The organism is Chromobacterium sp. LK11 (genome assembly GCF_001043705.1).
GTDB lineage: Bacteria > Pseudomonadota > Gammaproteobacteria > Burkholderiales > Chromobacteriaceae > Chromobacterium > Chromobacterium alkanivorans.
In genome coordinates this window covers 1-55586 of sequence record NZ_LDUR01000015.1, presented here as the reverse complement: position 1 = coordinate 55586, position 55586 = coordinate 1, and the positions used below count along the sequence as shown (strand labels likewise).

Here is a 55586-nt window from a genome sequence, read left to right as displayed (position 1 = left end):
GGCGGCGGTAGGCTTTGTAGCCGCCCTCCAGCTGATGCGCGGGCCAGCCTATCTGGGCGAAGATCAGCGCCATGGAGCCGGAGCGCTGGCCGCCGCGCCAGCAGCAGATCAGCGGACGCCAGGACTTGGGCCGGTCGGAGAAACTTTCTTCGATATGGCGGGCGATGTTCTTGGCGGCCAGCGCGGCGCCGACCTTGCGAGCTTCGAACGGAGACACCTGTTTGTACAGGGTGCCGACGCGAATTCGCTCATCGTTGTCCAGAACCGGGCAATTAATGGCGCCGGGAATATGATCCTCGGCAAATTCTGCCGGGGAGCGGACGTCGATGATCTCGTCAAACTGCCCAAGCTGTGATACGTTCGCGACCTTGAAAAGCATAAATATGGCGGAGTCCGCAAATGGCTGAAATCAAATTGACGCAATTGTCTCACGGCGGCGGCTGCGGCTGCAAAATTGCCCCGGCGGTGCTGGAGTCCATTTTGTCGACGGCCAAGGAAAAGATGGCCTTTCCCAATCTGTTGGTGGGAGCGGAAACCAGCGACGACGCCGCGGTGTATCAGCTGAACGCCTCGCAGGCGATTGTGGCGACCACCGACTTCTTCATGCCCATCGTCGACGACGCCTATGATTTCGGCCGCATCGCCGCCACCAACGCGCTGTCGGACATTTACGCGATGGGCGCGACGCCCATCATGGCGCTGGCCATCGTCGGCATGCCGGTGAAGGTGCTGCCGGTGGAAACCATCCGCGACATTCTTTCCGGCGGCGAATCGGTATGCCACGCGGCCGGCATCCCGCTCGCCGGCGGCCATTCCATTGATTCCCCGGAGCCGATCTACGGCCTGGTGGCCTTGGGCGTGGTGCATCCGGACCAGCTCAAGCGCAACAGCGAGGCGCGCGACGGCGACGTGCTGATCCTGGGCAAGGGCCTGGGCGTCGGCGTGCTGGCGCAGGCGATGAAAAAAGGGGAGCTGGACGACAAGGGCTACCAGGCCTTGATCGCCTCCACCACCAAATTGAACACCGTGGGCGCGGAACTGGCGGCCATGGACGGCGTGCACGCGCTGACCGACGTCACCGGCTTCGGCCTGCTCGGCCATGCCCTGGAGGTGTGCAAGGGCGCGAAGCTGGCGGCGCACATCGATATGGCCGAGGTGCCGGTGATCGAGGAGGCGCGCGCTTTCGCGGAGCAAGGCTGCGGCCCGGGCGCGATCGAGCGCAATCTGGCCAGCTTCGGCGAGCATGTCGATTTCGGCGCGGAACTGCCGGAGTGGCAGCTGCGCTTGCTGGCCGATCCGCAGACCAGCGGCGGCTTGCTGGCGGCGGTGGCGCCGGAGCAGGCGGACGAAGTCCTGGCGCGTTTCCAGCGCGCCGGCTTCGGCTATGCCGCCAAGATCGGCCGTCTGGCCGCGGGCGAGGCCCGCGTCATCGTTCGCTGAGCGGCGCGACGTGGACGACGCCCATCCGCAGAGCCCGCCGCTGGTCGCCCGCGACCGGCCTTTGGCGGAACTGGTGCGGCTGGCGCCGGGGCGAGTGGGCGGCGCGCGCCGCTCCTGCGCCGGCGACGTTTCTATCCCGTGGTTCGACGGCAGCGTGGCGGCGGGCTTCCCGTCGCCGGCCGACGACTATCTCGAGCGTTCGCTCAATCTCAACGACTTCCTGATCCAGCACCCGGACACCAGTTTCTTCGTGCGCGTCGCCGGCGACGCCATGGCCGGGGCCGGCATTTTCGACGGCGACCTGCTGATCGTCGATCGCCTGCTGCCGCCGCGCCACAACGATGTGGTGGTGGCGGTGGCGGGCGACGAATTCCTGGTGCGCCGCTTGCACCTGAGCCCTGGTCAAGTCTGCTTACGCGCTGCGCAGCCGGGCTACGCCGATTTGCAGGCGGAGGCCGGCGTCGAGATCTGGGGCGTGGTCAGCTCAGTGGTGCGCTCGCTGCGCTGACCTTACCGGCGCGGCTTTTAAAGTCTTGCGAGCCAGGGCGAGACAAGGCGAAAACCGCCAAGAAAGCCGAATGCGCATAGGGGATGGGGCCTTGGCGGTTTTCAGCGCCGTATCGCCGAAGCGAGGCAGGCTTTGAACCGTTTCTTAAAAGGTCCAGCGCAGGCTGAACGTGGTGACGGCGACCCGCGTCTTGTGCGGGGTGTAATCCATCTTGGGCACATAGCCCACTTCCAGCGCCAGCTTGCGGGTGCCGATGCTGAGCATGGGGAAGACGACCATCTGCTTGACGCCGGAGCCGTCCAGGTAGCCGGCCAATAGCGTGGTGCCGGCGTAGAGCGGGCTGGACCCCAGCTGCCATTCCTTGCGCCAGCCGCCGGCGACGAACCAGGCCGTTTCGCGGAAGGAGTCGCGATAAGAGCCGACGCGTCCTATCCAGCGACCGTCCGCGTCGTTGCCCAGCGGCGCCCATTCCAGCCCCAGGCCGGGGTTTTCCCCGTTGAAATCGCAACGTTTGCCGCTGCATTGGCTGTGTATCGACGCGCCGTAGGCCAGCAAGGAAAGGTCGTTGTCGGCGTGGGCCAGGGCACAGGCGGTGAATAAAAGGCTGGCGGCCAGTAATGGCTTCATGGAGATACCCCTTTGAGATTGGATAAGCGATTTCGCTAGTCAGGCGGCTCGGGACTTGGGTGGGCGGCTCTTGTTTGGGCCGGTCCGGTTCCGCTCTTGATTTAATGCATAGATTAAATTTTTTGCCGACGCCATAAATAAAATGCGCCTGAGGCAAAATCGGGATCAAGATCGACGACGAGGAGGCTTGAAAAGCAACTGGCCATGCCCAGATAGTGTTTATCAATGTTCCGAAGGAGCCACTCCATGCGATTCGACAAGCTGACGACCAAGTTCCAGCAGGCGCTGGGGGATGCCCAGAGCCTGGCCCTGTCTCAAGACCATGCCTATATCGAGCCGCAGCATCTGCTGCTGGCCATGCTGGACGACGCCGACGGCGGCATCGCCGGCCTGCTGGCGCGCGCCGGCGTCAACGTGCCCGGTCTGAAGGGCGCGCTGAACCAGTCTTTGCAGCGGCTGCCGCGGGTACAGGGCAACGGCGGCGAGATCACCGTGTCGCGCGATCTGGCCAATCTGCTGAACCTGAGCGACAAGGCGGCGATGAAGCTGGGCGACGAGTTCATCGCCAGCGAGCTGTTCCTGTCGGCGCTGAGCCAGGACAAGGGCGAGGCCTCGCGGCTGTTGAAAGAGCACGGCGGCCAGCCGGCGGCGATCCAGGCCGCGATTGACGCGGTGCGCGGCGGCGAAAGCGTGTCCAGCCAAGACGCGGAGAGCCAGCGCGAAGCCTTGAAGAAGTACACCCAGGACCTGACCGAGCGCGCGCGTCAGGGCAAGCTGGACCCGGTGATAGGCCGCGACGACGAGATCCGCCGCGCCATCCAGGTGTTGCAGCGCCGCACCAAGAACAATCCGGTGCTGATAGGCGAGCCGGGCGTCGGCAAGACCGCCATCGTCGAAGGCCTGGCCCAACGCATCATCAACGGCGAAGTGCCGGAAAGCCTGAAAAACAAGCGGCTGCTGGTGCTGGACCTGGCCGCGCTGATCGCCGGCGCCAAATTCCGCGGCGAGTTCGAGGAGAGGCTGAAGGCGGTGCTCAGCGACCTGGCCAAGGACGACGGCCAGACCTTGATCTTCATCGACGAAATCCACACCCTGGTGGGCGCGGGCAAGGCCGACGGCGCGATGGACGCCGGCAATATGTTGAAGCCGGCGCTGGCGCGCGGCGAACTGCACTGCATCGGCGCCACCACGCTGGACGAATACCGCCGCTACATCGAGAAGGACGCGGCGCTGGAGCGTCGTTTCCAGAAAGTGCTGGTCGGCGAGCCGTCGGTGGAGGACACCATCGCCATTCTGCGCGGCTTGCAGGAAAAGTACGAGATTCACCATGGAGTGGACATCACCGACCCGGCCATCGTCGCCGCCGCCGAGCTGTCGCAGCGCTACATCACCGACCGCTTCCTGCCGGACAAGGCCATCGACCTGATTGACGAGGCCGCCAGCCGCATCAAGATGGAGCTGGACTCCAAGCCGGAAGAAATGGACAGATTGGACCGCAGGCTGATCCAGCTGAAGATCGAGCGCGAGGCGGTGAAGAAGGAAAGCGACGAGGCTTCGCAGAAACGGCTCAAGCTGATCGAGGACGAGATCGCCGAATTGTCGCGAGCCTATGCCGACCTGGACGAGATCTGGAAGGCGGAAAAGGCCGCGCAGCAGGGTTCGCAGAGCATCAAGGAGGAAATCGAGCGTCTGAAGGTGGAGATGGAGGACCTGAAGCGCAAGGGCGACTGGCAGAAACTGGCGGAGCTGCAGTACGGCAAGCTGCCGCAGCTGGAGGCGCGGCTGCAGGACGCGGAAGCGGCCGGCTCCGGCGAGCAGGCCAAGCCCAATCGCTTGCTGCGCACCCAGGTGGGGGCGGAGGAGATCGCGGAAGTGGTCAGCCGCGCCACCGGCATCCCGGTGTCCAAGATGCTAGAGGGCGAGCGCGACAAGCTGTTGCGCATGGAGGAGGTGCTGCACCGGCGCGTGGTGGGGCAGGACGAGGCGGTCAGCGCGGTGGCCGACGCCATCCGTCGCTCCCGTTCCGGCCTGGCCGATCCCAACAAGCCTTACGGCTCCTTCCTGTTCCTGGGGCCGACCGGCGTGGGCAAGACCGAGCTGTGCAAAACCTTGGCCGGCTTTATGTTCGACAGCGAAGATCACCTGATCCGCATCGACATGTCTGAGTATATGGAGAAGCATTCGGTGTCCCGCTTGATCGGCGCGCCGCCGGGCTACGTCGGCTACGAGGAGGGCGGGTATCTGACCGAGCAGGTGCGCCGCAAGCCGTATAGCGTGATCCTGCTGGACGAGGTGGAGAAAGCGCATCCGGACGTGTTCAACATCCTGCTGCAAGTGCTGGACGACGGCCGCCTGACCGACGGCCAGGGCCGCACCGTGGACTTCAAGAACACCGTGGTGGTGATGACGTCCAATATCGGCAGCCAGCAAATCCAGGCGATGGACACCGACGACTACCAGGTGATCAAGCTGGCGGTGATGGCGGAGGTGAAAACCCAGTTCCGGCCCGAGTTCATCAACCGCATCGACGAGGTGGTGGTGTTCCACGGCCTGGGCGAGCAGCACATCAAGTCCATCGCCCGCATCCAGCTCAAGAGCCTGGAAGGCCGGCTGGCCAAGCTGGACCTGGATTTGCAGGTCAGCGAGGAGGCGTTGGCCTTGTTGTCGGAGGCGGGCTTCGATCCGGTCTACGGCGCGCGCCCCTTGAAGCGGGCGATCCAGTCCGAACTGGAAAATCCGCTGGCCAAGGCGATTCTGGCCGGCAAGTACCCGCCCAAGTCCACCATTCTGGTGGAGGCGCGGGACGGCCATCTGAGTTTCGCCTGAACTTGGGTCCGCTCGTAAAAAAAGCCCGGGAATCCGGGCTTTTTCTTTGCGCGGCGGGCTCAGCCTCGGTCGGGGCGGAGAAAGCAGGCGGACATGTGGTCGTTGACCACGCCGCAGGCTTGCAGATAGGCGTAGATCACCGTGCTGCCGACGAAATTCATGCCGGCCTTCTTCAAGGCCTTGCTGACTCGGTCGGACAGCTCGGTGCTGGCGGGCACCCGCTCGTCGTCGCGGCGGCGCAAGATCGGCCGGCCGTCCACATGCGCCCACAGCCAGTCGGCGAAGCTGCCGTGTTGTTGCTGCATCTGCAGAAACACCTTGGCGTTGCGGATGGCGCTCCGGATCTTCAGCCGGTTGCGCACGATGCCGGCGTCCTGCATCAGCCGCTCGACGTCGCCGTCGTCCATCGCCGCCACCTTGACCGGGTCGAAGCCGTGGAAGGCGCGGCGGTAGCCGTCGCGCTTGCGCAGGATGGTGATCCAGGACAGGCCGGCCTGCGCGCCTTCCAGGATCAGCATCTCGAACAGCTTGCGGTCGTCGCGTTCCGGCCGTCCCCATTCCTCGTCGTGGTAGGCGACGTAGAGCGGGTCGTCGCCGCACCAGGCGCAGCGGGTCTGAGCCGGCATCAGCGGTTATGCAGCAGGATGTCGCACTGCAGCCCCACTTTTTGCAGGCCGGTGCGGCTTTGCAGATTGATCACCAGCGGATTGCGGATGTTCGCCTTCATCGTGGACAGCGCCGGGTGCTGCTCATCGGCCTGATTGCTCAGCATCAGCAGGATGGCCACGTCCTGCGGCTGCTGCAATTGCAGCTCGCCGACTTCGGCGTCGTCCAGTTCGATTTCGTAGCGGATGTCCAGCGCTTCCGGCGTGGTGATGCTGAAGATGACGCCGGGGTCGTCCAGCGATTGCATCCAGAACACCTGGGGCTGGGCCTGGGTGGCATTGTGAAACAGCTTGAAGCGGGTGCAGTTCTCCAGCGCGGGAATGCCGCGCGGGAAGGTGATGACGGTGCTCTCGTCGATATCGACTTGGCCGAGCTGGCTGGACTGGAACCGCATGGCGTGCCTCCTGGCGTGACAATGCTCTCATTATGCATGGCGGCGACGGCAATTGCACAAGCGTAAAGCCGCCGCGCGGGAAGTTTGCAAGCCGTGGTTGTGGGCGCGGGCTTATCGGCCTATATCAATATTACTCGAATGTCGTATTTAAATTGGGTTGCGGCCGGCCGACAGGGCGCCCGCGCGCGACGCTAAGGGGGAGATCCCATGGGCTTGCCAGCAAAGCGGTTTCTGATTCTGGAAGACCAGCTGGTGCTGCGGAAACTGATTTCCCGCCAGGCCAGCTTCTTTAGCCGTTACGAAGTGGCCATCGACGAGTTCAGCGACCCGGCCGAGGCGCTGCGCAGCATAGGCGAGAACCACTACGATCTGATCGTCACCGACATCGGCATGCCGGGCATGAACGGCATCGACTTCATCAAGCACGTGGCCTTGCTCGGCTACCGGGCGGCCTTGCTGATCATTTCCGGCTACGACGGCAAAACCCTGAACACCATCAGCGAGATGGCTTGCAGCCTGGGCATAGGCAGCACCCGTTTCCTGTCCAAGCCGTATTCGGCGGAATCCTTCCTCACCGCGCTCAACAGCGTGTTCAACGATCTGGAGCGCGCCTATCAGGTGCAGCAACTGGATGTGGAGGGCTTTTTCGCCGACATCTGTTCCGGCGAGTTCAAATTGGAGGTGGAGCCCATTCTGGGGCTGCCCGGTCACCGGCTCGCCGGCTTCGACGTGACGGCGCTGATCCGGCCGCAAGGGCGGGTGGAGTGGAGCGCCGGCCTGTTCAGCGTGCTGGCGCGCCGTAAGGGGATTTCCGCGCTGGTGCTGGAAGAGCTGGTGGCGCGCATCGCCGGCCTGCTGGCCGGGCTGCGTCAGCAAGGACTGGGCGAGGAGTGCGGTTTCAACGTGCGCATAGACAAGGCCTGTCTGGAGAGCGAAAACCTGTTCGATCACTGCCACGCGCTGTTGCAGCAGCGCGGGGTGTCGCCGCGCTTGCTGGGTTTTGAGCTGGCCGAAGGCCTGGGCCAGCAGTCGCCGGCCCAGGCCTTCGAGAACGTCGCCAAGATCAAGTACCTGGGCTTCCGGCTGATCGCCGATCATTTCGGCGCCGGATCGCTGACCCAGAGCAATATGCTCAAGCTGCCGTTCGATCACGTGAACATCCCCGTCGAATCCCTGCAATGGATACGCGCGATGCTGGGCGCTGACCCGCAGGCGCTGCGCTTCTTGCGCATCTACGGCCTGCCGCCCGGGGCGATCACCGCCAGCGGCGCGGACGAGGAGGAGGACGTGAGCCTGGCGCAGGAAATGGGCTGCCCCTGCGTGCAGGGCGCTTACATGGCCTTGCCGGTGCGCGAGAACGAATTGAGCGATTATTTGCGGCGGAGCCAGGAAACCGCGGCGGCGGAAGGAGGCGCGGGATGAGCGTTGCGGCGGTGGACTTTTCGCGGATGCGGATACTGGTCGTGGACGACCAGACTCTGGTGCGTTCATTGATCAGCCAGGCTTTGCAGACCATGGGCGTGCGTTCCGACGCCATCTTTCAAACCGCGGACGGCACCGCGTCGATGCGTTTGCTGGACATCCGCATGGTGGACCTGGTGCTGTGCGACGTGCAGATGGCGCCGATGAACGGCATGGACCTGCTCAAGGAATTGCGCTGCGGCCACACCATGAATCCTTCCAACCTGCCGTTTGTGTTTTTGTCCGGGCACGCGGACCGCAGCAATGTGGTGCTGGCCAGCCAGCTGCACGCCGACGGCTTCGTGGTCAAGCCGCCGAAGCCGGCCGACGTCGAAAAGGCGATCGTGGCGGCGATGCAGCGCAAACGGCCGGAAATCGATCCCTTCAGCTATTACGGCGTCGCCACCGGCACCGAATACGACCGCAAGGTTTTTGGCCGGCTGTTCGACGCCCCGGCGCTGCCCGAGGCGCCGCCGGGCACCTCGGTCAGCTTGCTGACGGTCAAGGCGGGGGCGGTGCTGGCCCAGGACCTGCACAGCAAGCAGGGCCATTTGCTGCTGCCGCGCGGCGCGGCCATTTCCGCCAACCAGATCGCGGTGCTGCGCGATTTCAGCGATCGCTACGGCGTGCTGCGCTTGTTCGTCGAGGAAGTGTCCGAGACCGAAGCCGAGTCTTCCCGTGAACATTGAGTGGTCGTCGATGAAGTTTTCCAGGCCGCGTCAGGAGCACATCAAATCCATTCGCCGCGCGGTGATCCTGATCGTCCTATTGTTGGGCGTGTTGCAGACCGGCGCCATTCTGCGCCTGCTGAACGAGTCCTGGGAATCCTACCGCACGGCCCGGCACGTGGCCGAGCTCAATCGAGACATTTCCGGCTTGTATCAGGCGGTCAGCGCGGAGAACCTGGAAAGCGGCAAGCTGCGCCTGCTGCTGACGGCCAAATCGCCGCCCACGCCGCAGCAGTGGGACGAGCTGAAGCGGCTGGCCCGCGACACCGACGCCAAATTCGTGCTGGCCTTGGCCGCCATTCCCGTCATGTCCGGGGCGGACGCCGCCAGCCAGACCCGCTTGCGCAATCTGGCCCACGATTTCAAAGTGCTGCGCGATGAGGCGACGGTCCTGCTGCGCCAGCCGGACTTCCAGAACGAGTCGTTGAGCAATCTGCTGTACCTGGCCACCGCGCGGATGCGCAACGAGGCCGGCGGCATCCTGGCCGCGGACATGGCGCAACTGGCCAGCCAGGGCGATCCCACCCTCAACAGCCTGATGATGATCAAGCAGAGCCTGTGGCAGCTGGGTGGCCAATTGCGCGGCAACGCGGTGGCCTTGATCATGCGCGAGCAGCTGGGGCACCGGATGAACCGCGACATCGAGGACGATCTGGCCTTCCGCCTCAGTTCCGCCATGGTCATGGTGGAGCAGCTGCGGCCGGTGATCCTGGGGGTGCACGACGATGCGCTGAAGGCCGCGTTCACCAATCTGACCACCTTGACGCTGAAGCTGCAGCTGGTGGTCAAGCTGCAGTACGAACAGATAGACGGCGTCCAGTCCTTCCGCCAGGCCACGGATTTTCGGGCCAGCCTGATGGAGCTGGACGAGGAGTTGCGGCGCACCTTCGGCATGGTGGAGAAGATGACGGCCGAGCGCATAGACGACAGCCGGCGCACCTATCTGTTCCGCATGGTGCGCGACGGCCTGTTCGGCGTGTTGGCGCTGGGCCTGGTGCTGGTCTTGCTGTACTACATGGTGCGGCGCGTGCTGCGGCCGCTGTCCGCCTTGAAGCATATGCTGGACGCCTCCGGCGACGCGGTGTTGATCGTCAGCCGCAACGGGCGGATCGAAATCGCCAACGCCGGCGCCGGCAAGATGTTCGGCTATCCGCAGGCGGCGCTGCACGGCATGTCGGCATACAGCCTGCTGGAGATGCCGGGCGGCGCCGCGCATCTGACCCAGGCGCTGAACGATCAGAAAACAGTGGCCTTGGCCGGGGAGGGCTTGGCCGCCAGCGGCGAGCGCTTCTATGTGGCGATCTCGCTCAGCCAGTTCAGAGACAGCCGCGACCAGGGCTGGCGCATGCTGACGGTGCGCAACGAGCAGCAAAGGCGGCAGGCCGAAACCTCGCTGGAGCGCAGCGTCGAGCTGTTGTCGGCGATTTCGGTGGTGGAGGGCATGTTGTTGGCGCGGGAGCCGCGCGACAAGGTGTTCGAGGAACTGCATCGCGTGTTCTGCCACCATACCGGCGCCCGCGAGTGCCTGTTGGTGGCCTGGTCGCCCTTGGACGAGGCCGGGCAGTCGCTGCGTTTGCAGGCCGGCCGCTGGCCGCCGGAATTGCCGTCGCTGCAGGAGGTGACGCACGCGGCCGCGCCGCTCAGCCAGCTGTTCCAGTTGCTCAGCGAACGCTCCACCTGGATCTCCCTGCCGGTGATGTTGGGCGGCGACGTCGCCGCCGCGGTGTGCATGCAGCAGCCGGACGTGTTCCGGCTGGGAGTGGGCATGCAGCCCTTGATCGGCGCCTACGCCAACATCCTCGGCTTTTACGACGAGGAGGCGCGACGCAAGGTGTCGGAAGCGCAACTGCGCACCGTGCTGCAGGAGGAGGAGGCGGTGTTCGCCTCGTCCCCGGTGGGTTTGCTGCGCCTGAACGAGCAATTGCAGATCTCCCGCTCCAACCAGACGGCGGAAATGATCTTCGACGTCGGCGACTACGGCCTGGTCGGCATGCACTTGATGGAGCTGATGGCGTCGGATCAAGGCTGGATCGAATTGACCGAACATTTGCAGCAAATGCGGCAGGGCACCCGCATTCACTGCGAACTGGAGTGCCTGACCGGCGCCGGCCTCCCGATCTGGGTGTTGTTCGAAGGCCAGATGGTGGCGACGGAAACGGTGGAGGGCGTGATGATCCTGGCTTGCCTGGACATCACGGAACGCAAGATGGCCGAATTCGAACTGCGCATGGCGCGGGACCAGGCCAATGCCGCCAACCGCGCCAAGAGCGCCTTCCTCGCCACCATGAGCCACGAAATCCGCACGCCGATGAACGGGGTGCTGGGCATGCTGGAACTGCTGAACATGACCCGGCTGGACGGCGAGCAGCGGGATGCGGTGGCGACGATACACGATTCCGCGCACACGCTGCTGCGGCTGATCGACGACATCCTGGATTTCTCCAAGATCGAGGCCGACAAGCTGGAGATCGTCACCGCGCCGACGGCGACGCGGCCGTTTCTGGAGAGCATCCGCAGCCTGTATCAGGAAAACGCCTACAAGAAGGGGCTGGATTTCCAGTTGGAAGTGGATGAGCAACTGGCGCCGACGCTGGTGCTGGACCCGCTGCGCGTCCGGCAGATTCTGCAGAACTTCATCAGCAACGCGATCAAGTTCACCGCTCAGGGCGGCGTGACGATACGCGTCAAGGTGCTCAGCACCATGGCCAATTACCAGTCGCTCAGTTTCGAGGTGGAGGACAGCGGCATCGGCATGTCCGAGGACAGCCTGTCCAGGCTGTTCCAGCCTTTCACCCAGGCGGACTCGGACACCACCCGGCGTTTCGGCGGCACCGGCCTGGGCCTGGCCATCTGCCGGCGGCTGGCCGGGCTGATGGGCGGCCACGTAGAGCTGGAGAGCGAGCTGGGCAAGGGCAGTTGCGCGCGCCTATTGCTGGAGGCGGAGTGGTCGGAGCAGGTGGTGGCTCCGGTCAGCCTGCCCCAGGTCCACGTGCCGGCGGAGACGCCGCGCGAGGAGGAGGTCGAGACGGCGGCGCCGTCGCCGGAGCAGCGGCTGCTGCCCATTCTGTTCGCCGAGGACAATCCGACCAACCGCAAGCTCACGCTCAAGCAGCTGGACAAGCTGGGCTATTCGGCGGAGTGGGCCGAAGACGGCGAGCAGGCCTTCGCCAAATGGCAGTCCGGCCGCTACTCGATGATTCTGACCGATTGCCATATGCCGGGCATAGACGGCTATCAACTGGCCCGGCTGGTGCGCGCGCGCGAGCAGGAGGAGCCGGAACGCGGCCATATTCCCATCGTCGCCTGCACCGCCAACGCCGCCAAGGAAGAACTGGACAAGACTCGGGACGCCGGCATGGACGATTTTCTGACCAAGCCGCTGTCGATCGCGGAGCTGTCCGCCGCCCTGCAACGCTGGACGGCGGCGGAGGGCGCGCGCGAGGCGGCGTCTCCGCCTGCCGCCGCCGTCGAGTCCGAGGGCGGGCCGGTGGACCGTTCCGTGTTGCAGGTGTACAGCAACGGCGATCTGCAGGTGGAGCTGGAAATCCTGCGCGACTTCCAGCAGGGCAACGCCGAGGACGTGGGCGAGCTGCGCAGCGCCATCGCCGACGGCTCCAGCGACCGCGTCAGCTTCGCCGCCCACCGGGTCAAGGGCGCCAGCCGCATGGTGGGCGCCAACGCGCTGGGCGCGGCCGCCGAAGCGGTGGAAAAAGCCGGCAAGGCGCAGTCGCTGGAACAGGTGGCGGCCTTGATGCCGGCCTTCGACGCCGCGTTGGCCGAGTTTGAGGCCTGGTTGGCCAGGCAGAATGAAACCAACCCGGCCTAAGAACCTGTTTACGATCTGCTGCGCGTCGGCGATACGGCGTTAAAAACCAGCTCAAAATGCTCATGTACCGCTCGTACATTCCGCTTTTTCGCTCGTTTTCGCCTTGTCTCGCCTTAGCTCGCGAGATCGTAAACACGCTCTAAGAACCTGTTCCAAGTCTGCTGCGCTTCGGCGATACGACGTTGAAAACTAGCTCAAAATGCTCATGTACCCCTTGTGCATTCGTCTGCCCGCTGGACTTCGAACAGGTGCTGGGGCGCGTCGATATCGGCTAGAATGCCCGGCCATGAGCGAGCCGACATCTCTTTACCCGCAACTGGAAGCGGCGCTGCTGTGCCGCGACGTCGAGCGCAAGATGGCACTGGCGGTCGAGGTCTTGCACGGCTGGCGCGTCGACGCCTTGCCGCGCGCGGAGGCGCCGCCGCCGTACCCGCTGCCCGAGGCCGGACGTCCTCCGCTGCCGGAGCTGGTGCATCCGTCCAAGGTGCCCAAGCGCAGCCTGTCCAACCGGCAAGGGCACGCCGCGCTGCTCCACGCCATCGCCCACATCGAATTCAACGCGGTCAATCTGGCGCTGGACGCCGCCTGGCGCTTCCGCGAGATGCCGGACGCCTTCGTCAGCGATTGGCTGCAGGTCGCCGCGGAAGAGGCGCGTCATTTCTCGTTGCTGCTGCGGCGTTTGCGGGAGCTGGGGCACGACTATGGCGATTTCCCGGCTCACAACGGCTTGTGGGCGATGAGTTGCAAGACCGATTACGACCCGCTGGCGCGCATGGCCCTGGTGCCCAGGGTGCTGGAGGCGCGCGGTCTGGACGCGACGCCGGGCATCCAGCGGCGGTTGGCCGGCATCGGCGATCACGCCAGCGTGGCGGTGCTGGACGTCATCCTGCGCGAGGAAGTGGGGCATGTGCGCATCGGCAACGCCTGGTTCGGCCGGCTGTGCCGGCAGCGGGGGCTGGAGCCGGAAGCGTGCTTTCAGGAACTGCTGCGGCGCCACGATGTCCAGCTTTACCGCGGGGCCTATAATCTGGCCGCCCGCGAGCGGGCGGGGTTTTCAGCCAAGGAGCTGGACGCGCTGCGCGCGCTGTGCGAAGACGATACCGCTTCAGCCGGCTAGAATGCCGGCGGCCTTACCTGGAACTACGAAACATGCTATTGAATTTGTTCAAGAAGATGCAGCAGCAGCGGCGCTTCGCCATGAAGGTGCTGCTGCTCAGCACCTTGGTCTTTGCGCTCAGTTCGGCGCTGTGGCGCGGCCTGGACGGCGGTCCCGGCCCCTTGCTGGCCATCCTGTGCCCGCTGGCCATGCTGCTGGCCCTGATCTGCCAGTTCAGCGCTTTGCTGGCATTGGCGAAAAGACCTTAAACCGGAAAAGGATTTTTAAAACAGCGGCTTAAAGTGTTGCTTGCGGACGGCGGGCGGACTTGACTGGCTACGGCAGGCCGCGCATAATCGCCCCCGTATCGATAAGGGTCAGGGCTCCACATTGGGTGGAGCCTTTGCTTTTTGGAATTTTCGGAGAAACCGAGTCATGGACCATCAGGCATTCCTGCGCCAATTGGAAACCAACGCGCTGCCTGCATCCGACTTCAACCATCGCGCGCATCTGTACGCCGCCTGGGCCTATCGTCGCCAATACCCGGCGCCGGAGGCTGCCGCCCGCTGCGCGCGCGCGCTGTCCCGTTTCGCAATGGTGAACGGCGCGGCGATGAAGTACCACCATACCCTGACCATGGCCATCCTGGTGATTCTGTACAGCCGGATGGCCAGCCAGCCGCAGTTGCTGGACGATTGGGAGGCGTTCGCCAGCCACTGCCCGGACATGCTGGCCGATCCCCGCGCAGTGATTCTGCAACATTATTCTTCAGAGCGCCTGGACGACGAGTCGGCGCGCAAAGGCTTTGTCGAGCCGGACCGCGAGCCGTTGCCGATGTCCTGTCTGCTGCACTGAGCCCACCGCTCAACGAACCCACCAGAATAAACAATGAAAGCACCAGAACTTCTGCTGCCGGCCGGCACGCTGGACAAGATGCGCGCCGCCTACGACTTCGGCGCCGACGCGGTCTACGCCGGCCAGCCGCGCTACAGCCTGCGCGCCCGCAACAACGACTTCAAGCTGGAAGAGCTGAAGCAGGGCATAGACGAAGCCCACGCGCGCGGCAAACTGTTCTTCGTCGCCAGCAACATCCTGCCGCACAACAGCAAGATCAAGACCTATATGGCCGATATGGAGCCGGTGGTCGCGATGAAGCCGGACGCGCTGATCATGGCCGATCCGGGCCTGATCATGATGGTGCGCGAAAAGTGGCCGGAAGTGCCCATCCATCTGTCGGTGCAGGCCAATACCGTCAACTACATGGGCGTCAAATTCTGGCAGAAGCTGGGCGTGTCGCGCATCATTCTGTCGCGCGAGCTGAGCCTGGACGAAATCGCCGAGATCCGTCAGCAATGCCCGGACATCGAACTGGAAGTCTTCGTCCACGGCGCGCTGTGCATCGCCTACTCCGGCCGCTGCCTGCTGTCCGGCTATTTCAACCATCGCGACCCGAATCAGGGCACCTGTACCAACGCCTGCCGCTGGGACTACAAGGTGCACGACACCCAGGGCGACGACGCCGGCGACGTGCAGACCATCAAGTTCGACTTCAACAAGGCGCTGGAAGAGGCCAACCAGAGCTTCGCTTCCTGCGGCGGCGCAGAGCGCCATCCGCTGGCGGACAAGACCTATCTGATCGAAGAAGGCAGCCGCCCGGGCGAGCTGATGCCCATCATCGAAGACGAGCACGGCACCTACATCATGAACTCCAAGGACCTGCGCGCGGTGGAGCAGGTGGAGAAGCTGGCCAAGATAGGCGTGGATTCGCTGAAGATCGAAGGCCGCACCAAGAGCCTGTACTACGTGGCGCGCGCCGCCCAGGCCTACCGCAAGGCCATCGACGACGCCGTGGCCGGCCGCCCGTTCGATCTTGGCTTGCTGGCCGAGCTGGACGGCCTCGCCAACCGCGGCTACACCCCGGGCTTCCTGGAGCGTCACCAGACTCAGGAATACCAGAACTACCTCACCGGCCATTCCAAGGCCAAGCAGAGCCAGTACGTCGGCGACGTGCTGTCGGTGGACGCCGACGGCTGGGCGCTGATCGAGGTGAAAAACCGCTTCGGGGTGGGCGACCGCATCGAGGTGATTCATCCCAGCGGCAACCAGATCATCGAGCTGGCGCAGATGACGCGCAACGATCAGCCGGTGGACGTGGCGGCCGGCAACGGCATGCAGGTCAAGATTCCGGGCATGCAGGGCAAGGAAAAGGCTTTGCTGGCGCGTTTGTTCTGAACCGCGCCGACGCGGAGTTGCGCCTGACGGGCGGCCATTGCGGCCGCCCGTTTTTTATGGCGGAGCGCCGGCCTCGTCAGGCTCTTATGTTGAACATAGTTAACGATGTGAGCACAGTCTGTGGCGGGCGTGTTTATTTTTTTGCGCGGCAGCATCGATAAAAGTTGCGCGGTTCTAAAAACATGGTTAAAAAGGTAGGGCGTTACAGATAGATGTGTGAATTTTATTAAACACACGCTGGGCGCGGAGAAATGAGAGACAAAGAGGAGACGATGGATGCCGGCCACCGCCTGTCCAGGGCGCGCCAGCCGGCTTTCCGCACAGGTTTCCCCGGCTCGCGCGTCGTCGTTCCGGCGGCGCGCAGGCCATAAATGACCCTTGGCACCTTGACGCTTTGCAAGCTGTCCACGATTTCGCGGACCGGTTCTTACAAATCGTAGCGAACGGACAGCTGGAATCGCGCGCGATGCGGTGTAAGTTGGCAAAGCGGCGCTCGTCGTCCGCAGCCGTCGGCAGCGGCGTTTCGGCGCGCCGGCATCGCGTTTGGCCTTGAGCGGCTTTCGCCGCCAGGGGAGAGGGAGCGGCGTCATGGCCCGGCAACGGGCGCAGAGGGCGGCGCTGAACTTGTCGTCGGTCAGGCCGGGTCTACGCCGGTCGCGGCCTTCCATTAAGGAAACCTGTCATGAAGAAGCTGGTTCGCAATCTGTTTTGTTCGCTGCTGCTGCTCCCCGCGATGGGCGCGCAGGCGGAGGACAAGGCGCTGAATGTGTACAACTGGTCGGACTACATCGCCAAGTCCACCATTCCCGGGTTTGAAAAACAGAGCGGCATCAAGGTCAAGTACGACGTTTACGACAGCGACGACACCTTGCAGGCCAAGATGCTGACCGGCCGCGCCGGCTACGACGTCGTGGCACCCACTTCCAACTTCATGGCCAAGCAGATCGAGGCCGGCATCTATATGAAGCTGGACAAGTCCAAGCTGCCCAATCTCGCCAATCTGGACAAGGCGCTGATGGCCAAGATCGTCGACGCGGACCCCGGCAACGCGCACGGCGTGCCCTGGGCCTACGGCACCGACGGCCTGGGCTACAACCTGAACAAGGTCAAGGCGGCGCTGGGCAAGGACGCGCCGCTGGACAGCTGGGACATCCTGTTCGATCCCAAATACGTGTCCAAGCTGAAAGGCTGCGGCGTGTCGGTGCTGGATCAGGCCAACGACGTGTTCGCCGTCGCCTTGCACCACCTGGGCAAGGACCCGAACAGCAAGAATCCCGCCGACTACCAGGCCGCTTTCGCCGCGCTGAAGAAAATCCGCCCCTACATCACCCAGTTCAACTCCTCGGGCTACATCAACGACCTGGCCAACGGCGACATCTGCCTGGCGCTGGGCTTCTCCGGCGACATCAACATCGCCAAGCACCGCGCCCGCGAGGCCAAGCGGCCCTACCAGCTGGCCTATGTGATACCCAAGACCGGCGCGCCGCTGTGGTTCGACGTGATGGTGGTGCCCAGGGACGCGCCGCATCCCGAGGCCGCGCACAAATGGATCAATTACATCCAGTCGCCGGAAGTCAACGCCGCGATCACCAATGAAGTGTTCTATCCCACCGCCAACGCCGCCGCGCGCAAATTCGTGAAGCCGGAAATCGCCAATGACCCGGCGGTGTACCCGCCGGACGCGGTGGTGAAGACGCTGTTCCTGCTCAAGCCCTTGCCGGCCGACATCATGCGCCTGCAAAACCGTTTGTGGACGCAGTTGAAGACCGGTCATTGACCGCCGGGCCCGGACGGCGACAGCCGCGTCGGGCCTGACCCCAACCCATGCCGATTCGTCCTCCCGGGCCCGCGCCGCGCGACGCCCGCAGACGGACGCGTCCGGCGCAGAGTGGAGAGCATGTCCCGGGTCATCCAGCCTCCGGCTGTGGGTGGCCTGGAGCCGGCGTCCCGGCCCCGCGCGCAGCGGGCCGGGCCGGACTCCGAGGAGAGATCAAGAGGAAGCCGCCGCGCCACCGCCCGCATCAGACGGGCCGGGCCGTCGGCAAAACAAGCAATGCAAGCCAAGCCGGAACGCGCCGGCCACGTGGTGCTGACATGAAAAGTCTCAAATTAAAACAATGGTTGCCCAGCGGACGGACCACCGTCATCGGCATCCCGTTTCTATTCCTGTTCGTATTCTTTCTATTGCCCTTCCTGCTGGTGGTGGGCATCAGCTTCTCGCAGCAGCAACTGGGAATCCCGCCTTACACCCCGCTCACCAAGCTGGAAGACGATGTCTTCTCCATCGCGCTGAACATCAGCCACTACAAGTTCATGCTCAGCGATGACTTGTACTTCGCCACCTACATCAGCTCGGTGAAGATGGCCTTCGTCTCCACGGTGCTGTGTCTGCTGATCGGCTATCCGATGGCCTACTACATCGCCCGCGCCTCCGATCGCGCGCGCGACACCCTGATGATGCTGGTGATCCTGCCGTTCTGGACCTCCTACCTGATCCGGGTCTACGCCTGGATAGGCATTCTGAAGAACGACGGCTTCCTCAATCAGTTCCTGCTGTGGCTGGGCGTCGTCGACACCCCGCTGCGGCTGTACCACACCAATTGGGCGGTGTATATCGGCATGGTGTTCTCCTATCTGCCGTTCATGATCATGCCCTTGTACGCGCATCTGGTGAAAATGGATCTGCGGCTGCTGGAGGCGGCCTACGACTTGGGCGCCAAGCCATGGAAGGCCTTCGTCCAGGTCACCTTGCCGTTGTCCAAGAACGGCATCATCGCCGGCAGCCTGCTGGTGTTCATCCCGGCGGTGGGCGAGTACGTGATTCCGGAGCTGCTGGGCGGTTCCGACACGCTGATGATAGGCCGCGTGATGTGGGACGAGTTCTTCAACAATATGGATTGGCCGATGGCGGCGACAGTGACCTGCGTGATGGTGCTGCTGTTGCTGGTGCCGATGGCGCTGTTCCAGCATTACCAAGTCAAGAGTATGGAGGCCGCCAAATGATCAAGCCGAACAAGCCGCTGTCTTTCCTGGTGCTGGGCCTGGGCTACGCCTTTCTCTATCTGCCCATCGCGCTGCTGATTCTGTTTTCCTTCAACGAGTCCAAGCTGGTGACGGTGTGGTCCGGTTTCTCCACCAAGTGGTACGCCGCCTTGCTGGAAGACGAGGAGCTGATCAACGCGGCCTGGCTCAGCGTCAAGATCGCCTTGATGACGGCCACCGCCTCGGTGGTGATCGGCACCTGGGCCGGCTTCGTGCTGGCGCGCTTTGGCCGTTTCCGCCTGTTTCCCTTGTTCGCCGGCATGGTCAACGCGCCGCTGGTGATCCCGGAAGTGATCCAGGGCATTTCGCTGCTGCTGCTCTTCGTCGCCATGGAGCAGGCCTTTGGCTGGCCGGAGGGCAGGGGGGTGTTCACCATCTGGATCGGCCATGTGATGCTGTGCGTGTCCTATGTCGCCATCGTGGTGCAGTCGCGGGTGCGGGAGCTCAATCTGTCGCTGGAAGAGGCGGCGATGGACCTGGGGGCGCGGCCGCTGAAGGTGTTCTTCGTGATCACGCTGCCGCTGATCTCGCAGGCGCTGATTTCCGGCTGGCTGCTGTCGTTCACGCTGTCGCTGGACGATCTGGTGCTGACCGCCTTCCTGTCCGGCCCCGGTTCCACCACCTTGCCCATGGTGATCTTCTCGCGGGTGAGGCTGGGCTTGAACCCGGAAATGAACGCGCTGGCCACCTTGTTCATCCTCTTCGTCTCCGTCGGCGTCATCGCCGCCAACTTCTACATGCGCGCGGCGGAGCGCAAGCGCGAGCGTGAAATGAAGCTGGCCTTCGCCCAAGGCTGAGCGCGGCGGGCCGGCGTCGTCGGGCGACAAGACGACGGCGCCGGCCGTCTTTCGTTTTCCTCCGCCATCGGCGACAATGCCGGAATCTTTTTCTTATGGTTTTGTCATGTCGCGATTGAAGTCCTGGCTGCAAGACCGCTGGCCGCTGCCCGTCTACCGGCCGGACCCGCGGCAGCCGCATCATCAGGCGGACGGCTACCGCAATCTGTTCCCGTTCCAGCAACCGAGACTGGCCGACGTGCTGCGCTGGGAGTGGCGGCGCGGCCGCATGCCGGCGGTGACGCACAGGCTGGAGCGCATCCCGCGCCGGGCGCCGGAGCTGGCCGCGCTGCAGACCAACCGGGGACGGCCGTCGCTGACCTGGGTCGCCCACGCCACCAGCTTCATTCAGTTGTGCGGCAAAAACATCCTGATCGACCCGATCTGGTCGCGACGCGCCTCGCCGTTTCAGTGGGTCGGGCCGGAGCGGCGGCTGCCGCCGCCGATGGCGCTGCAAGAGCTGCCCGCCATCGATCTGGTGCTGATCACTCACAATCATTACGATCATCTGGATTTCAACACCGTGCGCCGGCTGGCGCGCCAGCCGGCCGGCTGCCCGCGTTTCGCCTCGCCGCTGGGCGTGGGCGTGACCTTGCGGCGCGCCGGCGTGCCGGCGTCGCGCATTCAGGAGCTGGACTGGTGGCAGCGCTGCCGGCTGGACGGCGTGGAGGCGGAGCTGACGCCGGCCCACCACTGGAGCAAGCGCTGGATGGCCGGCGATGAAAACCGCGCGCTGTGGGGCGGCTTCGCCGTGCGCGGCGACGGGCTGCAATTCTGGTATCCCGGCGACACCGGCTATCAGGACCAGCTGTTCCGGCTGATAGGCGAGCGCCTGGGCGCGGTGGATCTCGCCCTGCTGCCGATAGGCGCTTACGAGCCGCGCTGGTTTCTCAGCCCCCAGCACGTGAATCCGGAGGAGGCGGTGCGCATTCTGCTGGACACCGGGGCGCGCGCCGCCTGGGCGGTGCATTGGGGCAGCTTCATCCTCACCGACGAGCCGTTGGATCGGCCGCAGGACGATCTTGCCGCGGCCTTAGCGCAATGGAATATCCCCGCCGGCGTGTTCCAACTGCCGGCCATGGGCGAAACCCGCTGGTTTTGAGCCGATTGCCGGCAGAAAATCCCAAGCGCGGCGGCTCGGCAAGCACTTTGCCTATATGGCTTGGCCGCAAGCATTGCCCCTGATGGCAAGCGGGAATACAATCAAGCAGTAGTTTTTTTCAGAAGCGAAGACTAATTTTCGTTTTCGCGGCAATTCTTGGGGCTCTAATGACTATTCTTCAACTGATCAATCAACGGGTGCAGGCAGCCCTGGCGGCAGCCGGCGCGCCGGACGCGCCCGCCGTGGTGCAGCCGGCGTCCAAGCCGGAATTCGGCGACTATCAAGCCAACGGCGTGATGGGCGCTGCCAAGCAGCTTAAGACCAACCCGCGCGAACTGGCCCAGAAAGTGGTCGCCGCGCTGGATCTTGCCGGCATCGCCGACAAGGTGGAAATCGCCGGTCCGGGTTTCATCAATATTCATTTAGCCCCTGAATATCTTGCCCGACGAAGCGAAGCCGCCCTGAAAGACGACAAGCTCGGCATCCGTCGCGTTGCGCCGCAACGCGTGATGGTGGAGTACTCCTCGCCCAATCTGGCCAAGGAAATGCACGTCGGCCACCTGCGCTCCAGCATCATCGGCGACGCGCTGGCCCGAGTGATGGAATTCGTCGGCCACGACGTGGTGCGCGCCAACCACGTGGGCGACTGGGGCACCCAGTTCGGCATGCTGACCGCCTACCTGGTGGAAACCAGCCACGCCGGCGACGCCGAACTGCAGCTGTCCGACCTGGAAACCTTCTACCGCAACGCCAAGGTGCGTTTCGACGAAAGCGAAGACTTCGCCAACCGCGCCCGCGACTACGTGGTCAAGCTGCAAGGCGGCGACCAGGAAGTGCTGAAGCTGTGGGAGCAGTTCGTCGACGTGTCGCTGAAGCATTGCGAAGCGGTGTACCAGAAGCTCAACGTCGGCCTCAAGCGCGAGCACGTGCGCGGCGAATCCTCGTACAACGACGACCTGCCGGTCATCGTCGACGAGTTGCGCGCGGCCAGCCTGCTGACCGAGGACGACGGCGCCCAAGTGGTGTTCCTGGACGAGTTCCGCACCCAGGAAGACAAGCCTATGGGCGTGATCATCCAGAAAAAGGACGGCGGCTATCTGTACACCACCACCGACCTTGGCGCGGTGCGCTACCGTCACAAAACCCTGAACCTGGACCGCGTGATCTACGTGGTGGACGCGCGTCAGAGCCAGCACTTCGCCCAGATGTTCTCCATTTGCCGCAAGGCCGGCTTCGCGCCTGAGAGCATGAAGCTGGAGCACGTTGGTTTCGGCGTGATGATGGGCGACGACGGCAAGCCGTTCAAGACCCGCTCCGGCGGCACCGTCAAGCTGATCGAGCTGTTGCAGGAAGCGGAAGAGCGCGCCTTCGCGCTGGTGTCGGAGAAGAACCCGGACCTGCCGGAAGCCGAGCGCCGCGAGATCGCCGCCGCAGTCGGCATCGGCGCGGTCAAGTACGCCGACCTGTCCAAGAACCGGATGAGCGATTACATCTTCAACTGGGACACCATGCTGGCCTTCGAGGGCAATACCGCGCCCTATCTGCAATACGCCTACACCCGCGTGCAGAGCGTGTTCCGCAAGGCGGACGGCTACGACGCCAACGCCGCCATCGTCATCACCGAGTCGGCGGAGAAGCACCTGGCCGCAGCCTTGTCCCAGTTCGAGGACACCTTGCAGGCGGTGGTGGACGGCTGCTATCCGCACTATCTGTCCCAGTACCTGTACAACATCGCCACGCTGTTCTCGCGCTTCTACGAGGCTTGCCCCATTCTGAAGAGCGAGGGCGAAGTCCGCGCCAGCCGTCTGCAACTGTCGGCGCTGACCGCCAAGACGCTGAAAACCGGTCTGGATCTGTTGGGCATCAAGGTGCTGGATTCGATGTAAGCCGGCCTGATCGGCTTAAGCATGCCGCCCGCGCTTTGCGCCGGCGGCATTTTTCATGGTACGCGGAAATCGGCGGCGTTCAGCGCGCCGACGACGGCTTGCCTGCGTCGGCATCCGCGTCGGCGTCCGCCGCCGGCTTGTCCGTGTTGGCGCGCGTCGGGTCGCTCGCCGCGGCGTGGAGCATGTCCAGCACCTTGGACAGGCCCGCTGGCAGGGCGGAGGCCGGGCGTCCCGTGTCGATGTGGTATTTGGCCGATGGCGCTTGCTTTTTCATATTCGCTTCCTTGGCGTTGGGGCGGCGGATCGCTGTCGATGTCCATGTCATTGATCGGCCGCCGATGAGGCACTTTTAATGCGATCCGTCCGCCGTGTCCAGCGCCACTTGGTTTCGGCCGTTGGCCTTGGCGCGGTACAGGGCCTGGTCGGCGCGCTTCACCACCGCTTCCGCTTGCGCGTCGGCGGGACGGGCCATGGCCAGGCCGATGCTGATCGTGACCGTGCCGACATCCGGCGCTTGCGCGTGCTCGACGGCGGCGCGGATTTTTTCGGCCAGCACCGCGGCGCCGCTGTCGTCGGTGTCGGGCAGCAGCAGCAGGAATTCTTCGCCGCCGTAGCGGGCGGTGAAGTCCGTGAGGCGGGCGGTGGCCTGCAAAAGCTGGGCGATGTGGCGCAGCACGCGGTCGCCGGCGTCGTGGCCAAAGCTGTCGTTGACGCGCTTGAAGTGGTCAACGTCCAGCAACAACACCGAGTACGGCGCGCCGCTGCGTCCGTAGCGCAGATGTTCGTCGCGCAGCTGTTCGTTGCAGGCCATGCGATTGTTCAGCCCGGTGAGCGCGTCGCTGCGCGCCTGCTGTGCCAGCCGCGTGGCGGTGCGCACCAGTTCGTGGTTGACCTCGCGCAGGGAGTCGGTGCGCTCCTCCACGAGTTGTTCCAGCTTGGCGTTGATGTCGGTCAGTTCCTGCTTGCGGGCCAGCAGGGCGGTGGCCATGTTCCGCATCGCCCGCGACAGCTGCCGCAGCTCCTGGGCGCCGCTGGCCAGCGTCCAGTCGGCGTGCTCGTCTCCCTGGCCGATGCGCTGGGCAATGCCGGCCAATTGCTCCAGGGGCTGGCTGAACAGCGCGGCCAGCCGGTAGACGGCGACCATCAGCAGCAAGGTGGCGGCCAGGCCCAGCAGGATCAGGCTGGCCCGCAACTGGCTCAGGGCCGCCAGCGCCTGTTGCCGCGGCTGGCGGACGACCACGCGCCAGTCCAATCCGGCCTCGCGGACCCGGGCCTCGCTATACAGATAGTCCTTGCCGTCGGGCCAGGCCCCCAGGTGGAAGTCCCGCCCGGAAGGCAGCGGCGCGGGCGCGCCTTCCTTGCCTATCGCCTCGAAGGGCGACAGCATATTGTTGCGCTTGTCGATGATGAAGACTTGCTGCGAAGTCTTGGCCGGCAGGCGCTCCCGTATCGTTTCCTCCACCCAGGCCCAGAGCGCGTGCGTGGCCAGCACCCCGCGCAGCTTGCCGGCGGGATCGTAAATCGGGGAGGCGAAGTCGACGAAGCGCAGCGGCTCTCCGTTGCGGGCGGTGGAGGGGATGAGCTTTGCCAGCAGCACCGCCTGGTGGACGTCGCCGACAAAGGGGGCGCTGCGGCCGTGAATGAACCAGGGCCGCTTGGCCGCGCTCTGGCCTTGCAGCATGCCGCTGGTGGCGGAGACGATGTTGCCGTCCGGATCGGCGATGCCTATCCAGGCGTAGTAGCGGTAGGCTCGCTTGGTGCGCTCCAGGCTGTTGCGCAGATCGTCGCCGTCCAGCGGCGCGCGGACGTAGGCGGGGGTCTGCGCCAGCAGCACGACCTCGCGATGGCGTTCCTGCAGATTGGTGGCGATGGCTTTAGCGATGTTGTCCGCCAGCGCGTGCATGGCTTCGCCCTGGTTCTGCACGATGCGGCTGCTCAGCACTTGGTCCAGGAAGAGCGCGGCCAGCAGCGCCGAGGCGAGAAACAGTCCGCCGAACAGCGCGGTCAGCCGTAGCCGGAAGCTGTCCGGCAAGCTTGGGAACATGCGGGGCATGGTCGCTTTGCGGGGGTGGCGATGACTGGATTATAGATGCGGCGCGAGTCGGGACGCACGCCGAAGAGAGCGGGGCGCGTTGGGCGCGAGGCGACAAAAAACCCCGAAAGCCTTGAGCCATCGGGGTTTTGTAGTCTTCATGACGCGTCATGAAACAGTGTTGTGGTGGAGGCGGCGGGAATCGAACCCGCGTCCGAAAGTCCTCTACAGTGAGTTCTACATACTTAGTCGTGTCATTTGGATTTAACCGCTGCCACGCCGACGGACAGGCTGGACTTTGGCGAGTTACCTATTGTTTCGCACTATGCCAAGTAACCCGACATAGCACTAGCAGATGTAAAGTGACACTACAGGGTTTTGACGCCCCCGGCCCATCTGCGAACCGTTGTAGTGTCTAGCTAGCCCTTAGGCTGCCAGAGCGTAAGTTTCGTCGTTTGCGACTAAATAAACTCAGTGTTTTACGGGGTGACTGAAATCCCGGTATGCCCTCATCTGCTTCGCAACCCTCGTCGAAACCAGGTCGCCCCCAGATAAGAATCCAGATTATATAGACAATGCGCGCCCAAGGCTAGTTCCGCGGCCGTTTTTGTACGAATTCAACCGCAGCGGGGCGGGGCCGGGCGGCGAGGCCGGCAAGAGATGACGGTTGTCATAGGGTTGCGCTTGAAACGGATTCAGTGTTTTCGCCGCGCAAGCCGGCGTCCGGCGAGTGTGGGAAATCAGGCTGTCGGAAATCAGGACCGTGGTCTAGATTGATAGTTTTATCAATGCGCAATTGAGCGGAACGCTCCGGGTTTCGATTATCCTATTTTCATGGATGCGGGAAGTCGTTCGGAAAATTTCAGTTTTTAAGCTTTTCTCCTTCAGGCGCTGAATGCGGCCGGGCCAATTTCAAATTAATGGGCTTTTTACGCGTCAACATTTGCAACTTCAGTTGGATTGACTATGTTGACTTCATGACTGGCCGCAAATGCGTACTTCTCAGCGAGGAGGAAATATGATGGATAAAGAGGCGCTCAGGCAGGAAGCCATGAGGTGGCGAAACTGGTTTAGCAAAGGTCAGCGGCTTTGGAGCTTCGCCCATCATACGGCCATTTTCGGATCTATCCTCTGCAGCGTGGTGGTGGGCGGCCTGCTGCAGGTGCAAGGACATGACCTGAAGGGTTATTCCACGGTGCTGACTTCAATCGCTGCGGCCTTGTCCAGCTTGGCCGCCGCCGGAGGCTTCGAGCGCAAGTGGAAAAGCAACCGCTTGAGCCGCAGCCGGGTGGACGGCTTGCTGATCGATATTGAAGCGGGTTCGTACAGCATGTCGGAATTGGCTTGTCAATTGAAGGAAATCATTTCCAAGCATGATCTGGACGTGACAAAAAGAGACAGTATGGAGCCCTTGCTGGTGGAGCATAAAACCAGCAGCACCGTTAAATCTCTGCTTTCCTAAGCGACGTTCCCGTAAATGAAAAAGCGCTGATGGCGGCCATGGCGCTTTGATTCGCAATGTAAAAACAGCCCCGTCGTTTATCCGGCGCGGGCTGTTTTTTTATCGCTTGGCGAATGGCGGCGCATTTTGTTTGAGTGGCGCTTGTCGTTGACGAGGCCGGCGCGCCGCTTTGCCGTCGGAGGCCTAGTCGGTATAGCGCGCGGCAATGGCGCGGAAGGTCTCCGTGATGGTCAGGAAGGCGGCGACGATGTCCGGATCGAAATGGTTGCCGCAGCCTTCGCGAATGATGGCGACCGCCTGTTCATGGGGGAAGGGCGGTTTGTAGACGCGGCGGGAGATCAGGGCGTCGTAAACGTCCGCCACCGCCATCAGCCGGGCGGACACCGGGATTGCGTCGCCGGCCAGGCCCTGGGGGTAGCCGCTGCCGTCCCATTTTTCCTGATGGCCGTAGGCGATTTCCTTGGCGTGACGCAGAAAGCTGCTGGGGGAGTCCAGCAGCCTCTCCGCCGCGGCGATGGTGTCGCGTCCCAGCGTGGTGTGGGTTTTCATCACTTCGAACTCTTCCGGCGTCAGCTTGTCCGGCTTCAGCAGGATGTGGTCCGGAATGCCCACCTTGCCGATGTCGTGCAAGGGCGCGGACTTGAACAGCTCTTGAATGGTTTCCTCGTCCAGCGCGGCCTTGAAGCGCGGGTGCTGGCGCAATTGCGTGCACAGGGCAAGCACGTAGTTCTGCGTCCGGCGCAGATGGTTGCCGGTTTCGTGGTCGCGGGTCTCCGCCAGCGAGGCCAGCGCCAGGATGGTGACGTCCTGCACCACTTGCACCTCGTGGATGCGGCGTTCCACCTCGCTTTGCAGGAAGGCGGCCTTGTCTTCCAGGAAGTCGGAGGCGGCCTTGAGCCGCAGATGGGTTTTGACCCGGGCCAGCACGATGGGCGGCGAGATCGGCTTGATGATGTAATCCACCGCGCCGGCGTCGAAGCCGGCCTGTTCGTTTTCGTTCTCGCCCATCGCGGTCAGAAAGATCACCGGAATCCTCGCGGTGCGCGGGTTGGCCTTGACCTGGCGGCAGGTTTCAAAGCCGCCGATGCCGGGCATCATCACGTCCAGCAGCAGCAGGTCGGGCAGCGCTTCCCCTTCCAGCAGCTCCAGCGCGCGCTCGCCGCTGTTGGCGATCTGAGTCCGGTAGTGATCCTTCAGCAAGCCATAAAGCAAGGTGAGGTTTTCCGGGGTGTCGTCCACGATCAGAACGGTCTGGCGCGGCGCGGCAGAGGCGGAGTCCGTCATCTTATGTCCTCCGACAAGGGAATGCGTTGGGCGGCTGCGGCGTGGCGCAGCAGCGTCAGCGCGTTGACGAAGTCGAACTGGTTCAGCGCTTTTTCAAAGTCGGCGAATTCGCCGGGGCCGAACAGGGCGCGCAGGGCCGAGGTCTGCTGCAGGAAAAGTTCCAGGGCGTCGCCGTCGCTGGCGGCCAGCAGGGCGGCCAGCCGCTGCAGCAGCACCGGGCCGGCCGGCGCGTCGGCGTTCGGCGCGCCTACGCCGGATAAGCGGTCTTCCGCTTCCAGGCCGGCGCGCAGCGCCGTCATCACCTGTTCCAGCGCCTGTTCCAGCGGCGCCAGACGGACGTCGCCGCGCGCGCGCAAATCCCGCTCCAGCGCGGCGGCGGCCTCGTGCAGCTGCACGCAGCCCACATTGCCGCTGACGCCCTTGAGCGTGTGCACGGTGCGCTCGGCCTGGACGTAGTCGCCGATTTCCAGCGCCGCGGACAGCCGCGCGGCGGCGTCCGCCTCTTCGGCGACGAATTGGCGCAGCAGGTGCAGATACAGTTCGCGCTTGCCGGCCACGCGTTTCAAGCCGGCTTGTTGATCCAGGCCGGGGATGTCCGGCAGCGCCAGCGCGGACGAGGCGGCGTGGCGGATTTCCGCGCCCGGCGGTATCGGTTTGACCCAGCGCAGCAGGGTCAGGAACATCGCGTGCGGGTCAATCGGCTTGGCGATGTAATCGTCCATGCCGGCGTTCATGCAGTCTTCCCGCTCTTCAGACAGCGCGTCCGCCGTCATCGCCAACACCGGCAAGGAGGCGAACTGGGGGTCCGCCTTGATTTGCCGGGTGGCCGAGATGCCGTCCAGCACCGGCATCTGCACGTCCATCAGCACCGCGTCGAAGCCCTGCGGCCCCATCGCGGCCAGGCGCGCCAGCGCCTCGCCGCCGTGATTGGCCAAGGTCACCAGCGCGCCCGCGTCGCCCAGCAGCTCCACGGCGATCTGCTGATTCACCAGATTGTCCTCCACCAGCAGCAGGCGCACGCCGTCCAGCCGCGGCAGCTCTTCCGTCAGCGCCACCATGCCGTGATCCCGTTGCGGTCCGAACATCGCCAGCACCACGTCGTACAGCGAGGACAGGCTGACGGGCTTGATCAAAACCGCGTCGCAGCCGCTGAGCTCGCCCTGGGCGCGCACGTCGTCGCGGCCAAAGGCGGTGGCCAGCACGACCTTGACGCTGCGGCTGATGCTGCGGATCTGGGAGATGGTTTCCACTCCGTTCATGCCCGGCATCATCCAGTCCACGAACACCGCGTCGAACGGTCGGTCCAGATTGGCCTGGGCGATCGCCGCCACCGCCTCCGGTCCGGAGGCGCAGGCGTGGGCGAAAAAGCCCAGCGAGCGCAGCTGGTCGGACAGGATGTCCCTGGCCGACGCGTTGTCGTCCACCACCAGCACGCGCAGGCCCTTGATTTCGCCGGGCAGGCCCTGGCGGCGGGTGTCCACCGCGGAGGACACGCCCAGCCAGGCGTTGAACATGAACAGGCTGCCCCAGCCCGGGGCGGACTCCACCCGGATGGAGCCGCCCATCAGCTCCACCAGCCGCTTGGCGATGGTCAGGCCCAGGCCGGTGCCGCCAAAGCGGCGCGTGGTGGAGCCGTCCGCCTGGCTGAACGGCTGGAACAGCCGCGCCGCCTGTTCCTCGCTCATGCCGATGCCGGTGTCGTGCACGCAAAAGCGCAGCTGGACCTTGTCGCCCACTTGCTCCAGCCGGCTGATGATGATGGCCACCTGGCCCTTTTCCGTGAACTTGATCGCGTTGTTGCTCAAATTGATCAGCACCTGGCTGAGCCGCAGGGCGTCGCCCACCAGGCCCTTGGGCACGTCCGAGCCCACTTCGAACAGCAGCTCCAGCGATTTGTCGGTCGCCTTTTGCGCCACCAGCGAGGACACCGCCTCCAGCACATCGTCCAGCCAGAACGGTTCGGCCTCCATTTCCAGCTTGCCGGCCTCCACTTTGGAAAAGTCCAGGATGTCGTTGATGATGCCCAGCAGGGAGGTGCCGGCGTTGTGGATTTTGCTGACGTAGTCGCGCTGCTGTCCGGACAGCTTGGTTTTCAGCGCCAGATAGGACATGCCGATGATGGCGTTCATAGGCGTGCGGATTTCATGGCTCATATTGGCCAGGAACATCGACTTGGCCTGGGTGGCGTCTTCCGCCTGCTGCTTGGCCACGCGCAGCTGCCCGGCGGTGTCCGCCAGGCGCGCGTAGAGCAGGCCGTTTTCCAGCAGCAGGATGATGAGCACGAAGCTGGCGGACAGCAAGCCGTAGCCGCGGCCGGCGTAAAAGCCCAGATCGAAGCGGCTGGCGTTGAGCATGGCGGACAAGGCGATGTCGCACAACCAGGCCGTCATCACCACCGCCAGCCAGACGTCCAGCAAGGTGCGCGTCCAGCGCCGCAGCAAGAGCAGCAGCGCCAGCGCGCTGAAGCCCCAGACCGCGGACACCACGCCGAACATGATGGGGGTGTAGCGGCTGCCTTGCATGATGGGGGGGAACCAGGGGTGGCCGAGCGTGGCCAGCGCCGTCAGCGCCGCCATCAGCGCCAGCGAGCCGAAGACGCAGCCCAGCACCGCCGGCAGCGGGCTGGCAAAGCGCTTCGGGCCGTCGTCGCGTTGAGCGAGCAGCACGTAGGCCAGCACCATCAGCGGAAAACCGCCGTGCCAGAACATATACATCCAGGCCGTGGTCTGCGGTCCGGCCCCCAGCAGGCCGCCGGGCGCGAACACGCCTGGAAAGGTCAGCGCGTGCGCCATCGCCATCAGCGCGGTGAACAGATAGGCGGTCGCCAGGGCCAGCAGGGCGCGGGCGCGCAAGATCGCGTATTGGCCGAACAGCAGCGCCGCGGTGACCAGATCGCACACCGCCATCGCCGCCTGATACGCGGGGATGAAGGCGGGAATCTTGGGCAGGGGCAGTTTGGCGAAGGGTAGCGCGCAGACGAACACCAGCACGGACACCACGATGGCGGCCAGCGCCATCCGGCGCTGCGCGCGGCTGGGCGGCAAGGTGGACAGAAACTCGAAGGCGTCGTTGCCGGAGGCGGGCGTCTGCTGCATGCGTCGAAGCTCCATCGATCAACGGATTCCGTGTTTATGAAGCAATCATATTTTGCTGTTTTATAGCATATGAGTCCGCAAGCAGGGATGGAATGTCCACGGTTTATCCGCATGTTTCCGGGCGCCGGACGCGCCGAAGGGCGCGGCGGAACCTGGCTTGACGGGACAGGCGAGCGTCGTCGGATCGGCGCCGCCGAGCGAGGGAGGGCGCGGCGGGGCTCACGGCGCCAGCGGCGCCACGCCGGCGTACACCTTGCGCAGCGCGGCGCGAATGTCGTCCAGCCGCTGTTCGCCCTTGGGCGTATTGGGGGTTTGCGCGCAGAGCCGCTTGGGCGCGCCGTCCACGGTCAGCGCGTCGCAGTCGGCGCGGCCGGCCGCCGTCATCGTCTCGTTGTCGCCGTAAAGCAGCCGGCCGTCCACCAGCACCGCGGCCACGTCGCGCAGCCGGGCGTCCAGCAGCGATTGGCCGGGGGTGGCGGCGCGGCTGGACAGGATGACGACGTCGGCCTTCAAGCCGGCGCGCAGTTCGCCGATGTAGTCGTCCAGGGCCAGCGCCTGCGCCGGGTGGCTGGTGATCATGGCCACCCAGTCCCGCTCCCGGATCGCGCCCTGGAATTGTTGCTGGTTGACGCGTTCCGCCACGCGCAGCTCGTCGAACAGATTGTCGCTGCCGGTGGGGTTCCAATCCACGCCCAGCGACACCGGCACGCCGTGGCGCAGGGCGAGGTCGACGCGGGTGGTGCGGCCGTACAAGGCCAGATTGCTTTGCGGGGACCAGATCAGCTTGCTGCCCGTCGCGCCCATCTGGCGGAATTCCTCGTCGCCGAAGGCGGTGCCGTGGATGACGGCGGTGCCGGGGGCGAGCAGGCCCTTGGCCTTGAGCGTGGCGAATTCCGCCAGCGCGTCGGCGTCCACGCCTTCGGCGACGTGGATCAGGAAGGCGTCGGTCGCGTTCCAGTCGATCTTGGGCGCGCCGCCGACGTCAAGGATGAAGGTGCGGACGTGGGCGGAGGAGACCGGCAGACCGGATTGAGGGTTTTCCGCATTGCGGATCAGCCCTTGCAGGCAGCGGCCGGCGGGCGAGCCCTGGATGGTGGTGACACCGCTGATCAGAGCCTTGGCCTCGCCGTATTTCACCATTTCGCAGCTCAGGCCGCTTTTCTTCAATTGATCGTAGGGCCGCTTGAACGCCTTGTAGGCGGCGGCGCGCTGCCATTGGCCGCGGTTCTGGTAAAGCTTGGGCGGCGCCCATTTGGGCAGGGCGTTGTAGGCCACGTGATTGTGGGCGTCGATGAAGCCGGGAAAGACGTAGCCCTCGCTCACCGTCAGCACCGTGGCGCCGGCGGGTTCGACGCAGTCCGCGCCGGCGCAGACGATGCGGTCGCCGGCCAACACCAGCCGGCCGTCGCTCTCTTGTCCCGCCAGCACCAGGCGGCCGCGGATCACCAGGTTCTCGCCGTCGCCCGGCGTCACCGTCACCCCGGCGTAGGCCGGCAGCAGCGCGGCGCACAGCAGCCATCCCAAGCGTTTCATCTCGCGTTCTCCCGCCGGTTTCAACCCTGGTCCGCTTGCGCCGTCCACAGGATGGAGGCGTTGGCGGCCGGGGTTTTCAGTTTGGCCTGGCCCTTGATCACCCGCGTGGCCATATCGCCCTGGCCCAGCCAGGCCGGCATGCCGAAGGGCAGGTCCGCGGCGGGGATCCGCGCCAGGTCCTGATCGCGGAAACCGGTAAGCGCGTAAGGCGAGGGGTCCGGCGCGGCGCCGGGGTCCGGGCTCAGCAGCGGCGCCAGCGCGGCCAGCGTCTGGTTCCAGGATTTGAGCAGCGCGCCCGGAGAGCGCGCGGTGGGGTGCTGCGGCTGAAACAGCCGCTGCGCGGCCTTGAAGGAGGCCGCGCCGGGCCAGTCGTCCAACACCTTGGCCGCCGCCTTGCCAAAGCCGATCACCGCTTGCAGGCCGGGCTGCTTGAGCTGGTCCAGCAACTGATTTCGCCAGGCGCGCACCGCGGCCTGGTCCATGAAGCCGGCCATCTCGCTGTCGAACTGGCCGTAGATGCTGTACAGGCTGGCGTTGACGATGACGTAGGAGCGATCCAGGCCCAGCTTGCGCAGAAAGCCTTGCACCCGTTGGCCGGCGGTGCCGACCATGGCGCGGCGCACCAGGTTTTCGTCGGCGGACGGGTCTTGTCCCACGATCAGCACTTTGGCGCTGCCGTCCAGGCGGCCGCGGTAATAGATGGGTCCCCATTCCAGGCGGAATTTGGCCGGGAGGGCCTGATAGCTGGCCAGCGGAGCGTGCTCGAACAGCGAGGAGAAAGGCGGGGGCGGCCCGGGGTCCCAGAGCATGTGCTTTCCTTTGAACCAGTTGGCGGCGCCCGTTGACGGCAGGCCGGCTGGGAAGGCCGCGGGGCGGAGTGTTTGAGGTATATGCGATCAGGCGCGCGAATGAAATACGTAAAACCCGCTAGCGGGACATCCTGGCGTCATCTTGCCGCGGCAAGATCGGCGTTTTGACCGTCTTGATCGAAACTGGAGAACGCCATGGATCGCCGCCGTTTTTTGAAAACCTCGCTTGCCGGCGGAGGACTGCTGCTGGCCGGGCCGGCGCTGGCCGCGCCGGCCATCGTCACCTCGGACCGGCTGCGCCCGGTTCTGGGCTCCGGCATCCAGATCGGTGATGTGGGCGCGGACCGAGCCATCGTCTGGGCGCGTTCGGACCGGACCGCGCGGCTGGTGGTGGAGTGGGACCGCAGCGAACGCTTCGCCAGCCCGCGCCAGGTGCGCGGGCCTTGGGCGACCGAGGCCGGCGACTTCACCGCGCGCGTGGATCTGAGCGGCTTGCCGGCCGGCGAGCAGCTGTATGTGAGAGCGCGTTTTGAAGACGCGGTCCATCCGCGGGCCTGGTCCGAGCCGGTGGCGGGCCGCTTCCGCACCGTGGCGGAAACGGCGCGCGATCTGCGCTTCGTCTGGTCCGGCGACACCGCCGGCCAGGGCTACGGCATCAACCCGGATTGGGGCGGCATGCGCATTTACGAAACCATGCGCCGGCAGCGTCCGGACTTCTTCGTGCATTGCGGCGACACCATCTACGCCGACGGCCCGATGGCGGCGGAAACCGCGGTGGAGGGCGGCAAGATCTGGCGCAATCTGCTGACGCCGGAAGTGAGCAAGGTGGCGGAGACGCTGGACGAATACCGCGGGCGCTATCGCTACAACCTGATGGACGCCAATGTGCGGCGCTTCGCCGCCGAAGTGCCGCAGATCTGGCAGTGGGACGATCACGAGGTGGTCAACAACTGGTCGGACGGCAAGGACTTGTCCGCCGATCCGCGCTACCGCGAGAAGAACATCGGCGTGCTGCAGGCGCGCGCCACCCGCGCTTTTCTGGAATACGCGCCGATGCGGCTGCACGGCAATCGCGAGGAGGAGCGGGTGTATCGTCACTTGCCGCAGGGGCCGCTGTTGGACGTGTTTGTGGTGGACATGCGCAGCTATCGCGGCGCCAACGGCGCCAATCTGCAGAAGGACGGCGAGCCGGGCGCGGATTTCATGGGCCGGGAGCAACTGCGTTGGCTGCTGGACGGCCTGCAGGCGGCCAAGGGAAGCTGGAAGGCGATCATGGCGGACATGCCGCTGGGCCTGCAGGTGGCCGACGGCAAGAACACGGACGGCAGCGCGCGCTGGGAGGCGATGGCCAACGGCGATCACGGCCGGCCGCTGGGGCGCGAGCTGGAGCTGGCCTGGCTGCTGCGCGAGATCAAGCGCCGCGATATCCGCAATGTGGTGTGGTTCACCGCCGACGTGCATTACACCGCCGCCCATCACTACCATCCGGAGCGCGCCGCCTTCGCGGACTTCGATCCCTTCTGGGAGTTCGTGTCCGGCCCGCTGAACGCCGGCACCTTCGGTCCCAACGCGCTGGACATGACTTTCGGCCCCAAGGTGGTGTACCAGAAAGCGCCGGAGACGCAGAACCTGTCGCCCCTGGCCGGCATGCAGTTCTTCGGCCAGGTGGACATAGACGCCCGCAGCCGCGCGATGACGGTGCGGCTGAAGGACGCGGCCGGCCAGACCCTGTTCACCCAGGAGTTGACGCCGGCGTGAATGGGCCGCGAGGGCGGGCCGCCCGCCGCGCAATTGACGACGTTTGTTTCGTTTATTAGAATACGTACGTATGTATTCAATAACGGGAGGGCGCAGTGGGCAAACCCAGATCCATCGATCGCAATCAGGTGTTGGACGCCGCGGAAGAGATCATTGAACGCAACGGGGCGGCCGCCCTCACCATAGACGCCGTGGCCAAGGCCGTGGGCATCAGCAAGGGCGGGGTCCAATCCTGTTTCGGCGCCAAGCACAATCTGGTCAACGCCATGCTGGAGCGTTGGGGCAAGCACTACGACGCGTGTTTCGAGAAAACCGCGGGCGCCGCCGCCGAGCAGCTGTCCAGCGTCGAGCAAGTCAAAACCCATGTCCGCATCACCGCGACGGAGGAGGCGTTGATCGCCCGCGCCGCCTGCCATTTGAGCGCGATGCTGGAGTCCAAGGATCAGAAAGACTGGGTGCGGGCCTGGCATGCCGAGCGCCTGGGCAAGCTGGACGTGGCCACCGAGGAGGGCCGCCGCGCGCGCGTGGCCTATCTGGCGGTGGAAGGGGCTTTCATGCTGCGCTACTTCGGCCTGGCGGAGATGAGCGAGCAGGAGTGGCGGGACGTTTTTCATGACATCGAGCAATTGGCGGGGGGGCTGACAAGCGTTTCGCTCCCGCCGGAGAGTCAGTGAACGGGTTTCAAGAGCGGCCGGCGAAAACCTGCGTCGCGGCCGAGGCAAGGCGCGACGCCGGGCGGGATTTCATTATGCTTACGGGGAAGGGCGGTTAAAGATGTTTAGTTGGATGTTGTTGTTGCTCGCCAGCGGGCTGGAAGTGCTGTGGGCGGCGGGTTTGAAGCGTTCGGACAGCGTGTTGGAGTGGTTGGCGACCATCGCCTGCATCATCGGCAGCTTCTCCCTCCTGGTGCTGGTCACCAAAAGAATGGGGGCGTCGACCGCCTATGTGTTTTTCGTGATCTTCGGCACCGTGGGCACTTATTTGCTGGACGTCGCGCTGTTCGGCAAGCCGGTCAGCCCGCTTGCGGTGCTGGCGATAGCGGTGATCCTGTTTTCGGTGGTGCAACTCAAGCAAGTGAAAGACTGAAATGGACTGGCTTTATCTATTGACGGCGGGGGTTCTGGAAATCCTGGTGGTGGTGGGCATCCGGGACATCGCGCTGAAACGCTACGCCAGGGGCTGCGCGATGTACGCGCTGGGCCTGGGCAGTTCCTTGTTTCTGCTCTACCTGGCGATGAAAACCATAGACATGTCGATCGCCTACGCCGCCTACACCGGAATTGGCGTGGTGGGCACGGTGGTGACCGGCATCCTGTTCTGGGGCGACAAGAAGAGCGGCAAGAAGTTTGTCTACCTGTCGCTGCTGGTCGCGTCCATCGTCGCGCTCAAGACCGCCGGCTAGCGCCGCCGGCCGCGTGCTCATGGCCGGGCGGCCGGCGCCAGTCCGTCGTCCAGCCGCTCCAGGATGCGGTAGGCGGCGCTGACCCGCTCGGCCAGCGGATAGGACTTGTTGGCCAGCAGCACGATGCCCAGCCGTTTTTCCGGGATATAGGCGGCGTAAGCCGAAAAACCGTTGGTGGAGCCGGTCTTGTTGATGAAGGCCCGCGTTTGCGGCGGCAGCGGCGGATCCAGGCGCTGCGCCGGCATGCCCTGGTAGATGTAGGCGGCGGAATTGCCGCTCAGCAGCTGCGGCAGGGCCACCGGATACGGGTATTGTTCCCAGATCAGGCTCTGAGTCAATTCGCCGGCGCGGTAGTAGCCGATGTGGGCGTCCTTGAGCGCGCCCTGAAGCTTGGGCGCCATCGGCAGCAGGCCCATATTGGCGTTCAGAAAGCGCGCCAGGTCGGCGGCGTTGGATTTGACGCCGTAGGCCTCGTCCGCCAGCGGCGCCGGCGTCAGCCGCGCGGGCCGGTCGTTCTTGTCGTAGCCCTGGGCGTAGTCGCTCATTCTCTGGGCGGGGATGTTGACGAAGCTGCTGTCCATGCCCAGTTTGGCGAAGATCCTGCCTTCCACCGCCGCCGCGTAAGGCATGCGCATGCTGGCGGCGGCGATCTGACCCAGGACGCCGATGCCGATATTGGAATAGACCCGCTGGCTGCCCGCCGGCTGCTTGGGGCGCCAGCTCCGGATGAATCGCCGCAGCTGGCCGGCGTTGACGACGTTGTCCGGCACGAACAGGGGCAGGCCGGAGGTCTGAGTGCCCAGGTTCAGCAACGTGACCCGCTCCAGGCCGCCGCCGGCCAGCGCCGGCAGGTGCTGGCTTAGGGGATCGGCCAGCGAGAGCCGGCCTTCGGCCTGGGCGTAGCTGGCCAGCGCGGCGGTGAAGGTTTTGCTGAGCGAGCCGATTTCGAACAACGTGGCGCGCGTCACCGGCCTATGGTCGGTCTTGGAGGCGACGCCGTAGTTGTAAACCTGAACGTCGCCGCCGACGGCGAGGCCCACCGCCATGCCGGGGATGCCGTTCTTGCGCATCAGCGCGGGAATCTCGGCGTCGACGGCGGCCTGTGGCGTGGGCGCGGCGACTGCGACGGCGCTGACGGAGAGCGCGGCGCAGGCCAGCAGCAGGGTATGGCGGTTCATTTCGGGCATGGCGATGCCTCCTTGACGATGAGGATGTGGAAAGAGGAAGGGCGGAGCGCCGGGCGCGGTCGACGCGCCTGGCTTGAAGAATGGCTCGCGTCCGTTCAAAGCCTCGCGAGCCAGGGCGAGCCAGGGCGAGGCCGGGCGTTGCGGCGGAAGGGTCAAGCGGCGCGCGAGCGTCCGCCGTGTCAGTCCCCGCGACGCGCCGCGAATCGCAAGCCGGTTCCTAGGCGCGGTTCAGCGCCAGCAGCAACTGGTTGACGCCGTCGCTCATGGCCTGGTAGCGCGTTTGCTTGCCGCGGGTCAGCGCCACCCATACCGCCGTCTGCTGCTGGGGATCGATGGCGACATAGCTGAAGAAGCCGCCGCCGCCGGCGGTTTTTTGCAGGAAGGGCCTGGCGTTAGGCTGATCGCGCAAGGCCACCCAGCCCAGGCCCAGCGCGTCGGCCTTGCCGGGCACGTCCATGCCGGCGAGGCTGCGCAGCTCGGCGCGCTGATAGCGCATCTGGAAAGTTTGCTGGTACAGGCGCTTGCGCTGCTCGTTCTGCGGCCGCACCAGGTCTTGCAGCCAGCGCTGCATGTCGGCGGCGGTGGAATAGACGCCGCCGCTGCCTATGGCCGCGCTGGTGTTGACGCAGGGGCTGGTTTCCACGCCGCGCAGCAGGCGCGCGCACTGAGCGGGGCTGGGGCTAAAGGTGGTGTCGCGCATGGCCAGCGGTCCGGTGACGGTGTCGCGCAGCAAGGCCGGGTAGGGCTTGCCGGCGGCGACGGCCAGCGCGTCGGCCAGGTAGTCGTAAGCCAGGTTGGAGTATTGCGCGCTCTGTCCCGGCGCGAAGCGGGCCTTGGTCTTGGACAGCCAGCGCCAGCGCTGTTGCCGGTCGGGCCAGACGAAAACCGGCGTGTCGCGCGGCTTGACGCCCGGCAGCTCGCGCGGGAAACCGCTGGTGTGAGTGGCCAGGTGCAGCAGGGTGATGGGCTGGCCGCCCAAGGCCTTGGCCGGCCGGGCGCCGGCCGGCGCGAACTTTTGCAGCGGGTCGTCCAGCTTGAGCCGCTGATCCAGCACCATGGACGCCAGCACTTCGCTGGTCATCAGCTTGCTGAGGCTGGCGATGCGCAGCAGCGAGTTGGCGTCCGGCGTCTGGCGGCTGCCGGGGCGGGTTTCGCCGTAAAAGCGCTGCAGGCTGCCTTGCTTGTCTATCACCACCATCACCATGCCCACCGCCTGGCTGTCCTTGAAGATTTTTTCGGCTTGCTGGTTCAGTTGGGCAATGGGCATGGCGGCCTGGCTCAAGGCCGGCAGGGCGGCCAGGGCCAGGCAGATGAATCCCTTTGTTCTCATGGAGCGTGCTTTCTCTTGGGTGAGGCGGCGCGTCGATCGGCGCTGTCGATGGCGTGCATTCTATGGGGGCTGCGGAGGGCGGCATAGCGCGCAATCTGTAACGGCTGTAACCGATATATTCTACCCAGTCCCAAAGGACAGGCATGCCCGGCTTTCGAGGTGCTATTACTGGCTAGTTGAAGTCCCTATCGCCGCCATTATCGGCCCCGCCTCGACCGCGCCAAGGCGCCCGCCCCTGATTGACGACTTAGTGGCTGTTTGTTCGTCCGCTTCGCCCGCGCGCCGCGCGGGGGAGGAGAAATCCATGCGCCATCGCGAGACCATCACGCCGAGCAAGGGGTAGAGCCGCTGGCAAAACCCGCTTGAACGAGCAAGCCCGCGCGCCGCGCCGGCGCTTTGCCGTTTGCGCCGGTTTCGCCAGCTGCTGTTGCCGTATGGAGGGCGCCGGCCTTGCGCCGGCGCCGGGCAGCTGACTCACTTTTCGGAGGAAAGCGTCATGCCATCAGTCAATCAGTTCGCCTATGTGCCCAACACCAGCACATACAAATTCGCCTACGGTGGGTCCATTCCCAATATGGCGATCGCCAATATGCCCAACGACACCAACTGGGCGCGCTGGACCATGCTCAACGACGGCGAGTACTACCGGATGTATTTCTTCAAGGGCAGCAGCGCGAACACCTTGTATCAGGCCGCGTTCAATCCGGCCACGTCCAAGTACGAGTTCGGCTTCCACTCCATCCCGGAGCTGAAGATCACCGGCGCGCCGCCGGACGCGGACGCCAGCAGCGTGTCCATGCTTTACGACGGCAGCACCAGCACGTACCGCTTGTACTTGCGGCGCTTGGGCGCGCCCACGGTGTTGTACCAGTTTGGCTTCAACCGTTCCACCAACCACTATGAGTACGGCTACAACTCCATTCCCACCTTGAACGTCACCGGCGCGCCGGGGGACACCGACTTCCACCGCTGGTCGATGCTGTTCGACGGCAGCACCTATCGTCTGTACGCCTTCAAGGTGGGCAGCGTGGACACCTTCTACCAGTTCGGCTACAACCCGCAGACCCAGGCGTATCAATACGGTCACGATTCCATCCCCATCCTGACCCTGGTGGGCACGCCGGCCAACAGCAATCTGACCAGCATGTCGATGCTGTTCGGCCAGGGCGACTACCGCTTCTACTTCCAGACCTTGTAAACGCGGAAAGGCGAGGGCGGCGGACGGCCGGCGGCTTGGCAAGCCGTTTCAAGCCGCTCGGCTGCCCATCTCGCCGCGGCGCCTCGCGCGCAGAGTCTCAGAGCCTGTTCAAAGTCACGCGAGCAAGGGCGAAACAAGGCGAAAACGAGCGAAAAAGCGGAATGTACACGTGGTGCATGAGCATTTTGAGCTCGTACTCACCGTGCAACACTTCACGAAGTGCAGCAGACTTTGAACGGGTTCTCAGGCCCGCAGGTCCACGATGGGCGGCGTCTTGCTGGTGACGGGGTCCAGCCGCCATTGCGCCCGCGCCGCCGGTTTCAACGCGAAAGCGTCGGAGTCCGGGGGCCGGCCCAGCAAGGCCGCCAGGCTTGCGCGCAGCGCGGCTTCCGCGCCGGCGTCCAGGTTCTCGGCCAGCAGCAGGGTCAGCCGCTCGCGGCCGGCCGCATCGAGGTCCAGCTGGATCTGGAAGCCTTGCTCCGCGCCGCTCAGCCGCGCGAAATCGTCCAGCTCGTACGTGGTTTCATTGAGGCGGAAGGAGCGGCCGTCGCGGCCGCGCAATTCCAGCCAGCGCTCGCCGTCGCGCTCCACCCAGCGGCCGATGTCGCCCACGCAGTAGCGGAACACCGGGAAGCGCCGCCGCCAGGCGTTGCTGACCGCGATGCGGCCGTAACCGGCGGCGTCCGGCTGCAGGATCTCCGCCGCCACCCGCGGCAGCACCCGAAACAGGCCGGGGCGGCGGCTGGCGTCGCTCCAGGCCCAGATGCCGGTTTCCGCGCCGCCGTACAGGGACCAGACCTGGCCCGCGCCCAGCGCGGCGCGCAGCCGCGCCAGCGTGGACGCGTGCAAGGTTTCGCCGGCGTACAGCAGTTGCGGAATCTCCAGCCGTTCGCCGGCGGCCTCCAGATGGGCGGCGAACAGCGCCAGCCGCGACGGGGTGCCCAGCGCATGGCTGGGGTGGAATTGCCGCGCCGCGGCCAGGATGTCAGCGTCGGCGGCGTGGGCGCTCATCGGCAACGTGGTGGCCTGGCAGCGCTCCAGCACATCGTCGACGATGGCGGCGGTGCGGTAGAGGTTGGCGTAGCCAAACAGGTTCAAGGCGATGCTGGCGGGGCCGAACACCCCGTCGGCGCGCAGCCGGTCCGCCAGCGCCTGCCGCTGCGCCAGGTTTTCCGCGATGTCCACCGGGAAGATCAGCGCCGCCTGGGTGCTGCCGCCGGAACGCACCAGGTAGAGGCCGCTGGCTTCGCGCTCCGGCGCGAACGAGGCCAGCACGGTTTGCAACGCGGCTTTCTCCAGCGGCGGCGCGGAGTCGGCGCAGTCCACGCCGCGATAGAGCGCCTGATAGAAGGGGTGGGCGCGGGCCAGCTCGAAGCATTCGCGCAGCACGGCGTTCTGGCGGGCCGGCGCGGTCTGCGGGGCCAGCGGCGCGTTCATGCCGGCAACCTCGTCGCGTCCGTCTGCGGCAGGCCCAGCTGGATCAACAGCGGACGGTGGCGGGTGAGGAAGGCGCGCCGCTGCGCGGCGTCCGGCAAGGCTTCCTGCGCGTAGTCCAGCCAGCGCTGCGCCAGCATGCGCGCCAGGCGCAGCTCGTCCGCGTCCTGGCTGCCGGCGTAGCGCAGCACCGTGGGCGGCGTGGCCAGCAGCCGCCAATCCCGGCACGGCCGGTGGGACAGGCTGTCCGCCAGAATGCGGAAACGGATCAAGGGCGCGGACAGCAAGCCGGCGCGCCCGCCGTGCGCGACGATCTCCTTCAGCACCCGGTACCAGAAATCGATGCCCTCGTTCAGCCGCGCGCCGGCCACGTAGCGCTGCGTCAGCAGCCATTGCCGCCGCGCGGCCACATTGCTGGCCCGGCCCATGAAGAAGTCCGGGTGGCCGGCGGTGCGCAGCGGGCGGGGCAGCAGGAAGGCCTCGTCCCCCAGCGGCTCCAGTTCGGCGCGCAGCGCGTCCAGCTGCGGGAAGCGCTCCTCCGGCGGCGCGCTGTCGTAGCCCAGCACCGCCAGGTCCAGCCGGTGCTCGTTCATTTTTTGTTCCAGCAAGCGCAGACAGTCCGGCCGGTAGCAGTCGTCGGCGTCCAGAAAACTGACCATTTCGCCGCCGGCCCGCGCCAGGCCGGCGTTGCGCGCCGCGCCGGGGCCGCTGTTGCGCGGCAGCCGCAACAGCACGCTGCGGGTATGGCTCAAGTCCTGGGCGTGGTGGCGCAGGGCGTGCTCCGCCGCTTCCGCGCCGTCGTCGGTGCTGGCGTCGTCGACGATGATGATCTCGTGCGGCGCTTTCTCCTGCGCCGCCAGCGAAGCGATGGTTTCGCCGATGTAGGCGCGTTTGTTGTACAGCGGAATAATGACGGAATGCCGCATGAAGCCCCCTGTGCGCGAAACCGGTTCAGGCCGCCGCGACGGCGGAGTACAGCTTGCCGCGGCGTTGGTGCAGATTGATGATCAACTCGTCCGAGCCGCGAAACACGCCTGGGCCGTAGCTTTCCGCGTCGCGGCACAGTTGCATGCCCACCAGCCGGATGCGCCGCCGGCTTTCCGGGTCTTCGAACTCGCTTTGCTCGACATAGTCCTGGAACATGTATTGCGGCCATTGCCCCAGCACCAGTTCGCGCCAGGCGGCCTCGCCGCAGGCGGAGCGCACCAGGGAGCCCAGGCCGCGGCCGCCGCTGCTGGGCTTGGCGATGAAATCGCCGGCGCGCGCCAGCAGGGCCTCGGCCTCCTCCCGCGAAGCCGGCGCGAAAGAGGGGATCAGGAAGGGACGCAAGGCCGCGTAGTCGTCGGCGTCCAGGCAATCCCGCATGATGTCTTCGCGGTTCAGCACCGCCAGCACCCGCTTGTCGTGCACCAGGATCAGCGTGCGGATGTCGTTGAAGTAAGCGCCGCCGTCCAGCAGGTGGTCCAGCACTCTGTCCGGCAACAGCGGCAGTTCGCTGCGATCCATTTCCAGGATGCAGCGGTTCACCGTCCGACCGTCCAGCCACAGCTTGCCGTCCCGGACGCTGAGCGCCTCCGGCCGGGCGGACAGAAAGTGGGCGCCGTCGCGCTGCAGCGTTTCCGCCAGCAGGAAGATTTCGGTGCCGGGCTCGCGGGCGTGGGTCAACGCCACCACGCAGCCGGGCGGGTGCCACTGGCGCAGGGTGTGCAAGAAGGCGTCGCCGCCGGCCGCTTGGCCCAGCCAGTGGCTGATCATCCAGCCGTTCATCGGATAGCGCGCGCCCACTTCGCAGATGCGCGGCTGGCCGCGGCGGTCGTAGATGAAGTCCGGGCGGTAGAAGCCCACGCGGTAGGGCCGGCCGTGCGCGCGCCGCAACAGCGCCTCCATCGCCTTGGGCAGTTGATAGAGCGCCCGGATGCGCGGGTCGAGGAAATAACGGCCGACGATGGCGCGGAACGCGGAGTCCAGCAGCGCGCTCAGGCGACGCAGGCTGCGCAGATAGCCGGCGGACACCTCCACGCGGGCGCGCGCCAGCTGCTCCGGAGCGAACAGCGGCGGCGCGCCCGGCGGCCAGGACGGCGGCTCGGCGTCCGCCTGTTGCGCCAGCCGCAGGAGAGGAGGTTCGGCCCGGCTCACAGCGCCTCCGCCGCGGCGTCCCGGGCCACCGTTTCCAGCACCGCCGCCTTGTGCTCCAGATAGGCGCCGACGATGCCGTCCAGGCGGTAGCGTTCCAGATCCAGATCCATGGCCCGCGCGTAGTGGCGGACGGCGTTCATGGCGTGGAAGAAGTGGTTTTTCTCGGTGGGGCCGCAGTGCACGCTGATCCAGCCCAGCGTGCGGGTGGCGTCGCGCTCGGCGAAGCCCAGCGTCTGGATCAGCCAGCGGCGGAACAGCGGCAGGATGAACTCCACTTCGCCGTGGGTGTAGATCTCGTGCGTCAGCGTGGTCAGCAGCGCGACGGCCAGGTCCGGTTCGCGCAGCGACTGGTGGTCCTTCCAAGTCTTGAAGGCCTTGGCGCTGGGGTGGAGATAGGCATGGGACAGCCACTGGTCATCTCCGACAATGCCCGTGGCCATGTTGTAGTACATCTGCGCGTGCAGCACCTTGTGCGTGACCGCCAAGTCCTCGTCCACGATGCGGTTCAAACAGACCATGGAGGAGAACAAGGCTTCGCGGTCCGCCACCGGCTGGCCGGTGTGGACCAGCAGCGTCATCCGGTTGCCGATGCCGGCCACCGTCATCGCGCTGTTGTTGGTCTGGCTCCAGCTCTGGAAAAAGCTGCGCAGGGTTTCCTGGCTTTGCCGGCGCGCGGTCAGACGCGCAAAGCCGGCTTCGATCGCGTCGAAGCGGCGGCCGTGCCGTTCAAAGGCTTGCAGCAGCTCCTGCTTGAGGTGGGATGCGGGCAAATCCCGCAACACCGGCATGATGATATGGCTGAGACGGTTCATGAGCAGGACCCTTGCTTGCATTGAGCGCGCCGCGTCGGGCTGGGCGGAGCGGCCGCCGGCCCCGTGCTTTTTACGGCCGGACAGACATCAATATGGTGTAAGGATCAGACTGCCGATATAGGTACTACCACGATGTTGAAAATCCGCACGAATGATCTACCGCGCTTGCCGCAGAGGATATGATTTCGGCATCATTTGTTTTTTCCGTCAGCGAGATCGAGCCGATGCAAACCGAAGTGATGACTGTCAAACAGACAAGATTGATCGAATGCCGCGCCGGAGTGGAACGCCTGGATCAGGCGCTGGAACTGGTGGCGCTGTGCGCGGAGCACGACGCGTCGAGCTTGTTGCTGACGGAGAAGGCTTTGCCGCCGGCCTTTTTCGATTTGAGCAGCCGGTTTGCCGGCGAATTCATCCAGAAGCTGGTCAACTATCGTCTTTCCGTGGCCGGGGTGTTCGTCGACGGGGCCGCTTACGGCGAGCGATTTGGCGAATACCTGAACGAAGCGCGCCGGGGCCGGCAATTCCGCGTGTTCGACGATAGGGAGGCGGCCTTGGCCTGGCTGGCGGAGCCAGGTTGAGAGCGAAGCGCTTGAAGGCGGTGAAGGGGCGCGCGAACCGGACGGGAGACGGGAGGCAGCCCCTGGCGGGGCTGCTTGCTTAGCGGGTCTTAAAGGGAGAAGGCGATCAGACCGCGTCTTTGCCTATGCTCACCTGGAAGGAGCCGGAGTTGTTGCCGTAAGTGTTGGGCACATCGTTGTAGTACAGCGTGATCTGGCCTTGCGCGTTGGCCGGCGCTTTCCAGCGGAACAGGCCGGTGTTCACCGGAATGAAGCCGCTGGCGCCGATCTTCATCACCAGCGCGCCGCAGTAGGCGTCGCCGCAGATCAGGCCCTGATTGGGGTGGCTCTTGTCGCCCTGCGGGCCCCAGTTGGGTTGCGGGCCGTAACCGGCCCAGCCCGACGCCACGATGGTGATCACGTCGCCGGGGTTGTAGGTGATGGTGGTGGGTTCTCCGTTGGGATTGTTCGCAGCGACAGTACCGGTCCAAGCCATGGTGAATCTCCAAGTTGAGAGTGAGGGAAAGCAGATTCGACGCCGCGCCGGCGGCATGAGGAATATGCCTATCTCATTAAAGTTGGAGGTGGGGGTTTTGGCCTCTGGTCTTTCGGCAAGGTCGGCGGAGGGAACTTTGAGCCAGGTCTCCGGCGCTCAGCGGCCTTGATCCAGCTTGCAGGCGAGGCCGGTGCCGGCGAAGCCGCCGTACAGCTTCATTTCGTCCGGCTGTTTGCGGGTGATGAAGAAACTGTCCGGCAGCGCCAGGCCGGTGCCGCCGCGCGGCCAGGTCAGCAGCCCGCGTTCGTCCATATAGCCCTGGAAGCGTTGCTCGCCGTGGATCAGCTCCACCGTCTGGCTCTGGCGGCTGAAGTGGAAGCGGGTGGCGTCGGCGCAGTGGTAGCTGGCCTGCATCGCCTGCGGCTTGCAGCCGGCCAGCAGAGCGAGCAGGAGCGGCGCCAGGCTGGCGAAGGGGAAACGGGCGAGGATGGACATGGGCGGCGTTGGCTGAGGACGGAAGGTCGCCAATATAACAAGAGCGGCCGGCGGCGGCTAGCCGCGCTCCGGGCGCCGCTGGTCCATTCGCGCGGCAACTGTTAACATGCCGATCGATTTTTCGGCCGCCGATCCCGATGGCGGCCGCAAGGAGACAAGCATGTTCCCACGCAAGCTGATGCTGGCGGTTCTTGGCGTTGCGACGCCGTTCGCCGCGGTGGCGGCGGATGTTTACATCGGCATGTTGAGCGTGAACGAGGGGGCCTTGCGGCTGACCCGTTGCAGCCTCGGCAAGCCGATCTATCTGCTGCTGAGCCAGGAAGGCCGGCCGTTGACGGAGTGGCCGGGCGCATCGCCGCAGGCGCTGGAAGAAAAGGCCAGGACCTCGGCCCGGATTTTGGGCGAATTCGAAGAGCGTGACGGCAAGCCGGCCTTGCGGGTGGAGCGGATAGACGCGATCCGCTCCGGCGAGTCCTGTCATCTGGACGATTGGCTGAACGAACAAGACGCGTCCGGGACCGAGCCGTAATGAGGCTGAGCAAGGGCAAGGCGGCGCTGGCGCTGCTTGCGTTGCTGGGCGGCGCTTATTGGGCGGCCACTCGTCTGAACAGCAACTGGGCGCGCGCGGTGGGCGAGCCGGTGGACGCCTTCAACGGCGTCGCCGTGTATTACAACGGCGGCGTGCAGAACGTGGAAGGGCGCAATCTGGCGCCGGACGGCTACAACCTGGGCCTGCGCTATCAATGCGTGGAGTTCGTCAAACGCTATTACTACCAGCGTTTTGGCCACAAGATGCCGCAAGACAAGGGCCATGCCCGGGATTTTTTCCAGTCCGGGCTGGACAACGGCGCGCTCAATCCCGAGCGCGGCCTGCTGCAATACCGCAACGGCGGCGGCGACGCGCCGCGGGCGGAAGACCTGATCGTGTTCGCGCCCTGGACCTTCAACCGTTACGGCCATGTCGCCATCGTCAGCCGGATCGGGCCGGATTTCATCGAGATCATCCAGCAGAACCCCGGCCCGTTCGGCGAGGCCCGCGAGCGGCTGCCCTTGCTCATGGAGCAGGGCGTCCCGAGGGTGGACCATCCGCGGGCGCTGGGTTGGCTGCGCCGCGCGCCGCAGGCCTCGGCGCCGGCGGGGGAAGGCCTGGAGCCGGCGGGCAAGGCCTGACCATCTATTGTCTGCCGGCATTGCGGCGTGGAGTCTTGCGCGGCGCGCATCTTCATCAGAAGCATTGGCTCTGGCAAGCAGGCCGTTATTTTATTCGCATGAGGCGTGCTTGCCTGATTTTGGCCGCTCGATAAATCGTTGTGTGCTTTTTTATCGGCAACACGTCTATTTATTTCGCATGGTTTTTGATTTTTGGCGTGAGTGTTTTTTACAAGCCGCTTCCTGGCTTCCTTGGTAACTTTGCTGAAACCAAAGGAGCTTTGTCATGCCGATCAATCATATCGCAGCCTATACGCCTCAAACTGTCGTACCCAATAGCGAAAATCAGTCTGTTCAGGATTTCTCAGGCAAATCAATCCGTGGCCGCGACGTGGTCATAATCAACCCATTCTGCGAGGGAGGCGGGGATCATGCCTTGGCGAATAAGATAGCCAATCTTGCTTTAGAGGAAGGCTGCCGCGTGACGATCGTGCCCGTATCCGCTAATGGAGGTGGCGAAAGTGATTCCGGTCAGCGCAATATCTCTCTGCATGGGGGTGGTCACGATGCCAGCAGCCTTAGTAATCCGGTATTCATCGTGGCTCCCGTGGGTATTTTGACAACCGAGAAGCTGGGCGAGACCATTAATCGATTATGCGATCAATATCAATTTCCCAAGGGTGACATTGCTCTCATTGAGGAAATGGATTTATTAGCCTCTCCCAGTCAGCAGTTGCCGGAGCGCCAGGAATTGTTGCAGAAAATGGGGTTTGGCAAGGTTGACGCGTTCAATCTGGGTTTCGGCAAGGGGGCGATTGGTTATCTGCCCGTTGATCCGCTTACTGTCAATACTGTCAAAGACCGTTTTGAAGGGGAGCTGGTCAAGCTGCTGGATAGCTGCAATCTTTCGTTGGCGAAAGACAGTCACTATCATCTGGCCTACATCAGTTCGGATACTTGTATTACTGCGTCGCAAGTTTTTATCGCCAACACCCTCACTGAGAACAAGGGGAGTGGGAAAGACGCCAATTACGTCATGGTGTTGAGGCAGCTGGATGGATACGCCAAGAAGGTGTTGCCAAACAAGGTCAGTGAAATATTGAACCTGCGCAGCCAGCAACATGATTTTCCGGCCTTGTTCGCCAAGGCCAATATCGCGTTTGCCGATCCTGATACGGGCCGGCTTGAAAACAATATTGAAATCAAGGGCGAGGGACAGGGGCAGCTCAATATCGTCTTTGCCAATGCCTTGCCGCAGAATATTTTCCATGACTTCATGTGTCTTGCTCATTCAGGCATGGCCAGTGGTGATCAATCCTTGGGCGAGTTTCTGTCCTTGACCGGAAAAATGCCTTACTACGATATGCAGCCATGGAAACAACCATTGGCCGAAGCCGTTAAAGAGGCTGGAGCGGAGTTGGGCGGCGCGGAGTTGAAGCAGGCGGTGGCGGAAAGAATTATCGGACGCCAGCCTTTTAGCGGGCGCATGGCTTATCAGATTGTTCCGAATCTTGGGCAGACGGAGCGCTCGGCCGAGCTGAACCATGGCTTGAACGCTTTGGATACGCTGATTAGCACCAGAACAGCCGATCGTCACATTCGCGCGCTGTTGACGCCGTAGTCAATCTCCTGGGCGGAAGCGCACGTCCCAGCCCTTCATCGATCAAGCCTCCATGCTCAGGCCCGGCCCTCGCGGGGAGTTTCGCCGCGCGGGCCAGGGCCTTTTCCCATGGCTAGGTTTACTTCATCTTCCAGCTGGTGGCTTTCAGCACCGCGGCGTCGGCGTCCTTCAGATCGGTTTCGCCCTGGCTCAGCAGGCCGCTCCACTGTTTGACCCGGTTCTTGCCGTTGGGCGGCTGATTGTATTCATTCGTGTCCACCACCTTGCTGCGCTCGGCGTGGAAGCGGGTCATGAAGGTTTTCTCGTCGCCGCCGCCGGAACGGGACAGCAGCCCCTGCAGCGTGTCCGAGCCGCCGCTGGCGCCCTGGTTCAGCGCGGTGTCCACGAAGGAGCCTATCGTCAGCGCGCTGCCGAAGCCGCGTTGGCGCGCCTGCTGCACGCTGTATTGGATGTAGACCTTGTAAAAGGTCTGCCACATCGCTTCGCGCCAGGCCGCGTTGTTCTGCAGCGCGGCTATCTTGCCGCAGAACACCTTTTCGCTGTCGCTGATCTTGAGCACCGGCCCCTGCATGCCGCCGCGCACCCCGGCGCGCGTCAGCCCGCCGGCGATGGAGGGGTTGCCGGCGCCGCTGGCGGCGTCGAATTCCTTGAACAGCGTCGGACCGTCCGGCCCCTGGTCGCGGGGGCCGCCGGTGGTGGCGCCGAAAATGCCGATGGTGAAGCCGCGCTCGTCGTCGATGTCCTCGCAATAGCCGTAAAACTTGGGCCAGTCCAGGGAGTCCTGCTCCGGCTTGTTCACCAGCTTCATGATGTTGTTCCACTGCTCGCCGTCCAGCCCGGTGTTGGCTTTCAGGAATTTCAGCGTGCTGGGGGAGAAATTGGCATCCGGATTGGCCGCCTTGCCCCTGCCGGTCGGCGCGCAGCGGGCGCCGACGGTCCAGGGCTGGCCGATTTCCGCCGCGCCGCTGCTGGCGTCCGGCGTGTTGCCCTGAGTCCAGTAGACCGCGGTGAAGTTGACGCCGTGATGGCTGGCCACGCTGCCGGCCGGGTAGGGCGTGGCGGCGTTCCACGGGGCCGCGCAGACCGCCAGCCGCGCCGCCAGCCGGGGGGCGCTGCCGGCGGGCGAGGCCTGGGCCCAGGATGCGCCGGCGCATGCCAGCCAGCCGGCGCCGGCGAGCGCCAGCATCGAGAGTGTGCGTTTCAAAACGTTCTCCAGTAGATCAGGGGAAGAAGCGGCGCGAGCCGGGAAAACGCACAAAATGCCATATGGGTTTTTGCGAGGAAAGAGGCGGGAACTGGCAAATGGGACTGGCGGCATTCGGCGGGCTTAGGCTATGCGGTCTGGCCGCTATTGTCCGTTTCCTGTTTCGCGACGAGTCGGCGCGGGTTCTTCCAGAAGCCGGTCAAACCAACTATCGCTATTCCGATCCGCAGTTGGATAAGTCAAAGCCTGCTCAAAGTCTCGCGAGCAAGAGCGAAGCAGGGCGAAAACCACTGAGAAAGCGGGTATGAGCATTTCGAAGATGTTTTCAACGCCGTATCGCCGCAGCGCAGTAGATCGTAAACAGGTTCTAAGAAAACAATCCTGGTTCGCGACCCACTCAAGACTTGGCGGCGCGCCCCGCCATTCACAAGGAAAAACCAGGGCTGTTATCATGCCCGCCGCCGCTGCATTGCGCGGTTTGATTGAAAAATATTGGGAAATCAGAATGTTGAAAGTCATTGCCTGCGTTTTTGTCTTGTTTTCCGCCATGGCCAGCGCCTCCAGCTGGGATTTCACCTACTTCAACCCCAGCGAGGGCGGTTTGTTGATCGATAGCGACAGCATCGCGCAATCGCCCCACGGCACCGTCAAATTCTGGACGCTGTGCGCGCCCAGATTCGAGGCGGACAAGCCGATGGCGGGCGACGCCTACAGTCAGTCGCTGTACGAGATCCATTGTCGGCAGCGCCTGATCGTGATGCCGATGACGGTGGTTTTCGACGTCAACGGCGAGCCGCGCGAAACCGAGTTCGAACACGCCAAGATGGAGGACATCCAGCCGGACACGCAGGAGGATTTTTTGTGGACCTATATCTGCAAGCCGGAAAAGCGGCCGGACATGGCGGTGGCGATGCGGCAGGGCATTCAGGGTTTCTTGCGGGAGCAGCGGCGTTACGCCAGCGAGCACCTGGCGTTTCAGCGGGATAAGGGCCGCTGACCGCGGCGGACCGGAAGAGAGTCTGGAACGGAGTCGCCCTGCGCCAGCGGGGCTTTTTTGCGGGCGCGGCCGGCGGCGGACAAGCTGAAAGACTTGTCTCAGCGGCATAACAGGCAGCTGAGCCAGGCGGTGGAGGCGCTGCAAAGCCGCTATCGCGACGCCGGGGTGACCATCCGCTTCTTCGACATCGGCGCCAAGCTGGACTATCTGATGTCGCTGGCGGAAAAAGTGGATTACGACACGATGCACAACAAGCACGAGGGCTATATCGATCTGCCGCGCGTGTTCGGCTTCGCCGGCGACACGCGCCCGCTGGACAGCTCGCACCGCCACCTGTTCCACGACGAGGTGCACCCCAGCCAGGAGGTGCACCAGATCCTGGCCGCGCATATGACGGACTTCATCCGCGAGCAATACGGCAGGCCGGCTTAAGCCCGCTAACAAAATCCCTGATCCTGCCTTGCGCCTCCGCTTGTGCTGTTTGCGTCGGCGCGTCTTGGCTCAGCTTCTCCGCGAAGCCTTGTGAGCGGCTTTTAGAACGTGTTTACGATCTCGCGAGCTAAGGCGAGACAAGGCGAAAACGGCTGAGAAAGCGGAATGTACGCGTGGTACATGAGCATTTCGAAGCGGGCACTCATCGCACAATGTCTCTACCGACGCGCAGCAGATCGTAAACAGGTTCTTGGCCTCAGGGCGCGGCCAGGTCCGCCAGGTAGCGCAGGCCGCCGATGCCGGGGAAGAAGCAATACGCGCCGCCGCGGGTGGTGATCATCCGCGAAAACCCCTTCAGCACGGTGTTGTTCTTGCCCATGCGCCCGGGCGCGGCCAGCGTGAAGCTGCTGTCCGCGGCGTCGTTGACGCCGAGAAAGACGTCTTCCCCGCTGATGTTGAACACCGCGTTGCCGGCGTCCGGGTTGCCCGGCGCCGTCGCGGATTTGACGAATTCGCTGAGCAGGTTCCATTGGCTGCTGAGAAATTCGAACTGATTCCTCAGGCTGGCGTTGATGAAATAGCCTATCAGCCCGCGCGCCGCCTCGGTGGGCCGGAGAGGGTCGTAGGCCGGGCCGTAGGGCATGGCCCGCCGCACGATGCGGTGGTGGGCGCTGTCGGTGCCCACCACCGCGCCGTTGCGCGGATTGTTGCGGCGGATATGGGAGCCTATCGGGCATTTCAGGCCCAGGGTGTCGTCCTGGGACGGCTGGCTGTTGACGTAGTTGAAGTCGTTCAATTGATCGGCGGGCAGGGTGGCGCCGGCCTCGTCCGGCCGCAGCGTCAGCGGGTTGCCGTTGCGCCAGCGTCCGCAGACCTTGGCCGCCAGCAGTTCGGGGTCTATGCCCGCCTTGGCCGCGTATTCGTTCAGAAACGCGTCGAAACCGGCCACGTCCTGTTCCAGGATGCGGAAGGCGGCGTAGCTGCCGTTGCGGCTGAGCTGCTCGGGCTTGACCGCGTACACGCCGCCGCTCTGGTTGAGGTAGCCGAGCAGAAACTCCCCGGTGGCGATGACTTCCTGATCGTCCGGCGCCTGGCGTTTGCGTTCCGGCGCGCCGGCGATGATGGGTTGGGCGATGCTGTCGCGATAGCCGAAGTGGACCTGATTGTCCGGCAGCGCTTGCGCGTCGTGGGCGGACAGCTCGCTGAGGCCGTCGGCGAAGCCCTGACGCAGGCGCGCGCTGAGGCTTTCCAGCAGCGCCGGGTCCTCGGCCACCCACAAGCTCAGCAAAACGTGCACCCGGCCGCCGTCGGCCAGGCCTCCTATCCAGCCTGCCGGCGCGCTGTCGCCCACGTCGCCGACGGCGTTGGCGGAGGCCGCGTTGGTGGCGCCCAACTGGAAGGCCGGGTCAAAACTGGCCAGCTGTTCCGCGCCGACGCCCAACGCGGCCAGCCCGCTACAGGTGAAGCCGATGTTCAGGAAGCAGCTGGGCTTTTTCAGCCAGCGCTCCGCGGTGGTGACGCGCGGCAGGCCGTCCTGGCCGGTCAGCAACTTGCGGATGAAGCGGCCGGCGGCGGCCGGGTCGCGGATGCTCAGGACGAAGTGCCGGGCCAGGTCCACGCGGTAGCCGCGCAGAATCGTGCCTTGGATGTCGTCGTACTGGAGAACGGGGCTGTTCATGACGGGCCTTTCAGCGGAGGCGGGCGCGGAACCGGCCGCGCGCGGCGCAAGCGGGCGGCCCGCCTGCGCCTGACGAGCGGGGGTTAACCGAGCGCGGCGAGTATGGTCTGCACGGTGTACGGGTAGGCCTGGTACAAGCCGTTGTCGTCCTTGATGCCGCCGCCGTTGTTGGGCGGTTGCTGGGAAGCGTCGTTCTGGGTGACGAAGGCCTGGAAGGCCGCCACATTGTTGGCCACCGGCGTCAGCGCCTTGCCGCCGACCACGAATTGCAGCAAGGCGTCGAAGACGGTGCCCACCTGGGCGACGAAGTCGTTGATGTAGGCGTCGAAGCTGCCGTCGTATTCGGTGATCACTGCGATGACGTAGCTGTCGCCGGCTTGGCCGGTGGGCTGCAGATTGGCGGCGGAGCGGTCCAGCAGCAGGGTGCGCGCGTAGTGAACGGTGCCGATGGAGGTCAGCGCCTGATGCAGTTTCGGTTGGTATTCCGCCAAGGTGGCGGCGATGGCTTGCAGGCTGGTGCCGGGAACGACCGGCATCAGCAAGGTGAGCGGGCTGGCCATGGAGCTTCTCCCTGAGGTCATGTGGGAATTGAAGCCTAGCAGCGCGACTTTGACTGTCAATGCGATTTTATTCGTTTTGCAAATCAAATGCCGTGGTTTAAGTGTTCGTACTAAGGACTTGTCCGATGGCCGCGCCCGGCGCGAACGAACGCGGCCGGACGCTCACTTCCGGTTGGTCAAGGACACGCCCGCCGCCGCCAGCGCGCCGCCCGCCAGCATGGACGCCAGGATGGGTTCGCCCAGCAGTCCCGCGGACAGCAGCACGCCAAAGGCGGGCACCAGGTTGGTGAACACGGCGGCGCGCGACGGACCGATCTCCCGGATGCCCTGGTAATACCAGATGAAGCCCACCACGGTGCCTATGGCGCCCAGGTAGAGCATGGACAGCCAGATTCGCCAGCCGAAGCTGGCCCAAGGCACGGAGCCGATCTCGCCGGCCGCGCCCAGGGACAGGAAAGCCAGCCCCCACAGCGTGGCGTAGGTGGTGGCCGCGATCGGGCTCAGGGTTTCCATCGCCTTGCGCGAACCCAGCGTGTAGGCGGCCCAGCTCAGCACCGCCAGGCTCATCAGCGTTTCGCCGGCGCCGAAGGACTGGCTGAAATCGTGGAGCGTGCCGGCGAGATCGCCGCGGGTGATGACCACCATGGCGCCGAGCAAGGCCACGCCGATGCCGGCCCAGCGGCGCAGGCCCAGGCGCTCGCGGAAAATCAGGCTGGCGGCCAGCGCGGTCATGATGGGATTGAGACTGACGAACAAGGCGGTGCGGCCGGCGGGAATGCGCGCCAGCGCGCCGAAGAAACAGGCGTTGTAGAGAAAGATGCCGGTGAAGCCCAGGAAGGCGGTGACGGCGAGCTGCGAGCGGTTCAGCCGCGGCAGCCCGCCTTCCAGCTTATAGGCGACCAGCACCAGCAAGAGGGCGGCCACCAGGAAGCGCCCGAAGGCGGCGGTCATCAGCGGCATGGACTGAGCCAGCACTCTGCCGGCGATGAAGGTGCCGCCCCAGAACAGCGCGGTCAGCGCCAGTTTGAAAGTCAGGGCCGGCCTGATGGCGGCTTGCGCGCGCGCCGGCGGCGCGGGGATGGAGATGGAGCTTGGGTGGGTCATGGTGGGCGCCGGGCAAGACGTCCGGCCTCCTGATGCTATGTGGGTGCGTATATACTATTGATTGTTTGAATTCATGGAAAAATGAGCTTTTGCTCATGAGTGGACGAGACGGTCATGACTTTTACGCAGCTGGAAATCTTTGCGCTGGTGGCGGAACTGGGCGGCTTCACCGCGGCGGCGGACAAACTGGGCGTCAGCCAGTCGGCGGTGTCGCACGCGATCAAGCAATTGGAGAAGGAGTGGGGACTGACGCTGCTGACGCGCGGCCAGGCCGGCATTGAGGCCACCGAGGCCGGCAACAGCCTGCTGCTGCGCGTGCGCGAACTGTTGGGCGTGGCCGAGGCGATCCGCCAGGAAGCGTCGGCGGCGCGCGGGCTGAACCGCGGGGTGCTGCGCATAGGCTCCTTCGGCACCACTTCCTCGCTCTTGTTGCTGCCGCGCATGCTGGAGCAGTTCCGCGCTAGCTATCCGGGCATCGACGTCTTCGTGGAAGAGGGCGAGGACGACGAAGTGGCGCAATGGGTCAGCGAGCGCCGGGTGGACGTGGGCTTCGTGGTGCTGCCGGACGAGCGCTTCGACACCCTGCCCTTGGTGGAGGACCAGTTCGTGGCCTTGATCCCGGCCGGCCATCCGCTGGCCGGCCAGCCGGCGGTGAGGCTGGCGGACTTGTGCGACACGCCCTTCATCATGACCTTGGCGGGCAACACCACGCTGATTGAGCGCCTGTTTGAAAGCGCCGGCCTGCGGCCCATGGTCAAGCACCGCTACGCCCAGATCATCACCATCGTCAAAATGGTGGAAAACGGCGCCGGGGTGTCCATCGTCGCCGATCTCGCGGTGCCGGCGCCCTTGCTGGCCTTGTGTCCCGGCGTGGTGAAAAAGCCGCTGGCGCCCATGGTGCGGCGCGCGGTGGGCCTGGCTGTGCCCAGTCGGAAGCACGTCAGCCCGGCGGTGGCGGCTTTTCTGCAGACCTCGAAAGCCATGGCCAAGAGTCTGCGCGACGGTTCGCTGGGCGGGCTGTGAGCCGGAGCGAGGCAGGTCGAGAGCAGGTTCTTAGAGCCTGTTCAAAGTCTTGCGAGCAAGGGCGGGACAAGGCGAAAACTAGCGAAAAAGCGGAATGTACATGCGGTACATGAGCATTTTGAGCT

General features: G+C 64.8%; 51 protein-coding genes and 1 other RNA gene (1 of these 52 running past the window's edge). 29 read left to right on the top strand and 23 right to left on the bottom strand.

What is annotated here, in order from left to right; translation table 11 throughout:
• A protein-coding gene (gene mnmH, locus VK98_RS10225; RefSeq protein ID WP_048413927.1) for a tRNA 2-selenouridine(34) synthase MnmH crosses the window boundary here: on the bottom strand, positions 1-379 show its 5' end (the start). The gene continues 659 nt to the left of window position 1, outside the view; 379 of the gene's 1038 nt are visible here — the first part of the coding sequence; it begins with the start codon at positions 377-379; the stop codon falls past the left edge of the window.
• A 20-nt stretch (positions 380-399) separates the two neighbouring features.
• Between mnmH and selD the strand changes: the two genes are divergently transcribed.
• Both selD and VK98_RS10215 read left to right on the top strand, forming a co-directional pair.
• Positions 400-1440, top strand: a complete 1041-nt coding sequence (gene selD, locus VK98_RS10220; RefSeq protein ID WP_048413926.1) for a selenide, water dikinase SelD — start codon at positions 400-402, stop codon at positions 1438-1440.
• A 10-nt stretch (positions 1441-1450) separates the two neighbouring features.
• The gene (locus tag VK98_RS10215; protein WP_231589245.1) at positions 1451-1948 is read left to right on the top strand and encodes a LexA family transcriptional regulator; all 498 of its coding nucleotides are present in this window, start codon (positions 1451-1453) and stop codon (positions 1946-1948) included.
• Between the two features lie 144 nt (positions 1949-2092).
• On the opposite strand, the gene VK98_RS10210 is transcribed toward VK98_RS10215, so the two are convergent.
• On the bottom strand, positions 2093-2575 hold the full coding sequence (locus VK98_RS10210; RefSeq protein ID WP_053077324.1) for a hypothetical protein: 483 nt from the start codon (positions 2573-2575) through the stop codon (positions 2093-2095).
• 246 nt (positions 2576-2821) lie between these two features.
• On the opposite strand from VK98_RS10210, the gene clpB reads away from it, so the two are divergent.
• A complete protein-coding gene (gene clpB, locus VK98_RS10205) occupies positions 2822-5401 on the top strand; it encodes an ATP-dependent chaperone ClpB (RefSeq protein ID WP_048413925.1) in 2580 nt (859 codons plus the stop codon).
• Between the two features lie 59 nt (positions 5402-5460).
• Here the strand turns inward: clpB and VK98_RS10200 are convergent, their stop codons facing one another.
• A complete protein-coding gene (locus VK98_RS10200) occupies positions 5461-6027 on the bottom strand; it encodes a DNA-3-methyladenine glycosylase I (RefSeq protein WP_048413924.1) in 567 nt (188 codons plus the stop codon).
• Complete coding sequence (gene fliW, locus VK98_RS10195) at positions 6027-6461, bottom strand: flagellar assembly protein FliW (RefSeq protein WP_048413923.1); 435 nt, start codon at positions 6459-6461, stop codon at positions 6027-6029. The genes VK98_RS10200 and fliW overlap by 1 nt, the downstream gene beginning before the upstream one ends.
• Before the next feature lie 207 nt (positions 6462-6668).
• On the opposite strand from fliW, the gene VK98_RS10190 reads away from it, so the two are divergent.
• The 12 genes from VK98_RS10190 to argS all read left to right on the top strand — a co-directional run bounded on the left by VK98_RS10190 (position 6669) and on the right by argS (position 22670).
• Entirely contained in the window at positions 6669-7883 is a 1215-nt protein-coding gene (locus VK98_RS10190; protein WP_048413922.1) for an EAL domain-containing protein, read from the top strand.
• Complete coding sequence (locus tag VK98_RS10185; RefSeq protein ID WP_048413921.1) at positions 7880-8611, top strand: response regulator; 732 nt, start codon at positions 7880-7882, stop codon at positions 8609-8611. The genes VK98_RS10190 and VK98_RS10185 overlap by 4 nt, the downstream gene beginning before the upstream one ends.
• Positions 8612-8621: 10 nt before the next feature.
• Positions 8622-12476 carry a PAS domain-containing hybrid sensor histidine kinase/response regulator gene (locus tag VK98_RS10180; RefSeq protein ID WP_053077323.1) on the top strand — a complete coding sequence of 1285 codons (3855 nt, stop codon included), beginning with the start codon at positions 8622-8624 and terminating at the stop codon, positions 12474-12476.
• Between the two features lie 286 nt (positions 12477-12762).
• Complete coding sequence (locus tag VK98_RS10175) at positions 12763-13593, top strand: ferritin-like domain-containing protein (RefSeq protein ID WP_048413920.1); 831 nt, start codon at positions 12763-12765, stop codon at positions 13591-13593.
• 32 nt (positions 13594-13625) lie between these two features.
• A complete protein-coding gene (locus VK98_RS10170; protein ID WP_048413919.1) occupies positions 13626-13841 on the top strand; it encodes a hypothetical protein in 216 nt (71 codons plus the stop codon).
• A gap of 166 nt (positions 13842-14007) precedes the next feature.
• On the top strand, positions 14008-14427 hold the full coding sequence (locus VK98_RS10165) for a hypothetical protein (RefSeq protein WP_048413918.1): 420 nt from the start codon (positions 14008-14010) through the stop codon (positions 14425-14427).
• Between the two features lie 33 nt (positions 14428-14460).
• Entirely contained in the window at positions 14461-15804 is a 1344-nt protein-coding gene (yegQ, locus tag VK98_RS10160) for a tRNA 5-hydroxyuridine modification protein YegQ (protein ID WP_048413917.1), read from the top strand.
• A gap of 682 nt (positions 15805-16486) precedes the next feature.
• Positions 16487-17581, top strand: a complete 1095-nt coding sequence (locus VK98_RS10155) for a polyamine ABC transporter substrate-binding protein (protein ID WP_048413916.1) — start codon at positions 16487-16489, stop codon at positions 17579-17581.
• A 317-nt stretch (positions 17582-17898) separates the two neighbouring features.
• Positions 17899-18807 (top strand): ABC transporter permease subunit, encoded by a 909-nt coding sequence (locus VK98_RS10150; protein ID WP_048413915.1) that lies wholly within the window; start codon positions 17899-17901, stop codon positions 18805-18807.
• A complete protein-coding gene (locus VK98_RS10145; protein ID WP_048413914.1) occupies positions 18804-19643 on the top strand; it encodes an ABC transporter permease subunit in 840 nt (279 codons plus the stop codon). The genes VK98_RS10150 and VK98_RS10145 overlap by 4 nt, the downstream gene beginning before the upstream one ends.
• Before the next feature lie 106 nt (positions 19644-19749).
• Positions 19750-20784 (top strand): MBL fold metallo-hydrolase, encoded by a 1035-nt coding sequence (locus VK98_RS10140; RefSeq protein WP_048413913.1) that lies wholly within the window; start codon positions 19750-19752, stop codon positions 20782-20784.
• Positions 20785-20951: 167 nt separating this feature from the next.
• The gene (argS, locus tag VK98_RS10135; RefSeq protein ID WP_048413912.1) at positions 20952-22670 is read left to right on the top strand and encodes an arginine--tRNA ligase; all 1719 of its coding nucleotides are present in this window, start codon (positions 20952-20954) and stop codon (positions 22668-22670) included.
• A 79-nt stretch (positions 22671-22749) separates the two neighbouring features.
• Here the strand turns inward: argS and VK98_RS10130 are convergent, their stop codons facing one another.
• From VK98_RS10130 to ssrA, 3 genes are all read right to left on the bottom strand, one after another.
• Positions 22750-22944: a hypothetical protein gene (locus tag VK98_RS10130; protein ID WP_048413911.1), complete on the bottom strand. Its 195-nt coding sequence runs from the start codon at positions 22942-22944 to the stop codon at positions 22750-22752.
• Positions 22945-23019: 75 nt separating this feature from the next.
• Complete coding sequence (locus VK98_RS10125; RefSeq protein WP_048414020.1) at positions 23020-24714, bottom strand: diguanylate cyclase; 1695 nt, start codon at positions 24712-24714, stop codon at positions 23020-23022.
• Between the two features lie 172 nt (positions 24715-24886).
• Positions 24887-25251: a transfer-messenger RNA gene (ssrA, locus tag VK98_RS23310) on the bottom strand.
• 469 nt (positions 25252-25720) lie between these two features.
• Between ssrA and VK98_RS10120 the strand changes: the two genes are divergently transcribed.
• The gene (locus VK98_RS10120; protein WP_146176120.1) at positions 25721-26164 is read left to right on the top strand and encodes a hypothetical protein; all 444 of its coding nucleotides are present in this window, start codon (positions 25721-25723) and stop codon (positions 26162-26164) included.
• A gap of 183 nt (positions 26165-26347) precedes the next feature.
• Here the strand turns inward: VK98_RS10120 and VK98_RS10115 are convergent, their stop codons facing one another.
• The 4 genes from VK98_RS10115 to VK98_RS10100 form a co-directional block, all read right to left on the bottom strand.
• Positions 26348-27448, bottom strand: a complete 1101-nt coding sequence (locus VK98_RS10115; protein WP_048413910.1) for a two-component system response regulator — start codon at positions 27446-27448, stop codon at positions 26348-26350.
• Positions 27445-30543 (bottom strand): response regulator, encoded by a 3099-nt coding sequence (locus VK98_RS10110; protein ID WP_053077321.1) that lies wholly within the window; start codon positions 30541-30543, stop codon positions 27445-27447. Before VK98_RS10110 ends, VK98_RS10115 begins: the two co-directional genes overlap by 4 nt.
• A gap of 219 nt (positions 30544-30762) precedes the next feature.
• Positions 30763-32076, bottom strand: a complete 1314-nt coding sequence (locus VK98_RS10105) for an amidohydrolase family protein (protein ID WP_048413909.1) — start codon at positions 32074-32076, stop codon at positions 30763-30765.
• A 20-nt stretch (positions 32077-32096) separates the two neighbouring features.
• The gene (locus VK98_RS10100) at positions 32097-32885 is read right to left on the bottom strand and encodes a uracil-DNA glycosylase family protein (protein ID WP_048413908.1); all 789 of its coding nucleotides are present in this window, start codon (positions 32883-32885) and stop codon (positions 32097-32099) included.
• Between the two features lie 195 nt (positions 32886-33080).
• Here VK98_RS10100 and VK98_RS10095 point away from each other — a divergent pair, with 195 nt between their 5' ends.
• The 4 genes from VK98_RS10095 to VK98_RS10080 all read left to right on the top strand — a co-directional run bounded on the left by VK98_RS10095 (position 33081) and on the right by VK98_RS10080 (position 36045).
• Complete coding sequence (locus tag VK98_RS10095) at positions 33081-34643, top strand: alkaline phosphatase (RefSeq protein WP_048413907.1); 1563 nt, start codon at positions 33081-33083, stop codon at positions 34641-34643.
• 95 nt (positions 34644-34738) lie between these two features.
• Complete coding sequence (locus tag VK98_RS10090) at positions 34739-35317, top strand: TetR/AcrR family transcriptional regulator (protein WP_048413906.1); 579 nt, start codon at positions 34739-34741, stop codon at positions 35315-35317.
• 112 nt (positions 35318-35429) lie between these two features.
• On the top strand, positions 35430-35729 hold the full coding sequence (locus tag VK98_RS10085) for a multidrug efflux SMR transporter (protein ID WP_197083022.1): 300 nt from the start codon (positions 35430-35432) through the stop codon (positions 35727-35729).
• A gap of 1 nt (position 35730) precedes the next feature.
• Positions 35731-36045 carry a multidrug efflux SMR transporter gene (locus VK98_RS10080; protein ID WP_048413904.1) on the top strand — a complete coding sequence of 105 codons (315 nt, stop codon included), beginning with the start codon at positions 35731-35733 and terminating at the stop codon, positions 36043-36045.
• A 17-nt stretch (positions 36046-36062) separates the two neighbouring features.
• Here VK98_RS10080 and ampC read toward each other — a convergent pair whose 3' ends face one another.
• Both ampC and ampH read right to left on the bottom strand, forming a co-directional pair.
• On the bottom strand, positions 36063-37232 hold the full coding sequence (gene ampC / locus VK98_RS10075) for a class C beta-lactamase (RefSeq protein WP_053077320.1): 1170 nt from the start codon (positions 37230-37232) through the stop codon (positions 36063-36065).
• Between the two features lie 217 nt (positions 37233-37449).
• Positions 37450-38562: a D-alanyl-D-alanine-carboxypeptidase/endopeptidase AmpH gene (ampH, locus tag VK98_RS10070; protein WP_048413903.1), complete on the bottom strand. Its 1113-nt coding sequence runs from the start codon at positions 38560-38562 to the stop codon at positions 37450-37452.
• A gap of 496 nt (positions 38563-39058) precedes the next feature.
• On the opposite strand from ampH, the gene VK98_RS10065 reads away from it, so the two are divergent.
• Positions 39059-39760 (top strand): hypothetical protein, encoded by a 702-nt coding sequence (locus VK98_RS10065; protein WP_048413902.1) that lies wholly within the window; start codon positions 39059-39061, stop codon positions 39758-39760.
• A gap of 243 nt (positions 39761-40003) precedes the next feature.
• Here VK98_RS10065 and VK98_RS10060 read toward each other — a convergent pair whose 3' ends face one another.
• From VK98_RS10060 to VK98_RS10045, 4 genes are read right to left on the bottom strand one after another with little or no spacing between them, the layout of a single operon-like run.
• Positions 40004-41197: an AMP-binding protein gene (locus tag VK98_RS10060; protein WP_048413901.1), complete on the bottom strand. Its 1194-nt coding sequence runs from the start codon at positions 41195-41197 to the stop codon at positions 40004-40006.
• Positions 41194-42120: a glycosyltransferase family 2 protein gene (locus VK98_RS22760; protein WP_053077319.1), complete on the bottom strand. Its 927-nt coding sequence runs from the start codon at positions 42118-42120 to the stop codon at positions 41194-41196. Before VK98_RS22760 ends, VK98_RS10060 begins: the two co-directional genes overlap by 4 nt.
• A gap of 25 nt (positions 42121-42145) precedes the next feature.
• Positions 42146-43330: a hypothetical protein gene (locus VK98_RS10050; RefSeq protein ID WP_048413900.1), complete on the bottom strand. Its 1185-nt coding sequence runs from the start codon at positions 43328-43330 to the stop codon at positions 42146-42148.
• The gene (locus VK98_RS10045) at positions 43327-44142 is read right to left on the bottom strand and encodes a hypothetical protein (RefSeq protein WP_053077318.1); all 816 of its coding nucleotides are present in this window, start codon (positions 44140-44142) and stop codon (positions 43327-43329) included. The genes VK98_RS10050 and VK98_RS10045 overlap by 4 nt, the downstream gene beginning before the upstream one ends.
• Before the next feature lie 239 nt (positions 44143-44381).
• On the opposite strand from VK98_RS10045, the gene VK98_RS10040 reads away from it, so the two are divergent.
• Positions 44382-44723, top strand: coding sequence for a DUF4180 domain-containing protein (locus VK98_RS10040; RefSeq protein WP_197083021.1), 342 nt, complete (start codon positions 44382-44384; stop codon positions 44721-44723).
• A gap of 106 nt (positions 44724-44829) precedes the next feature.
• Here the strand turns inward: VK98_RS10040 and VK98_RS10035 are convergent, their stop codons facing one another.
• Entirely contained in the window at positions 44830-45198 is a 369-nt protein-coding gene (locus tag VK98_RS10035) for a LecA/PA-IL family lectin (RefSeq protein ID WP_019100806.1), read from the bottom strand.
• Positions 45199-45354: 156 nt separating this feature from the next.
• Positions 45355-45693, bottom strand: coding sequence for a hypothetical protein (locus tag VK98_RS10030; RefSeq protein WP_048413898.1), 339 nt, complete (start codon positions 45691-45693; stop codon positions 45355-45357).
• A 160-nt stretch (positions 45694-45853) separates the two neighbouring features.
• Here VK98_RS10030 and VK98_RS10025 point away from each other — a divergent pair, with 160 nt between their 5' ends.
• The 3 genes from VK98_RS10025 (at position 45854) to VK98_RS10015 (ending at position 48463) form a co-directional block, all read left to right on the top strand.
• The gene (locus VK98_RS10025; RefSeq protein ID WP_156187815.1) at positions 45854-46222 is read left to right on the top strand and encodes a hypothetical protein; all 369 of its coding nucleotides are present in this window, start codon (positions 45854-45856) and stop codon (positions 46220-46222) included.
• A complete protein-coding gene (locus VK98_RS10020; protein WP_048413896.1) occupies positions 46222-46863 on the top strand; it encodes a CHAP domain-containing protein in 642 nt (213 codons plus the stop codon). The genes VK98_RS10025 and VK98_RS10020 overlap by 1 nt, the downstream gene beginning before the upstream one ends.
• A 265-nt stretch (positions 46864-47128) precedes the next feature.
• Positions 47129-48463 (top strand): hypothetical protein, encoded by a 1335-nt coding sequence (locus VK98_RS10015; RefSeq protein WP_156187814.1) that lies wholly within the window; start codon positions 47129-47131, stop codon positions 48461-48463.
• Between the two features lie 118 nt (positions 48464-48581).
• On the opposite strand, the gene VK98_RS10010 is transcribed toward VK98_RS10015, so the two are convergent.
• A complete protein-coding gene (locus VK98_RS10010) occupies positions 48582-49667 on the bottom strand; it encodes a chitosanase (RefSeq protein ID WP_231589244.1) in 1086 nt (361 codons plus the stop codon).
• Between the two features lie 98 nt (positions 49668-49765).
• Here VK98_RS10010 and VK98_RS24015 point away from each other — a divergent pair, with 98 nt between their 5' ends.
• From VK98_RS24015 to VK98_RS10000, 3 genes are all read left to right on the top strand, one after another.
• A complete protein-coding gene (locus VK98_RS24015) occupies positions 49766-49975 on the top strand; it encodes a hypothetical protein (RefSeq protein WP_197083020.1) in 210 nt (69 codons plus the stop codon).
• The gene (locus tag VK98_RS10005) at positions 49972-50664 is read left to right on the top strand and encodes a surface-adhesin E family protein (RefSeq protein ID WP_156187812.1); all 693 of its coding nucleotides are present in this window, start codon (positions 49972-49974) and stop codon (positions 50662-50664) included. Before VK98_RS24015 ends, VK98_RS10005 begins: the two co-directional genes overlap by 4 nt.
• Positions 50665-50757: 93 nt before the next feature.
• Positions 50758-51096: an SGNH/GDSL hydrolase family protein gene (locus VK98_RS10000; protein WP_197083019.1), complete on the top strand. Its 339-nt coding sequence runs from the start codon at positions 50758-50760 to the stop codon at positions 51094-51096.
• 256 nt (positions 51097-51352) lie between these two features.
• On the opposite strand, the gene VK98_RS09995 is transcribed toward VK98_RS10000, so the two are convergent.
• The 3 genes from VK98_RS09995 to VK98_RS09985 all read right to left on the bottom strand — a co-directional run bounded on the left by VK98_RS09995 (position 51353) and on the right by VK98_RS09985 (position 54438).
• Positions 51353-52774 carry a hypothetical protein gene (locus VK98_RS09995; RefSeq protein WP_048413893.1) on the bottom strand — a complete coding sequence of 474 codons (1422 nt, stop codon included), beginning with the start codon at positions 52772-52774 and terminating at the stop codon, positions 51353-51355.
• Positions 52775-52857: 83 nt separating this feature from the next.
• On the bottom strand, positions 52858-53334 hold the full coding sequence (locus tag VK98_RS22755; protein WP_053077315.1) for a hypothetical protein: 477 nt from the start codon (positions 53332-53334) through the stop codon (positions 52858-52860).
• A 162-nt stretch (positions 53335-53496) separates the two neighbouring features.
• The gene (locus tag VK98_RS09985) at positions 53497-54438 is read right to left on the bottom strand and encodes a DMT family transporter (protein WP_082158878.1); all 942 of its coding nucleotides are present in this window, start codon (positions 54436-54438) and stop codon (positions 53497-53499) included.
• Between the two features lie 114 nt (positions 54439-54552).
• Between VK98_RS09985 and VK98_RS09980 the strand changes: the two genes are divergently transcribed.
• Entirely contained in the window at positions 54553-55461 is a 909-nt protein-coding gene (locus tag VK98_RS09980; RefSeq protein ID WP_048413892.1) for a LysR family transcriptional regulator, read from the top strand.
• The last annotated feature ends 125 nt before the right edge of the window (positions 55462-55586 follow it).

What these genes read in the sequence shown, in the direction of transcription:
- selD (WP_048413926.1), top strand. Translation starts at nt 400, where the DNA reads ATGGCTGAAATCAAATTGACGCAATTGTCTCACGGCGGCGGCTGCGGC.
- VK98_RS10210 (WP_053077324.1), bottom strand. Translation starts at nt 2,575, where the DNA reads ATGAAGCCATTACTGGCCGCCAGCCTTTTATTCACCGCCTGTGCCCTG.
- clpB (WP_048413925.1), top strand. Translation starts at nt 2,822, where the DNA reads ATGCGATTCGACAAGCTGACGACCAAGTTCCAGCAGGCGCTGGGGGAT.
- VK98_RS10200 (WP_048413924.1), bottom strand. Translation starts at nt 6,027, where the DNA reads ATGCCGGCTCAGACCCGCTGCGCCTGGTGCGGCGACGACCCGCTCTAC.
- fliW (WP_048413923.1), bottom strand. Translation starts at nt 6,461, where the DNA reads ATGCGGTTCCAGTCCAGCCAGCTCGGCCAAGTCGATATCGACGAGAGC.
- VK98_RS10190 (WP_048413922.1), top strand. Translation starts at nt 6,669, where the DNA reads ATGGGCTTGCCAGCAAAGCGGTTTCTGATTCTGGAAGACCAGCTGGTG.
- VK98_RS10185 (WP_048413921.1), top strand. Translation starts at nt 7,880, where the DNA reads ATGAGCGTTGCGGCGGTGGACTTTTCGCGGATGCGGATACTGGTCGTG.
- VK98_RS10180 (WP_053077323.1), top strand. Translation starts at nt 8,622, where the DNA reads ATGAAGTTTTCCAGGCCGCGTCAGGAGCACATCAAATCCATTCGCCGC.
- VK98_RS10175 (WP_048413920.1), top strand. Translation starts at nt 12,763, where the DNA reads ATGAGCGAGCCGACATCTCTTTACCCGCAACTGGAAGCGGCGCTGCTG.
- VK98_RS10170 (WP_048413919.1), top strand. Translation starts at nt 13,626, where the DNA reads ATGCTATTGAATTTGTTCAAGAAGATGCAGCAGCAGCGGCGCTTCGCC.
- VK98_RS10165 (WP_048413918.1), top strand. Translation starts at nt 14,008, where the DNA reads ATGGACCATCAGGCATTCCTGCGCCAATTGGAAACCAACGCGCTGCCT.
- yegQ (WP_048413917.1), top strand. Translation starts at nt 14,461, where the DNA reads ATGAAAGCACCAGAACTTCTGCTGCCGGCCGGCACGCTGGACAAGATG.
- VK98_RS10155 (WP_048413916.1), top strand. Translation starts at nt 16,487, where the DNA reads ATGAAGAAGCTGGTTCGCAATCTGTTTTGTTCGCTGCTGCTGCTCCCC.
- VK98_RS10150 (WP_048413915.1), top strand. Translation starts at nt 17,899, where the DNA reads ATGAAAAGTCTCAAATTAAAACAATGGTTGCCCAGCGGACGGACCACC.
- VK98_RS10145 (WP_048413914.1), top strand. Translation starts at nt 18,804, where the DNA reads ATGATCAAGCCGAACAAGCCGCTGTCTTTCCTGGTGCTGGGCCTGGGC.
- VK98_RS10140 (WP_048413913.1), top strand. Translation starts at nt 19,750, where the DNA reads ATGTCGCGATTGAAGTCCTGGCTGCAAGACCGCTGGCCGCTGCCCGTC.
- argS (WP_048413912.1), top strand. Translation starts at nt 20,952, where the DNA reads ATGACTATTCTTCAACTGATCAATCAACGGGTGCAGGCAGCCCTGGCG.
- VK98_RS10130 (WP_048413911.1), bottom strand. Translation starts at nt 22,944, where the DNA reads ATGAAAAAGCAAGCGCCATCGGCCAAATACCACATCGACACGGGACGC.
- VK98_RS10125 (WP_048414020.1), bottom strand. Translation starts at nt 24,714, where the DNA reads ATGTTCCCAAGCTTGCCGGACAGCTTCCGGCTACGGCTGACCGCGCTG.
- VK98_RS10120 (WP_146176120.1), top strand. Translation starts at nt 25,721, where the DNA reads ATGATGGATAAAGAGGCGCTCAGGCAGGAAGCCATGAGGTGGCGAAAC.
- VK98_RS10115 (WP_048413910.1), bottom strand. Translation starts at nt 27,448, where the DNA reads ATGACGGACTCCGCCTCTGCCGCGCCGCGCCAGACCGTTCTGATCGTG.
- VK98_RS10110 (WP_053077321.1), bottom strand. Translation starts at nt 30,543, where the DNA reads ATGCAGCAGACGCCCGCCTCCGGCAACGACGCCTTCGAGTTTCTGTCC.
- VK98_RS10105 (WP_048413909.1), bottom strand. Translation starts at nt 32,076, where the DNA reads ATGAAACGCTTGGGATGGCTGCTGTGCGCCGCGCTGCTGCCGGCCTAC.
- VK98_RS10100 (WP_048413908.1), bottom strand. Translation starts at nt 32,885, where the DNA reads ATGCTCTGGGACCCCGGGCCGCCCCCGCCTTTCTCCTCGCTGTTCGAG.
- VK98_RS10095 (WP_048413907.1), top strand. Translation starts at nt 33,081, where the DNA reads ATGGATCGCCGCCGTTTTTTGAAAACCTCGCTTGCCGGCGGAGGACTG.
- VK98_RS10085 (WP_197083022.1), top strand. Translation starts at nt 35,430, where the DNA reads ATGTTGTTGTTGCTCGCCAGCGGGCTGGAAGTGCTGTGGGCGGCGGGT.
- VK98_RS10080 (WP_048413904.1), top strand. Translation starts at nt 35,731, where the DNA reads ATGGACTGGCTTTATCTATTGACGGCGGGGGTTCTGGAAATCCTGGTG.
- ampC (WP_053077320.1), bottom strand. Translation starts at nt 37,232, where the DNA reads ATGCCCGAAATGAACCGCCATACCCTGCTGCTGGCCTGCGCCGCGCTC.
- ampH (WP_048413903.1), bottom strand. Translation starts at nt 38,562, where the DNA reads ATGAGAACAAAGGGATTCATCTGCCTGGCCCTGGCCGCCCTGCCGGCC.
- VK98_RS10065 (WP_048413902.1), top strand. Translation starts at nt 39,059, where the DNA reads ATGCCATCAGTCAATCAGTTCGCCTATGTGCCCAACACCAGCACATAC.
- VK98_RS10060 (WP_048413901.1), bottom strand. Translation starts at nt 41,197, where the DNA reads ATGAACGCGCCGCTGGCCCCGCAGACCGCGCCGGCCCGCCAGAACGCC.
- VK98_RS22760 (WP_053077319.1), bottom strand. Translation starts at nt 42,120, where the DNA reads ATGCGGCATTCCGTCATTATTCCGCTGTACAACAAACGCGCCTACATC.
- VK98_RS10045 (WP_053077318.1), bottom strand. Translation starts at nt 44,142, where the DNA reads ATGAACCGTCTCAGCCATATCATCATGCCGGTGTTGCGGGATTTGCCC.
- VK98_RS10040 (WP_197083021.1), top strand. Translation starts at nt 44,382, where the DNA reads ATGACTGTCAAACAGACAAGATTGATCGAATGCCGCGCCGGAGTGGAA.
- VK98_RS10035 (WP_019100806.1), bottom strand. Translation starts at nt 45,198, where the DNA reads ATGGCTTGGACCGGTACTGTCGCTGCGAACAATCCCAACGGAGAACCC.
- VK98_RS10030 (WP_048413898.1), bottom strand. Translation starts at nt 45,693, where the DNA reads ATGTCCATCCTCGCCCGTTTCCCCTTCGCCAGCCTGGCGCCGCTCCTG.
- VK98_RS10025 (WP_156187815.1), top strand. Translation starts at nt 45,854, where the DNA reads ATGTTCCCACGCAAGCTGATGCTGGCGGTTCTTGGCGTTGCGACGCCG.
- VK98_RS10020 (WP_048413896.1), top strand. Translation starts at nt 46,222, where the DNA reads ATGAGGCTGAGCAAGGGCAAGGCGGCGCTGGCGCTGCTTGCGTTGCTG.
- VK98_RS10015 (WP_156187814.1), top strand. Translation starts at nt 47,129, where the DNA reads ATGCCGATCAATCATATCGCAGCCTATACGCCTCAAACTGTCGTACCC.
- VK98_RS24015 (WP_197083020.1), top strand. Translation starts at nt 49,766, where the DNA reads ATGGGACTGGCGGCATTCGGCGGGCTTAGGCTATGCGGTCTGGCCGCT.
- VK98_RS10005 (WP_156187812.1), top strand. Translation starts at nt 49,972, where the DNA reads ATGAGCATTTCGAAGATGTTTTCAACGCCGTATCGCCGCAGCGCAGTA.
- VK98_RS09995 (WP_048413893.1), bottom strand. Translation starts at nt 52,774, where the DNA reads ATGAACAGCCCCGTTCTCCAGTACGACGACATCCAAGGCACGATTCTG.
- VK98_RS22755 (WP_053077315.1), bottom strand. Translation starts at nt 53,334, where the DNA reads ATGGCCAGCCCGCTCACCTTGCTGATGCCGGTCGTTCCCGGCACCAGC.
- VK98_RS09985 (WP_082158878.1), bottom strand. Translation starts at nt 54,438, where the DNA reads ATGACCCACCCAAGCTCCATCTCCATCCCCGCGCCGCCGGCGCGCGCG.
- VK98_RS09980 (WP_048413892.1), top strand. Translation starts at nt 54,553, where the DNA reads ATGACTTTTACGCAGCTGGAAATCTTTGCGCTGGTGGCGGAACTGGGC.